53 protein-coding genes, 1 tRNA gene and 1 pseudogene (1 of these 55 running past the window's edge) are annotated in these 54,803 nt (G+C 33.0%); 36 read left to right on the plus strand and 19 right to left on the minus strand.

All coding sequences use genetic code 11. The annotated features are described in order from the left end of the window. From B3C18_RS11875 to B3C18_RS11950, 17 genes and pseudogenes are all read left to right on the plus strand, one after another. Positions 1-1,084, plus strand: partial view of a hypothetical protein gene (locus B3C18_RS11875; RefSeq protein ID WP_291146917.1) — the 3' portion only. 194 nt of this gene lie to the left of the window's left edge; only the last 1,084 of its 1,278 coding nucleotides appear in the window; its start codon lies beyond the left edge, outside the window; the stop codon is at positions 1,082-1,084. Between the two features lie 300 nt (positions 1,085-1,384). Beyond that, on the plus strand, positions 1,385-2,785 hold the full coding sequence (locus B3C18_RS11880; RefSeq protein WP_291146918.1) for an anthranilate synthase component I family protein: 1,401 nt from the start codon (positions 1,385-1,387) through the stop codon (positions 2,783-2,785). A 197-nt stretch (positions 2,786-2,982) separates the two neighbouring features. Beyond that, positions 2,983-3,426, plus strand: a complete 444-nt coding sequence (locus B3C18_RS11885) for a hypothetical protein (RefSeq protein WP_291146920.1) — start codon at positions 2,983-2,985, stop codon at positions 3,424-3,426. A 91-nt stretch (positions 3,427-3,517) separates the two neighbouring features. Then, positions 3,518-4,084: an anthranilate synthase component II gene (locus tag B3C18_RS11890; protein WP_180858025.1), complete on the plus strand. Its 567-nt coding sequence runs from the start codon at positions 3,518-3,520 to the stop codon at positions 4,082-4,084. Positions 4,085-4,191: 107 nt separating this feature from the next. Then, on the plus strand, positions 4,192-5,184 hold the full coding sequence (gene trpD, locus B3C18_RS11895) for an anthranilate phosphoribosyltransferase (RefSeq protein WP_291146923.1): 993 nt from the start codon (positions 4,192-4,194) through the stop codon (positions 5,182-5,184). Positions 5,185-5,257: 73 nt separating this feature from the next. Next, positions 5,258-6,043, plus strand: coding sequence for an indole-3-glycerol phosphate synthase TrpC (gene trpC / locus B3C18_RS11900; RefSeq protein ID WP_291146925.1), 786 nt, complete (start codon positions 5,258-5,260; stop codon positions 6,041-6,043). A 141-nt stretch (positions 6,044-6,184) separates the two neighbouring features. Beyond that, a complete protein-coding gene (locus tag B3C18_RS11905) occupies positions 6,185-6,817 on the plus strand; it encodes a phosphoribosylanthranilate isomerase (protein ID WP_291146927.1) in 633 nt (210 codons plus the stop codon). Between the two features lie 12 nt (positions 6,818-6,829). Beyond that, complete coding sequence (trpB, locus tag B3C18_RS11910; protein WP_132989783.1) at positions 6,830-8,011, plus strand: tryptophan synthase subunit beta; 1,182 nt, start codon at positions 6,830-6,832, stop codon at positions 8,009-8,011. A 126-nt stretch (positions 8,012-8,137) separates the two neighbouring features. Beyond that, complete coding sequence (locus tag B3C18_RS11915) at positions 8,138-8,455, plus strand: gamma-glutamylcyclotransferase family protein (RefSeq protein ID WP_053473894.1); 318 nt, start codon at positions 8,138-8,140, stop codon at positions 8,453-8,455. Positions 8,456-8,463: 8 nt separating this feature from the next. Continuing rightward, complete coding sequence (locus tag B3C18_RS11920) at positions 8,464-9,201, plus strand: carbon-nitrogen hydrolase family protein (RefSeq protein ID WP_291146932.1); 738 nt, start codon at positions 8,464-8,466, stop codon at positions 9,199-9,201. 109 nt (positions 9,202-9,310) lie between these two features. After that, complete coding sequence (trpA, locus tag B3C18_RS11925) at positions 9,311-10,072, plus strand: tryptophan synthase subunit alpha (protein WP_291146934.1); 762 nt, start codon at positions 9,311-9,313, stop codon at positions 10,070-10,072. Between the two features lie 45 nt (positions 10,073-10,117). Continuing rightward, a complete protein-coding gene (locus B3C18_RS11930) occupies positions 10,118-10,333 on the plus strand; it encodes a hypothetical protein (protein WP_291146936.1) in 216 nt (71 codons plus the stop codon). 44 nt (positions 10,334-10,377) lie between these two features. Next, positions 10,378-10,668, plus strand: a pseudogene (locus tag B3C18_RS26035) (type II toxin-antitoxin system RelE/ParE family toxin); the annotation flags it as partial. Between the two features lie 154 nt (positions 10,669-10,822). Further along, positions 10,823-11,452 carry a TetR/AcrR family transcriptional regulator gene (locus tag B3C18_RS11935; protein WP_056202022.1) on the plus strand — a complete coding sequence of 210 codons (630 nt, stop codon included), beginning with the start codon at positions 10,823-10,825 and terminating at the stop codon, positions 11,450-11,452. Continuing rightward, complete coding sequence (locus B3C18_RS11940) at positions 11,442-12,761, plus strand: TolC family protein (RefSeq protein WP_291146939.1); 1,320 nt, start codon at positions 11,442-11,444, stop codon at positions 12,759-12,761. Before B3C18_RS11935 ends, B3C18_RS11940 begins: the two co-directional genes overlap by 11 nt. 11 nt (positions 12,762-12,772) lie before the next feature. Next, complete coding sequence (locus B3C18_RS11945; protein ID WP_256635719.1) at positions 12,773-13,852, plus strand: HlyD family secretion protein; 1,080 nt, start codon at positions 12,773-12,775, stop codon at positions 13,850-13,852. A gap of 4 nt (positions 13,853-13,856) precedes the next feature. Then, positions 13,857-15,446, plus strand: coding sequence for an MDR family MFS transporter (locus tag B3C18_RS11950; RefSeq protein WP_053473886.1), 1,590 nt, complete (start codon positions 13,857-13,859; stop codon positions 15,444-15,446). 234 nt (positions 15,447-15,680) lie between these two features. On the opposite strand, the gene yaaA is transcribed toward B3C18_RS11950, so the two are convergent. Beyond that, positions 15,681-16,439, minus strand: coding sequence for a peroxide stress protein YaaA (yaaA, locus tag B3C18_RS11955; RefSeq protein ID WP_291146942.1), 759 nt, complete (start codon positions 16,437-16,439; stop codon positions 15,681-15,683). 409 nt (positions 16,440-16,848) lie between these two features. On the opposite strand from yaaA, the gene B3C18_RS11960 reads away from it, so the two are divergent. From B3C18_RS11960 to B3C18_RS11970, 3 genes are all read left to right on the plus strand, one after another. After that, positions 16,849-18,279: a CCA tRNA nucleotidyltransferase gene (locus tag B3C18_RS11960; protein ID WP_291146944.1), complete on the plus strand. Its 1,431-nt coding sequence runs from the start codon at positions 16,849-16,851 to the stop codon at positions 18,277-18,279. Between the two features lie 130 nt (positions 18,280-18,409). Beyond that, positions 18,410-18,649, plus strand: coding sequence for a hypothetical protein (locus tag B3C18_RS11965; protein ID WP_291146946.1), 240 nt, complete (start codon positions 18,410-18,412; stop codon positions 18,647-18,649). After that, positions 18,646-19,671, plus strand: a complete 1,026-nt coding sequence (locus tag B3C18_RS11970; protein ID WP_053473882.1) for a COX15/CtaA family protein — start codon at positions 18,646-18,648, stop codon at positions 19,669-19,671. The genes B3C18_RS11965 and B3C18_RS11970 overlap by 4 nt, the downstream gene beginning before the upstream one ends. Positions 19,672-19,846: 175 nt before the next feature. On the opposite strand, the gene B3C18_RS11975 is transcribed toward B3C18_RS11970, so the two are convergent. The 10 genes from B3C18_RS11975 to B3C18_RS12020 all read right to left on the minus strand — a co-directional run bounded on the left by B3C18_RS11975 (position 19,847) and on the right by B3C18_RS12020 (position 27,347). Continuing rightward, a complete protein-coding gene (locus tag B3C18_RS11975) occupies positions 19,847-20,614 on the minus strand; it encodes a LytR/AlgR family response regulator transcription factor (protein WP_291146949.1) in 768 nt (255 codons plus the stop codon). 40 nt (positions 20,615-20,654) lie between these two features. Continuing rightward, positions 20,655-21,026, minus strand: a complete 372-nt coding sequence (locus B3C18_RS11980) for a 2TM domain-containing protein (protein ID WP_291146951.1) — start codon at positions 21,024-21,026, stop codon at positions 20,655-20,657. Between the two features lie 15 nt (positions 21,027-21,041). After that, positions 21,042-21,347, minus strand: a complete 306-nt coding sequence (locus B3C18_RS11985; RefSeq protein ID WP_234984729.1) for a 2TM domain-containing protein — start codon at positions 21,345-21,347, stop codon at positions 21,042-21,044. 2 nt (positions 21,348-21,349) lie between these two features. Continuing rightward, positions 21,350-21,679 carry a 2TM domain-containing protein gene (locus B3C18_RS11990; RefSeq protein WP_291146954.1) on the minus strand — a complete coding sequence of 110 codons (330 nt, stop codon included), beginning with the start codon at positions 21,677-21,679 and terminating at the stop codon, positions 21,350-21,352. A gap of 2 nt (positions 21,680-21,681) precedes the next feature. Continuing rightward, on the minus strand, positions 21,682-22,011 hold the full coding sequence (locus tag B3C18_RS11995) for a 2TM domain-containing protein (protein WP_291146956.1): 330 nt from the start codon (positions 22,009-22,011) through the stop codon (positions 21,682-21,684). Positions 22,012-22,013: 2 nt separating this feature from the next. Next, the gene (locus B3C18_RS12000) at positions 22,014-22,316 is read right to left on the minus strand and encodes a 2TM domain-containing protein (RefSeq protein ID WP_291146958.1); all 303 of its coding nucleotides are present in this window, start codon (positions 22,314-22,316) and stop codon (positions 22,014-22,016) included. A 2-nt stretch (positions 22,317-22,318) separates the two neighbouring features. Next, positions 22,319-23,677, minus strand: coding sequence for a 2TM domain-containing protein (locus B3C18_RS12005; protein ID WP_291146960.1), 1,359 nt, complete (start codon positions 23,675-23,677; stop codon positions 22,319-22,321). Positions 23,678-23,702: 25 nt separating this feature from the next. Then, positions 23,703-24,326, minus strand: a complete 624-nt coding sequence (locus B3C18_RS12010; protein ID WP_291146962.1) for a hypothetical protein — start codon at positions 24,324-24,326, stop codon at positions 23,703-23,705. A 49-nt stretch (positions 24,327-24,375) separates the two neighbouring features. After that, positions 24,376-24,783, minus strand: a complete 408-nt coding sequence (locus tag B3C18_RS12015; protein WP_291146964.1) for a DUF2141 domain-containing protein — start codon at positions 24,781-24,783, stop codon at positions 24,376-24,378. A 404-nt stretch (positions 24,784-25,187) separates the two neighbouring features. Next, the gene (locus B3C18_RS12020; RefSeq protein WP_291146966.1) at positions 25,188-27,347 is read right to left on the minus strand and encodes a TonB-dependent receptor; all 2,160 of its coding nucleotides are present in this window, start codon (positions 27,345-27,347) and stop codon (positions 25,188-25,190) included. Positions 27,348-27,577: 230 nt separating this feature from the next. Between B3C18_RS12020 and B3C18_RS12025 the strand changes: the two genes are divergently transcribed. The 9 genes from B3C18_RS12025 (at position 27,578) to B3C18_RS12065 (ending at position 34,266) form a co-directional block, all read left to right on the plus strand. Beyond that, positions 27,578-28,036, plus strand: coding sequence for a DinB family protein (locus B3C18_RS12025; protein ID WP_057120995.1), 459 nt, complete (start codon positions 27,578-27,580; stop codon positions 28,034-28,036). 10 nt (positions 28,037-28,046) lie between these two features. Further along, positions 28,047-28,505 carry a YciI family protein gene (locus B3C18_RS12030; protein WP_291146971.1) on the plus strand — a complete coding sequence of 153 codons (459 nt, stop codon included), beginning with the start codon at positions 28,047-28,049 and terminating at the stop codon, positions 28,503-28,505. An 8-nt stretch (positions 28,506-28,513) separates the two neighbouring features. Then, complete coding sequence (locus B3C18_RS12035) at positions 28,514-29,089, plus strand: sugar O-acetyltransferase (protein ID WP_053473870.1); 576 nt, start codon at positions 28,514-28,516, stop codon at positions 29,087-29,089. Further along, entirely contained in the window at positions 29,089-29,478 is a 390-nt protein-coding gene (locus B3C18_RS12040) for a VOC family protein (RefSeq protein ID WP_256635732.1), read from the plus strand. Before B3C18_RS12035 ends, B3C18_RS12040 begins: the two co-directional genes overlap by 1 nt. 426 nt (positions 29,479-29,904) lie before the next feature. Further along, positions 29,905-31,182 carry a chloride channel protein gene (locus B3C18_RS12045; protein WP_291146975.1) on the plus strand — a complete coding sequence of 426 codons (1,278 nt, stop codon included), beginning with the start codon at positions 29,905-29,907 and terminating at the stop codon, positions 31,180-31,182. 89 nt (positions 31,183-31,271) lie between these two features. Next, a complete protein-coding gene (locus B3C18_RS12050; protein ID WP_291147012.1) occupies positions 31,272-31,871 on the plus strand; it encodes an HPP family protein in 600 nt (199 codons plus the stop codon). A gap of 288 nt (positions 31,872-32,159) precedes the next feature. Then, positions 32,160-32,702 carry an IS1096 element passenger TnpR family protein gene (locus tag B3C18_RS12055; protein WP_291146976.1) on the plus strand — a complete coding sequence of 181 codons (543 nt, stop codon included), beginning with the start codon at positions 32,160-32,162 and terminating at the stop codon, positions 32,700-32,702. A gap of 101 nt (positions 32,703-32,803) precedes the next feature. After that, positions 32,804-33,163, plus strand: coding sequence for a four helix bundle protein (locus B3C18_RS12060; protein WP_291146978.1), 360 nt, complete (start codon positions 32,804-32,806; stop codon positions 33,161-33,163). A 44-nt stretch (positions 33,164-33,207) separates the two neighbouring features. Next, a complete protein-coding gene (locus B3C18_RS12065) occupies positions 33,208-34,266 on the plus strand; it encodes a nucleoid-associated protein (protein WP_291146980.1) in 1,059 nt (352 codons plus the stop codon). Positions 34,267-34,355: 89 nt separating this feature from the next. Here B3C18_RS12065 and B3C18_RS12070 read toward each other — a convergent pair whose 3' ends face one another. Further along, on the minus strand, positions 34,356-34,937 hold the full coding sequence (locus B3C18_RS12070; protein ID WP_291146982.1) for a TetR/AcrR family transcriptional regulator: 582 nt from the start codon (positions 34,935-34,937) through the stop codon (positions 34,356-34,358). 72 nt (positions 34,938-35,009) lie between these two features. Continuing rightward, positions 35,010-35,762, minus strand: coding sequence for an SDR family oxidoreductase (locus B3C18_RS12075; RefSeq protein ID WP_291146984.1), 753 nt, complete (start codon positions 35,760-35,762; stop codon positions 35,010-35,012). 232 nt (positions 35,763-35,994) lie between these two features. Between B3C18_RS12075 and B3C18_RS12080 the strand changes: the two genes are divergently transcribed. After that, positions 35,995-38,364 carry a GAF domain-containing protein gene (locus B3C18_RS12080; RefSeq protein WP_291146986.1) on the plus strand — a complete coding sequence of 790 codons (2,370 nt, stop codon included), beginning with the start codon at positions 35,995-35,997 and terminating at the stop codon, positions 38,362-38,364. Between the two features lie 188 nt (positions 38,365-38,552). Here the strand turns inward: B3C18_RS12080 and B3C18_RS12085 are convergent, their stop codons facing one another. After that, a complete protein-coding gene (locus B3C18_RS12085) occupies positions 38,553-39,731 on the minus strand; it encodes a Pycsar system effector family protein (RefSeq protein ID WP_291146989.1) in 1,179 nt (392 codons plus the stop codon). A 27-nt stretch (positions 39,732-39,758) separates the two neighbouring features. Between B3C18_RS12085 and B3C18_RS12090 the strand changes: the two genes are divergently transcribed. Then, positions 39,759-43,487: a metallophosphoesterase gene (locus tag B3C18_RS12090; protein ID WP_291146991.1), complete on the plus strand. Its 3,729-nt coding sequence runs from the start codon at positions 39,759-39,761 to the stop codon at positions 43,485-43,487. Positions 43,488-43,603: 116 nt separating this feature from the next. Here the strand turns inward: B3C18_RS12090 and B3C18_RS12095 are convergent, their stop codons facing one another. After that, positions 43,604-44,464: a hypothetical protein gene (locus B3C18_RS12095; RefSeq protein ID WP_291146993.1), complete on the minus strand. Its 861-nt coding sequence runs from the start codon at positions 44,462-44,464 to the stop codon at positions 43,604-43,606. A 146-nt stretch (positions 44,465-44,610) separates the two neighbouring features. After that, positions 44,611-45,663 carry a hypothetical protein gene (locus B3C18_RS12100; protein WP_256635738.1) on the minus strand — a complete coding sequence of 351 codons (1,053 nt, stop codon included), beginning with the start codon at positions 45,661-45,663 and terminating at the stop codon, positions 44,611-44,613. A gap of 107 nt (positions 45,664-45,770) precedes the next feature. Here B3C18_RS12100 and B3C18_RS12105 point away from each other — a divergent pair, with 107 nt between their 5' ends. From B3C18_RS12105 to B3C18_RS12115, 3 genes are read left to right on the plus strand one after another with little or no spacing between them, the layout of a single operon-like run. Then, positions 45,771-46,679: an ABC transporter ATP-binding protein gene (locus B3C18_RS12105; RefSeq protein ID WP_053473857.1), complete on the plus strand. Its 909-nt coding sequence runs from the start codon at positions 45,771-45,773 to the stop codon at positions 46,677-46,679. A gap of 7 nt (positions 46,680-46,686) precedes the next feature. Continuing rightward, a complete protein-coding gene (locus B3C18_RS12110; protein ID WP_291146997.1) occupies positions 46,687-47,523 on the plus strand; it encodes an ABC transporter permease in 837 nt (278 codons plus the stop codon). A 15-nt stretch (positions 47,524-47,538) separates the two neighbouring features. Further along, positions 47,539-49,884 carry a T9SS type B sorting domain-containing protein gene (locus tag B3C18_RS12115; RefSeq protein WP_291146999.1) on the plus strand — a complete coding sequence of 782 codons (2,346 nt, stop codon included), beginning with the start codon at positions 47,539-47,541 and terminating at the stop codon, positions 49,882-49,884. 126 nt (positions 49,885-50,010) lie between these two features. Here the strand turns inward: B3C18_RS12115 and typA are convergent, their stop codons facing one another. Beyond that, positions 50,011-51,807 carry a translational GTPase TypA gene (gene typA, locus B3C18_RS12120; RefSeq protein ID WP_253788779.1) on the minus strand — a complete coding sequence of 599 codons (1,797 nt, stop codon included), beginning with the start codon at positions 51,805-51,807 and terminating at the stop codon, positions 50,011-50,013. A gap of 222 nt (positions 51,808-52,029) precedes the next feature. On the opposite strand from typA, the gene B3C18_RS12125 reads away from it, so the two are divergent. Both B3C18_RS12125 and B3C18_RS12130 read left to right on the plus strand, forming a co-directional pair. Continuing rightward, positions 52,030-53,685: a PAS domain-containing sensor histidine kinase gene (locus B3C18_RS12125; protein WP_291147002.1), complete on the plus strand. Its 1,656-nt coding sequence runs from the start codon at positions 52,030-52,032 to the stop codon at positions 53,683-53,685. Between the two features lie 6 nt (positions 53,686-53,691). After that, a complete protein-coding gene (locus B3C18_RS12130) occupies positions 53,692-54,102 on the plus strand; it encodes a response regulator (protein ID WP_291147004.1) in 411 nt (136 codons plus the stop codon). 156 nt (positions 54,103-54,258) lie between these two features. Here the strand turns inward: B3C18_RS12130 and rpsT are convergent, their stop codons facing one another. After that, entirely contained in the window at positions 54,259-54,510 is a 252-nt protein-coding gene (gene rpsT / locus B3C18_RS12135; RefSeq protein WP_053473851.1) for a 30S ribosomal protein S20, read from the minus strand. Positions 54,511-54,664: 154 nt separating this feature from the next. Continuing rightward, positions 54,665-54,736 (minus strand) — tRNA-Glu (locus tag B3C18_RS12140). Positions 54,737-54,803 lie beyond the last annotated feature (67 nt).

Consider the following 54,803-nt stretch of genomic DNA (forward strand, 5'->3'; position numbering starts at 1 on the left):
AAAACGAAATACATATCAATTAGTAGGTATTGTTTACGTGACAAACAATGCAACTTTAACTATCGAACCCGGGACTGTAATACGAGGCGATGATAAAACCTGCGGAACTCTTGTTATTTCAAATGGTGCAAAAATTGTAGCCGAAGGTTTAGAAACAGATCCAATCATTTTTACTTCAAACAAAGAAATTGCAGACAGACGTCCAGGTGATTGGGGCGGAATTATCATTTTAGGAAAAGCGCCAATTAATTTTCTTGGCGGACTTCACACACTTCCTTTTACTTTAGATCCAATAATAAATCATTATGGAGGTCAGGATGCCGAAGATAATTCAGGAATTTTAAAATATGTTCGAATAGAATTTGCCGGTAGAAAATTGAGCTCTGAAAAAGAACTTAACGGACTTTCATTGGCTGGAGTTGGAAGGAAAACAATATTAAGCAATATCCAGATCAGTTTTTCAAACGACGATTCTTTTGAATGTTATGGCGGAGATTTGAATATGAATAACCTAATTTCATACAGAACAACTGATGATGATTTCGATTTTACGCAAGGTGCGCAAATTAGCATCAGCAACAGTATTGCTATTCGTCATCCTTTTTCATCAGATATCTCTGGTTCAAGATGTTTTGAAGTCGATTCGTACGACAAGATTCAAAATACGGATATGAGTAAAAAAATGACAAAAATCACTGCAAGTAATATCACTTTAGTAAATCTTGAAGAAAATAACCAAGGTTTGGTTAGAGAATCTGTTCATATTAGAGAAAACACTTTTTTTAGTTTAACCAACAGTATTGTTTCTGGTTTTTCCCCTTTTGTTTTATTAGAAAGCAATATTGGAGATGGAAATGATAACTTATCAAAAATGAGTTTCAAAAACATAATTGTAAACAATTGCAATGGCGGAATTACAAGTGAATCATCTAGTTCTGATGTCACAATTCAAAATTATTACAACCCAAATTCTGGAATAGAATACTCAAAATACAAAAACAGTGAGTTGTTTACAATGCCAAATATTAAAGGAAATCCAGATTTTAGAGCAAATGTAAACAATACGATTGCGATTGGAAATTAAGGCCTTAAGCAGGTTTTAGAATTTAAAATTTAACAAATTTCGAAAATTAGAAAAGTTTTTTTTGAAATTTTATGTATTCTAATTCAAATTACATTTATATCTTTGTCACATCAAAATAAAGAAATGAAAACATTAATAAACAATACTTGGTGGTGGAACAATTTACGTCAAACGTCGTGAACTAAGCTTCCTATGGTATTTTCAAAACTATAAACAAAAAGGGCTTGTCATCACGACAAGCCTTTTTTTTTTGGTCGAAACTTTAGCAGAAAAATATTAAAAACTAAAAAACAACATACTTTGAAACCTTTTATACTCAACACACATTACAAACAAATCTTGGCAGACACCATTACGCCGGTTAGTATATATTTTAAAATAAGAGATAAATTTCCAAATAGTTTATTATTAGAAAGTAGTGATTATCACGGAAATGACAACAGTTTCTCTTACGTTTGCTGCAACCCGATTGCAACGATTAAGATTGAAAACGAAACGATTTCAAAAACTTTCCCTGACGGAACTTCGGAACAGACTAAAATTGATGCTTCAACAAATATTCCGGAAGTAATTCAGGAATTCTCAAGCCAATTTCAATCGGAGAAAAACGATTTTAAATTCATCAATAACGGATTATTCGGATACATTTCTTACGATGCAGTTCGTTATTTTGAAAAAGTTTCAATTGCTAAAAAAGACAATGCAACTTCAATTCCAGATGTTTTTTATGCCGTTTATCAAAACATCATCGCCATCAATCACTTTAAAAATGAAGCATACATTTTCTGCCACAGCGTTGATGGAACAAACAACATTGCTGAAATTGAACAATTACTTCAGTCTAGAAATATTGCTTCATACAAATTTTCAAAAGAAGGCGAAGGTTTCTCTAATTTAACCGACGAAGAATTCAAGCACAATGTAGCTTTAGCAAAAAAACACTGTTTCCGTGGAGACGTTTTTCAGTTAGTTTTATCTCGTCGTTTTACACAAGGTTTTAAAGGTGACGAATTTAATGTTTACAGAGCCTTAAGAAGCATCAATCCATCTCCTTACCTATTCTTTTTTGATTATGGAGATTTCAAAATATTTGGGTCTTCGCCCGAAGCACAAATTATCGTAAAAAACAGAAAAGCCGAAATTCACCCCATCGCAGGAACTTTCAAAAGAACTGGAAATGACGAACGTGATGCGCTTTTAGCCAAGGAACTTTCTGAAGATAAAAAAGAAAACAGTGAACATGTAATGCTTGTCGATTTGGCAAGAAACGATTTAAGCAGAAATGGTCACGATGTAAATGTGGAGAAATACAGAGAAGTTCAGTTTTTCTCGCACGTAATTCACTTGGTTTCTAAAGTAACAGGGCATTTACATGAAAAAGCTACCACTATGCAGGTTGTTGCCGATACTTTCCCAGCCGGAACTTTAAGCGGCGCACCAAAACACAGAGCCATGCAATTGATTGAAGATTACGAAAAAACAAATCGTAATTTCTACGGAGGCGCAATTGGTTTCATGGATTTTAACGGAAACTTTAACCATGCGATTATGATTCGAACTTTCCTTAGTAAAAACCATCAATTGCATTGTCAGGCCGGCGCCGGAATCGTAGCAAGTTCTGACGAAGAAAGCGAGATGCAGGAAGTGTATAATAAATTAAGAGCATTGAATACAGCGCTTGAAATGGCGGAGAAGATATAGATTTTCAGTCGCAGTTTTCAGTCACAATGACACAGAATGATCAGCGATGTCTCCCGAGGTTGAAACCTCGGGCAATGTTTGAAAAGCAAACTATAAAAGGAATACTATATAAACATAGCCAACGGTTTCAACCGTTGGAGACAAAGATTGGTAAAACCTAAAACAATTAACAAACAAAGAATAAAACCATAAAAACCATGAAAAAAGCATTATCAATTTTAGTTTTAATCATTACCATAATTTCATGTAATTCGGAAAAAAAAGAGAATCCAATTAAAGGAACCTGGCGTCTGATATCAGCAGAAACGACAGAAAAAGATTCAACGTTCTCGACTTTCAATCCAAAAACAAAAATGATTAAAATTATAAATGATACACATTTTGCTTTTTTCAATCATGATTTAAATAATGGCAAAGATTCAACAAATGCAGTATTCTTTGGCGGAGGCGGAAAATACACTTTAAAGGATAGTGTTTATACAGAGAATTTGGAGTATTTCAATAACCGTCAATGGGAAAATGGAAAATTTGAGTTTGTAGTAAAAATCAAAAACGACACTTTAACTCAAAAAGGAGTTGAAAAAGTAGAAAAATTAGGAATCGATAGAATTATTACTGAAAAGTACGTTCGAGAAAAATAAAAGAAAATTTAGTTTCAGGTTTTCTTTGTTTCAAGTTTCAAGTTGTTGAAACGTGAAAACTGAAACCTGAAACTTGAAACAAAAACACACAATGAAAAAAATATTAGTTATAGACAATTACGATAGTTTCACTTATAATTTAGTACACTATCTGGAAGATTTAAACTGCGAAGTAACGGTTTACAGAAATGACGAATTCGAAATAGACGAAATCGCTTCTTTCGATAAAATATTACTTTCTCCAGGCCCTGGAATTCCTGATGAAGCAGGTTTATTAAAAGCTGTTATCGAAAAATATGCACCAACAAAAAGCATTCTTGGCGTTTGTTTAGGACAGCAAGCAATTGGGGAAGTTTTTGGCGGAACACTTTCTAACCTTGATAAAGTTTATCACGGCGTTTCGACAAATGTAAAAACAGTCGTTTCAGACGAAACTTTATTTGAAGGTCTAGGAAACGAATTCGAAGTTGGAAGATATCATTCGTGGGTTGTAGACAGCAATTTACCTGAAGTTTTGGAAGCAACTTCAATTGACGAAAACGGACAGATTATGTCATTAAGACACAAAAAATTTGATGTAAGAGGCGTTCAGTTTCACCCTGAAAGTGTTTTAACTCCAAAAGGAAAAAGGATTTTAGAGAATTGGATTAAGAGTTGATTTTTGTTTCAAGTTTCACGTTTCAGGTTGTTGGAACGTGAAACTTGAAACCTGAAACAAAACCTTAGCATCTCAGAACCTTAGCAACTTAGAATCTTAAAAAAAAAATGAAAACTATATTAAACAAATTAATCAATCACGAAGTGCTTTCTAAAGAAGAAGCAAAAGACGTTTTGATTAATATATCAACAGGTCAATACAATCCGAGTCAGATTTCGGCATTTTTGACCGTATTTATGATGCGAAGCATTACGATCGATGAACTTTCGGGATTTCGTGAAGCTTTATTAGAATTATGTGTTCGCGTTGATTTATCAGCGTACAATACAATCGATTTATGCGGAACAGGCGGTGACGGAAAAGACACTTTCAATATCTCGACTTTAGCTTCTTTTATTTCAGCTGGAGCTGGAATTAAAGTTGCCAAACACGGAAATTACGGAGTTTCTTCTATTTCTGGATCGAGTAACGTAATGGAAAAAATGGGAATTAAATTCAGTAATGATCCTTCGTTTTTAGAAAAATGTATCGACAAAGCCGGAATTTGTGTTTTGCACGCTCCCCTATTTCACCCGGCTATGAAAAATGTTGGGCCAATCCGTAAAGAATTAGCGGTAAAAACCTTCTTTAATATGCTAGGTCCAATGGTAAATCCATCATTTCCACAAAATCAATTGGTTGGAGTTTTCAATCTTGAATTAGCCAGAATGTATGCTTATTTATATCAAAATACCGATATCAATTTCACCATTTTACATTCGCTTGACGGATATGACGAAATCTCTTTAACAGGTCCAACCAAAACGATAACATCACACATGGAAGGAATGTTGAAACCAGAAGATTTTGGTGTTAGACTTTTATCCCAAACCGAAATTGAAGGCGGAAAAACCATCGAAGAATCGGCAGAGATATTTACGAATATCATTTCTGGAAAAGGAAACGAAGCACAGAATAATGTCGTTTGTGCCAATGCTGCAATGGCAATTGCAACGGTTACAAAATGTTCTCCGCTTGAAGGATTTGAACTGGCAAAAGAAAGTTTATTGTCTGGAAAAGGATTAAAAGCATTGCAGACATTACAGGAATTAAGTAAATAAAAAACAAACACAAATTTCACGAATTAGCACTAATAAATTTGCGTCTTTGTGACTTTGTGGCAAAACAACAACAATGAACATTTTAGATAAAATAATATTTGATAAACAACGAGAAGTCGTTCTCAAGAAATCAATCATTCCGGTTTCTCAATTGGAAGCTTCTGTATTTTTTGGAAAAGAAACGATTTCATTAAGCCAGAAATTAAAAGCAAGTTCGACTGGAATTATTGCAGAACACAAACGTCGTTCTCCTTCAAAATCAGTTATTAATCACAATTTTACAGTTGAAGAAGTGGTAAAAGGTTATGAAAATGCCGGAGCTTGCGGAATCTCGGTTTTAACGGATGGAAAATATTTTGGAGGATCTTTAGACGATTTACTTTTAGCAAGAGCAAGCGTAAATATTCCGCTTTTGCGAAAAGAATTTATTGTCGATGAATACCAAATTTTAGAAGCAAAAGCACACGGAGCCGATTTGATTCTTTTAATCGCAGCAGTTTTAACTCGCGAAGAAATTAAATCTTTATCTGAATTTGCAAAGAATTTAGGTTTAGAAGTTCTTTTAGAAGTTCACAATCAAGAAGAACTGGAAAAATCGATTATGCCGACTTTAGACATGATTGGTGTAAACAACAGAAACCTAAAAACATTCGAAGTAAGTTTAGATTTCAGCAAACAATTAGCATCACAAATTCCAGATGATTTTGTAAAAGTTTCCGAAAGCGGAATTTCATCAATAGAAGCCATTCAGGAACTAAAACCTTACGGTTACAAAGGTTTCTTAATTGGAGAAAATTTCATGAAAACCGATAACGCCGGACAAGCCGCAACAGAGTTCATCAGCAAGCTTGGCCTGTAAAGGTTTGCCACAAAGTCACAAAGGCGCAAATTTAATTTGTGCTCGTTTATAAAAAAATAAACTTAGTGTCTTAGAGCCTTCGTGGCAAAAAAACAAAAAAACTTAGTGTCTTAACGCCTTCGTGGCAAAAATAAATATAAAATGAAACTCAAAATATGCGGCATGAAATATCCCGAAAACATTCTCGAAGTAGGCGCACTCCTACCCGATTATATGGGATTTATTTTCTGGGAAAAATCCGCGCGATATTTTAACGGAACCATTCCTGAACTTATAAAAACAATCAAAAAAGTGGGTGTTTTTGTAAATCAAACACAGGAAGAAATTCTGGAAAAAGTAACAAAATACAATTTGCAAGCCGTTCAGTTACACGGAAATGAAACAGTTGAATTTGTATCGGAACTAAAAAATAATTTGTCAAAAAAAATCGAAATCATTAAAGCATTTTCTGCCGATGAAAATTTCGATTTTGAAGTGATAAAACTTTTCGAGCCAGTCTGCGATTATTTCCTGTTTGATACAAAAGGAAAACTACCAGGCGGCAACGGAACAACATTTGACTGGACGATATTAAAAAAATACAATTCAGATAAACCCTTCTTTTTGAGCGGCGGAATCGGAATTAACGAATTAAAAGCCATTGAAGAAATTTCAAAAAGCAATTTACCCATATATGCTATCGATGTAAATAGTAAATTTGAAATCGAACCAGGGCTGAAAAACAGAAATTTATTTAGCAATTTCAAACGAAAATTTGATGTTGCCAACTTTTAAACTTTAAACAAAATGAGTTTTAACGTCAACGAAAAAGGATATTACGGAGAATTTGGAGGAGCTTACATTCCGGAAATGCTTTATCCAAATGTAGAAGAACTACGCCAAAAATACCTAAGCATAATGGATGAACCAGATTTTAAAGCTGAGTTCAACCAATTGCTAAAGGATTATGTAGGACGCCCAAGTCCGTTGTATTTTGCAAAGCGATTATCTGAAAAATACAACACCAAAGTCTATCTAAAAAGAGAAGATTTAAATCACACCGGAGCGCACAAAGTCAACAATACAATCGGGCAGATTCTATTAGCAAAACGTTTGGGTAAAAAAAGAATTATTGCCGAAACCGGAGCGGGTCAGCACGGCGTTGCAACGGCAACTGTCTGCGCTTTAATGGGAATTGAATGTATCGTTTATATGGGCGAAATTGACATTGCGCGTCAGGCTCCAAATGTGGCTCGTATGAAAATGTTAGGCGCAGAAGTTCGTCCGGCACTTTCGGGTTCAAGAACTTTAAAAGATGCTACAAACGAAGCCATTCGCGACTGGATTAATAATCCGGTTGATACACATTATATTATCGGATCGGCGATTGGACCTCATCCTTATCCAGATATGGTGACGCGTTTTCAGAGTATTATTTCAGAAGAAATAAAATGGCAGTTAAAAGAAAAAGAAGGACGTGAAAATCCTGATTATGTGGTTGCTTGTATTGGCGGCGGAAGTAACGCAGCAGGAACTTATTATCACTTTTTACACGAGCCAGAAGTTGGAATTATTGCTGTTGAAGCTGCCGGAAAAGGTGTCGACAGCGGTCACAGTGCTGCAACAAGTAAATTAGGAAAAGTTGGTGTTATTCACGGTTGTAAAACGCTTTTAATGCAAACGCCAGACGGACAAATTACGGAGCCGTATTCTATTTCTGCAGGATTAGATTATCCTGGAGTTGGGCCTTTGCATGCGCATTTAGCACAAACCGGACGCGGCGAATTTTTCTCTGTTACCGATGATGATGCAATGAATGCTGGTTTGCAATTGACAAAATTAGAAGGAATTATTCCGGCGATTGAAAGTGCACACGCATTTGCAGTTTTAGACCAAAAGAAATTTAAACCTACAGATGTTGTCGTTATTAGTCTTTCTGGCCGTGGCGATAAAGATTTAGATAATTATATTGACTATTTTAAATTGTAATAAAAATCGTAATTTGGGCGTTCCCTACGGTCGGGCTGTCCGCTATATCTTTTTATTTTTAAAGAAAAAATAAAAAGGATGCCGCTCCCATCCCTAACGCAAATAAATAACGAGAAAAAAGTAGATATGGAAAAGTTATTCTCTTACGGAACATTACGATCAAAACAAATTCAAATGCAGGTTTTCAATAAAGTATTAACGGGAACTGCAGACCAGCTTCTTGGATACAAACTAAAAAGCCTTCAAATAGAAGAAGAATTTGGAATGGCTGATTATGTAGTAGCGGTTCCAAGCGATGATCTTTCAGATATTATATATGGGGTTGTTTATACAATTTCAAATACAGATCTGGCTAAAGTAGATATATTTGAATCGAACTCATATAAAAGAGTTCAGGTAAGATTAAAGTCTGGAATACAGGCTTGGATTTATACAGAAAATTAATAATTGACATGATTCTAGCAGCCGCTCAAACAAAACCAACCCGAGGAGATATCGATGTCAATTTATCAGATCATTATCGTCTTATCGAATTGGCTGTAAAAAATAAAGCGCAATTAATTGCATTTCCCGAAATGTCTATTACAGGCTATGAAAGAGAACATGCACAAAAATTAGCTTTCCAGAAAAACGATTCGCGTTTGGATCATTTGAAAAAATTAGCTGTAGAAAATAATATTGTAATTATTGCCGGAGCACCTATTGAAATTGACTCCAATTTGTTTATTGGCGAATTTGTAATTTCTCCGGATAATTCGGTTTCCATTTATACGAAGCAGTTTTTACACGAAGGCGAAGATGACTATTTTCAATCTTCTTTTGATAATAATCCGATTATTTCAATTGAAAATCAAAAGATTTCATTTGCTATTTGTGCCGATATTGATAATCCGCTGCATCCGGAAAATGCCCGTGAAAGAGAAACTGACATTTATATTGCCAGTATTTTCTTTTCACCAAACGGAATTCCGAATGCTTATAGAGACTTGCAAAGTTATGCCGAGAAACATCAAATGAATGTTTTAATGTCAAATTTTAGCGGAGAATCCTGGGGCTCTCCTTCGGCAGGTCAAAGCGCATTTTGGAATAATAAAGGAGAATTAATTGGACAAATGAATGATTCAGATTCCGGATTATTATTGGTTGAAAATCAAAATGATAATTGGACAACTCAAATCATTATTGACTAGCAAAGACTCCTGCAAGGTTTTTAAAACCTTGTAGGTATAAATAAATTACTTAAAAATATAAACACCTACAAGGTTTTGAAAACCTTGCAGGAGAAAAAAGATATTAAAAATGAACAGAATAACTCAAAAATTACAAGAAGATAAAAAGATCCTTTCGATCTATTTTTCTGCGGGATATCCTAACTTAAATGATACCGTGCAGATTATTCAGGATTTAGAAAAAAACGGTGTTGATTTAATCGAAATTGGACTTCCATTTAGTGATCCTTTGGCAGACGGACCAACAATTCAGGCGAGTTCTACACAGGCGCTTCATAACGGAATGACAACTCAAATTCTTTTCGACCAGCTGAAAAACATCCGCGAAAGCGTAAAAATTCCATTGATTATTATGGGATATTTTAATCCGATGTTACAATACGGAGTTGAAGCTTTTTGTCAAAAATGTGCTGAAATTGGAATCGACGGATTAATTATTCCAGATCTTCCGGTTGATGTTTATGCGGAAGAATACAAAGCGATTTTCGAAAAATACGGATTAATTAATGTTTTCCTTATTACGCCTCAAACTTCAGACGAACGTATTCGTTTTATCGACAGCGTTTCCAATGGGTTTATTTATATGGTAAGTTCTGCAAGTGTTACAGGATCTCAATCTGGTTTCGGAAATGTTCAGGAAAGCTATTTCGAAAGAATATCAAATTTGAATTTAAAGAATCCACAAATTGTAGGTTTCGGAATTTCAAATAAAGAAACTTTTAATCAGGCCACTAAATATGCAAAAGGCGCTATTATTGGAAGTGCTTTTATCAAACATTTAAGTGAAAGCGGAAGTGGAAAAATTGAGAAATTTGTTGGAGAGATTCGATAGAATCTAGTCTGTATAATTATTTATCTTTGAATAAAATAAAACAAAATGGATTTAGAAGCTCGTAAAATATCATTTGTTCAGGAATTCCTGAGACTTGAAAATGAAGAGATTGTTACTGGATTAGAAAATTTACTTCATGAAAAAAAAGTAGAATTATTAGATTCTGAAATGAAACCAATGAATATTGATCAATTTAACAATGAAATTGATCAATCAATTAATGACGCTTTTCAAGGAAGAATTGTTTCTGCTAAGATCTAAAATCTAGAATTCAAAAATGGGATTAACGGTTTAGTTGGACTCAATTTGCAGAAAATAAACTTGAAGATATTTTTGAATACTACAAATTTAAAGCTGGTATTAGAATTGCTCAAGTACTTATAAATGGTATAATTGATTCTTCACTAACTTTAGAATTCAATGCATTTGGCGGGCAAAAAGAAGAATTTTTATCAGATAGAATTCAATACTTCAGGTATTTAATTTTTAAAAATTACAAAATAATATATTGGATTGATGAAACTCGAAACATCGTTTTCATCTCAAACATTTTCGACACAAGACAAAATCCTGATAAACTTAAATTAGGAAAATAATTTCATTTTCAAAAAGCTGAAATACTAAGTGTTTCAGCTTTTTTTTGCCCCAAATTATCGAAACCGTTTTATGTTAATATTGTGTTAAAATAAAATTAAACAAGTGTTTAAATTAAACAAGTGTTTAATTTTGTATCCGATTAGAAACAATACCATGTCACACATCGAACTAAACGATAAAAAAATTCAGATTCTTAATGTTGCTGAAAAGCTGTTTTCTGAGAAAGGATTTGAGGGGACTTCTATACGAGATATTTCGAAACATGCAAAAATTAATATTGCTATGGTTTCGTATTATTTCGGTTCAAAAGATAAATTACTGGAATCTTTAATCATTCATAAAACAGCCGATTTAAAACTGCAAATCGAAAGTTTACAACACGAAGATCTTCATCCTCTTGATAAAGTCAATAAATTAGTCGAAATTTATATCAATCGAATTAATTGTAACAGAGGGATTTTCAGAGTTTTACATTTCGAACTTAATTCTAAAAAAAGAGAAGAAAGTCTTGCGGCTTTTACAGAGCTGAAAAAGGGAAATCTAAAATCTCTAGAAACGATTATTAAAGAAGGACAGTCAAAAGGGATTTTTAGAAAAGATGTCATAATTCCGTTGATTACACCAACGATTATGGGAACTTTTTTTCATTTCCATATGAACAAATCATTTTTTGAAGAACTCTTAAATCTAAAAACAGAAACGTTATACAACGATTACATTAAAAACAGTCTTACAAAGCACATTCAACAAACTATAAAAGCGCTACTTGTTTATGAAAATTAGTCAATTAATGCTCTTTGGAGTTTTCTTTATAGGAATCTCTTCAATAGAAGCACAAGAAAAAACAAGTTTAACTTTAGATGAAGCCGTAAAAATGGCCTGGGAAAAGAGTAACGAAGTTACGCTTGCCAACACTAAGGTAAACACAAAGAAATATGAATTACAAACGGTTAAGAATAACCAATATCCAGATTTAAAAGTTTCAGGGCAATATCAGCGATTAACAAAAGCTTCGATCGATATGCCAAATCAAGGAGAAAGCGCTTCTTTAGCTTCTCCGGATCGTGCAATGCTTGGAATGGCAAATTTAAGCTTACCACTTTTTGCAGGATTTAAAATCCAAAATAGTATTGACGCTTATGAAAGCTTATACGAAGCTGAAAGCGTTACTGCAGCTAAAACAAAAGAAGATGTTGCCTTAAGAGTAATTACTTATTACACTGCATTATACAAAGCACAAAAAACTTTAGATGTTTTAACAGAAAATCAAAAAAGTGCTAAACAGCGTGTTACTGATTTTATTGAATTAGAGAAAAACGGAATCATTCCAAGAAATGATTTATTGAAAGCACAATTATTGGTTTCAAAAACGCAATTATCTATTGATGAAGCTAATAACAACATCAACAATATCAACTTTTATTTAACGACATTACTTAAATTAGAGCCATCTGTAAAGATTCAGGTTAATGAAGATGATTTCTTCAACTTAAAAACGACTGGTGCTCCTACATCTGATGTTTTGGCACTTGAAAGCAGAAAAGATTTAGAGGCTATTCGTTTGCAGCAAAAAGCTTCAGAAGCTAATGTTAAGATTGCAAAAGCTGCATATTACCCAACAATTTCATTACTTGGAGGTTATACTGCTTTAGATCTTAAAGACATTATTACTGTAAAATATGCTATGAATTTTGGTTTAGGTTTATCTTATGATTTATCTGGAATTCTGAAAAACAGTGCACACGTAAAAGAAGCAGAAAGCAAAGCTCTTGAAGTAAAAAATACGGAAGCTATTATGACGGACCGCATTAAAGTTGAAGTTCAAAAATCTATTGAAGATTATGACTTAGCTATCAATCAAAGTGTGGTTTATGAAGAAGCGTTTCAACAGGCTACAGAAAATTACAGACTTGTAAAAGATAAATTCGACAATGGTCTTGCTGATACCAATGATCTTGTTGAAGCTGATGTTGAGCAGTTAAGCGCAAAAATTAATACTGCTGTAGCAAAAGCAACCATCATCCAAAAATATTACGAATTACTTTCAGTATCAGGACAATTATCACAATCATTCAATCTTTCTAAAATATAATCGAAGCTCTCATGGAAAAGAAAAAGACAAATAAAAAATTCATCATCATACTAACCGTTTTGGTTTTAGTGGGAGGAACTTACGGAATATCAAAATACTTACACTCATTGGCTCACGAAGAAACGGATGATGCTCAAATTGAGAAAAAAATGAACCCAATTATTCCGAGAGTATCAGGATATATCAGCAAAGTGTATGTGAAAGATAATGACTATGTAAAAAAAGGAGATACTTTATTTACTATTGATAAAAGAGATTATCAGTTAAAAATTGATGAAGCAAACGCTGCATTATTAGGAGCTGAAGGTCAATACGAAGCTGCAAAAGCTGATATTGGTAGTGCTTATGCAAGCATTTCAGTTTCAGATGCTCAAATGAGATCTGCTGGTGGTTCTATCGAAAGTGCTAAAATTAGATTGAGACAGCTTACAAACGATTTTAACCGTTACAGCAATTTATATAAAACACATACGATTACAAAACAACAATTTGAACAAGCTCAAACTGCAAAAGATGAAGCTGAAAATCAAGTACGTGTTTTAGAACAACAACAAAGAGCGACTTCTTATCAAAAATCGGTTATTCAGTCAAAATCTAAAGTTTCTGATAAACAAACAGAAGTTGCTGCAGCAAACATCAAAAAAGCAAAAACAATGCTGGATGTTGCTCACTTAAACTTAAGTTATACTGTGGTTACAGCTGCTATTGATGGTCAGGTTTCTAAAGTTGATATTCAGCCGGGACAATTAGTTCAGCCGGGACAATCTTTATTCTACATCATCAACAATACTGAGGCTTGGGTTGTAGCAAACTTCAAAGAAACACAATTGAACAAAATGGTTGTTGGACAAAAAGTAAGTTTAAAAGTTGATGCTTATCCAAACTATGAGTTTAAAGGTACTGTAACTTCATTTTCTCCAGCAACAGGATCACGTTTTTCATTATTACCTCCTGATAATGCTACAGGAAACTTCGTAAAAACAATTCAGAGATTACCAGTAAAAATTAGTTTAGATCAAGCAAACGATCCTGAAAAAGTAAAACTTTTAAGACCGGGAATGAATGTTGACGTAGACGTACATTTAAAATAAATAAATGGCAGCAGCAGTACAAGCAGACGACGATTTAGTAGAATACGGTTACCGACGCGTTATTATTACCATTACGGCAGTACTTTGTGCATTGCTGGAAATTGTAGATACGACGATTGTAAACGTAGCTCTAACAGACATGCGCGGAAGTCTTGGTGCTACCTTGACCGATGTGGCGTGGGTTATTACAGCATACGCAATTGCGAATGTTATTGTAATACCAATGACGAGCTGGTTATCTCAGCAATTTGGAAGACGTAATTATTTTGTGGCTTCTATCATAATATTTACCGTCTGTTCCTTTTTGTGTGGAAATGCCAGTAATATTTGGGAACTTGTTGCCTTCCGATTCGTACAAGGTATGGGTGGTGGAGCTTTACTTGTAACAGCCCAAACGATTATTACAGAAAGTTATCCGGTTGCAAAACGTGGTATGGCGCAGGCAATTTACGGAATGGGTGTAATTGTAGGTCCAACTTTAGGTCCGCCTTTGGGAGGATATTTAGTAGATAATTATTCTTGGCCTTATATCTTTTACATCAATATTCCGCTTGGTATTATCGCTACTATTTTGGCTTTAACTTTCGTAAGAAGTCCGAAATATGGAGAGAAATTAAAAGCAAATCAGGTTGACTGGTGGGGAATTTTCTTGTTGAGCGCCTTTATTGGTTCTTTACAATTCGTTCTTGAACACGGACAGCAAGATGATTGGTTTAACGATTCTCTTATTGTAACTTTAAGTGTTGTGACTGTTTTAGGATTGGTTCTTTTTATTTGGAGAGAGCTGACTTACAAACATCCAATCGTAAACTTGAGTGTTTTAAAAGATGGGAATTTAAGAATTGGAACTGTAATGTGTTTCATTCTTGGTTTCGGTTTATATGGTTCAACGTTAATTATCCCTATTTACACGCAGTCGATTTTAGGATGGACAGCAACTGATGCGGGATTATTATTAATTCCGGGATCTATCACAACGGCGATTATGATGCCATTTGTTGGAAATATGATTCAAAAAGGTGTTCCGCAAGGTTATATGGTTGGAGTTGGATTCTTAGTATTCTTCTTTTTTACCTTTATGATGCAGACTCGTATGACGCCAGATACTGGTGTAGAACATATGTATTGGCCTTTGATTTTAAGAGGAATTGGTCTTGGATTACTTTTCGTTCCAATTACAACACTTTCGCTTTCAACTTTAAAAGGAAAACAAATTGGTGAAGGAGCTGCTTTTACCGGAATGATGCGTCAATTAGGAGGTTCATTTGGTATTGCAATTATTACCACTTTCATTACACGTTTTAGTCAGGAACACAGAGTTGATTTGATTAACAATTTAGATCCTGCAAGATATGATGTTCAACAGCGTATCGCAGGAATGCAAAGAGCGTTTATGTCTAAAGGATATAGCGCAGATGTTGCACTTAAAAAAGCTTATCAGGGAATAGAATATTCAGTATTAAAACAAAGTACTGTTTTGGCTTACATGGATATTTTTATGTACCTGGGAATTATGTTTTTATGCTGTATACCGATTATTCTCTTTATCAAAAAAGGGAAGAACAAGATTAGCGCAGCCGACGCAATGCACTAATAATAATAATTTTATAATACGCAGAAACGCCGAATTCAATTTAGAATTCGGCGTTTATTTTTTTAATTTAACCGCAAAGAGCGCAAAGAATTTATCTTTAAGATGTTTTTTAAAAACGCAAGGTTCGCAAAGCTTTGTGTAAAAACTTTGCGAACCTTGCGTAAATCTTTGCGCTCTTTGCGGTAAAAAACTTAGAATCTTAGTAACTCAGAACCTTAGCACCTTTAAAAAAATCTATCTCGTAAAAACCAAATGATTTCCTTTCGAAAGATTCGCATCAAAATGATATCCTTCGTAATTAAAACCTTTTAAGTCATCAATAGTTTCTGCATTTGTATCAATAATATAACGAACCATCATACCTCTCGCCTTTTTTGCAAAGAAGCTGATCATTTTTAATTTTCCGTCTTTGTAATCTTTGAAATCCGGAGTAATTACAGGAACTTTTAAGGCTTTTACATCAACTGCCGAAAAATATTCGTTACTGGCTAAATTCACGAACAACTCCCCTTTTGTCAATTCTTTATTTAAAGCTTTTGTAACAACGGGTTTCCAAAATTCATGCAGGTTTTTATAATCTCCAACAGGTAATTTTGTTCCCATTTCTAAACGGTACGCCTGCATTAAATCAAGCGGTTTTAAAACGCCGTAAAGTCCAGATAGAATTCTAAGTTTATTTTGAAGAACATCTAATTTTTCTAACGGAATTGAATAAGCATCTAAACCTGTATAAACATCTCCATCAAAAGTATAAACTGCGGGACGGGCATTTTCAACCGTAAATGGTGTTTTCCAGTCTTGGTTTCGTTTCCAGTTTAAATCAGCAAGTTTGTCTGAAATTGACATTAAATGGGATAATTCAGCAGGCTTTTTTCCTTTTAGTATTTTATGAACCTGACGCGCTTCTTTTAAAAATAAAGGTTCAGTATGTTGAGCAGTAGGTAATTCTTTTTCGAAATTCAGTGATTTCGCCGGCGATATAACAATTTTCATTTGTGCATTTTTATATGATTCAAAAATACAAATTGAATTTTTAAAAATATGTTATTGCAATTGATTTGTTTTATTGTTGTATAATTTTTTTTGCCACGAATTTCACGAATTTTCACGAATTATTCTTTCACATAGATTGCGAAGATTTTTGCCACAGATTAAAAAGATTTTCACAGATTTTTTTAATCCTTTTAATCCTTATAATCTGTGACAGAAAAAAAATAATTCGTGAAAATTCGTGTAATTCGTGGCAGCCCTTTCTCAATTCATAAAAATCAACCTGTCAAAATGTGAAATTGTTCAAAAAAGTGAGCGATAGATTATAATAGGGATTTTCTATGTTGTAAATTTGCATGCATTTCATTTCTTCGAAAATTGAAATCATCTTTATTCAAAAATTAGTGAATTCGTGGCTATACAAACAAATTATAAAACTGCTTTACAAAACAAAATCTTCGATATTATTTCGAAAGCTTCTCAGGAATTAAATGTAGACTCTTATGTGATAGGAGGTTTCGTTCGTGATTTGCTTTTAAACCGAGGTTCTAAAAAAGATATCGATGTTGTAGCAGTTGGAAGCGGCATCGAATTAGCGCTTAAAGTTTCTAGTTTATTACCAAACAAACCAAAAGTTCAGGTTTTTAAAACTTACGGAACTGCAATGCTTCGTTTTGAAGATACCGATATTGAATTTGTGGGTGCCCGAAAAGAATCTTATAATTTCGACAGCCGAAATCCGATTGTAGAAAACGGGACGCTTCAGGATGATCAAAATCGTCGTGATTTTACGATTAACGCTTTGGCTTTATCTCTAAATAAAAACAACTTCGGAGATCTTTTAGATCCGTTTAATGGATTGGCGCATTTAGAAAGTAAAACAATCAAAACACCTTTAGATCCGGATATTACCTATTCTGATGATCCGCTGCGAATGCTTCGAGCGATTCGTTTTGCCACGCAGTTGAATTTTGAAATTGAAGAAAATTCTTTGAATGCGATTACCAAAAATGCTGATCGTATCAAGATTATTTCAGGCGAAAGAATTGTAGACGAATTAAACAAAATTCTTTCTACACCAAAACCGTCAACCGGATTTTTACTTTTATACAAAACCGGACTTTTAGATTTAATCTTACCTGAATTAACTGCATTGAATCAGGTAGAAGAAATTGAAGGTCATACACATAAAAACAACTTTTACCATACACTTGAAGTAGTTGACAACATTTGCCCAAATACGGATGATGTTTGGTTACGTTGGTCAGCTTTATTGCATGATATTGGAAAAGCGCCCACAAAACGTTTCAACAAAAAACAAGGCTGGACTTTTCACGGACATGAATTTTTGGGTGGAAAAATGGCTAAAAAGATATTCGAACGTTTACATATGCCGTTGAATCACAAAATGAAATTTGTGCAAAAAATGGTTATCATGAGTTCACGTCCGATTGTTTTGGCACAGGATATTGTAACCGACAGCGCAGTTCGTCGTTTAGTTTTTGATGCTGGTGAAGATGTTGAGGATTTAATGACATTATGTGAAGCTGATATTACGACCAAAAACCCAGCGAAGTTTAAGAAATATCATAAAAACTTTGAAATTGTTCGCAAGAAAATTGTTGAAGTTGAAGAACGCGATCACGTTCGTAATTTTCAGCCGCCGATTTCCGGTGAAGAAATTATGGAAATGTTCGATTTGAAGCCTTCTCGTGAAATTGGAGTTTTAAAAGAAGCTGTAAAAGAAGCTATTTTAGAAGGTGATATTCCGAATGAATATCAGGCTGCGTATGATTTTGTGATTAAAAGAGCTGCGAAGTTAAACTTAACTCTTAAGAAATAGTATGGATCTTTTAGGTGGAATTTTTATATCTATATTATTGCTAATAATTATTTATTCAAATTTTATTTTTTTTAAGGGATTTAAGAAGACTGGAGAAAAACATATCAAACACAAATTATTTTACTTTTTAATGTCTGTTATTATTCCTTCTTCAGTAATTTTTCTTGTTGCTGCTCTTTTAACTAGTCCTGCTTTAATTGAAATGTCGAGTTTAAGAACTGATATGAATGATAAAATTTCCAGGATTATCTTCGGAAGCGTAATATTTGCTCCAAGTATTTTAATCAATATATATTTCTCGAAATTCTACTTAAAAAGAATTTCCAAAACAAAAAAGACAAACGAAATCGAATTAATCGGAAAAGAATGAAAAAAGAGAATAAATCAGTAATCATTTGGTTGCTATCAGGTTGTGTTTTATTATTTTTAATGGTTGTCGTGGGCGGAATCACACGTTTAACCAATTCAGGTTTATCAATGACGGACTGGCATTTGGTTACCGACACATTTCCGCCATTAACTGATGCAAAATGGCAGGCTGCTTTTGATGAGTATAAAAAATTTCCTGAGTACCAAAAAATCAATATTCACAACGATTTTCAATTAGCAGATTATAAATTCATTTATTTCTGGGAATGGTTTCACCGCTTCATCGGTCGTATAATTGGATTGGTTTTCTTTGTTCCGTTTGTTTACTTCTTAATCAGAAAGAAATTAGATACGCCAACAATTAAAAAATGTATCGTCCTTTTGGCAATGGGAGCGTTTCAGGGATTTTTAGGTTGGTTTATGGTTCGAAGCGGGTTAATCGATAATCCGGATGTAAGTCATTTTAGACTCTCATTACACTTAACTTTTGCCTTTATCACTTTCGCTTATACACTTTGGGTTGCGCTGGATTTGATTTATCCTGAAAGAAATATCAATAAAATATTACCGCTTCGCAAAATCGCCAGATATGCTTTAGTCGCTTTATTAATTCAAATTATTTATGGCGGATTTGTTGCCGGACTAAATGCCGGATTAATTCATAATCACTGGCCTTTAATGAGCGATGGAGAGTTTATTCACGAATCGGTTTTTATTGAGCAGTCTAGTTTGATTAAGAATTTAATTGAAGGGAAAAGTGGCGTTCAGTTTGTACACAGAACTTTTGCTTATTTTGTAGTTGGGATTATTCTTTTTCTTTTTTTCAAAAGCAAAAAATATACGCTTACCAATACGCAGGCAAACGGAATCAATACTTTAGTAGTTTTTGTTTTTATACAATTCCTTCTTGGTGTTTTTACTTTATTATACAGCGTGCCTTTGGCTTTAGGATTAATTCACCAAATTATGGCGTTTTTCCTTTTGAGTGCCATGACATATACATTGCACCGATTGAGCAAATAATGTTTTGAATTAAAATAAAATAAAAAAGAGCCGAAAAATTTCGGCTCTTTTTTATTTTATGTGTTTGGTTAATTGCGGCGAAATGATCATGTCATAAAAAGTTCCGAAGGAACGATCTATATTGTAGAGACGGATTTCAATCCGTCAGAGGTGAATTCATTTAAAAAAATCTATTTTACCCCAACCAGGTTTTAAAATCCTGCACTTTTTCACGGCTTACAATAACCTCATCTTCTTTGTAAGTTGGTAAAATTACTTTTAAACGAGAATTGGTATACACCTGAATTTCTTTAATTGCCTGAAGCGGAACAATAAATTTTCTGCTTACGCGGAAGAAATCTTTTTTGTCTAATTCCTGCTCCAGAATCTCTAAAGTCGAATCGATTAAATAATTTCGATTGTCGTATGTATGAATATATGTACCTTTGTTTTCGCTAAAAAAACATTCAATTTCTTCTGTAGTAATTACTTTTAAGTGCTGACCAATTTTAACTGTAAATCTCTTTTTATAAACTTTCTCAAAAGGATTTGACAACATTTGGCGGATCTGCTCAAAATCAAGCTGCAGATTTTGAGTTTCTGAACTTGGTTTTGGCAAGCGTGTTTTAAATTTAGTAACCGCCACTTCAAGATCGTCTTCGTCAATTGGTTTAAGAAGATAATCGATACTATTTAATTTGAATGCTTTTAAGGCATACTCATCATAAGCTGTTGTAAAAATAATGGCGCTTTTGATATCAATTTTTTCAAAAATTTCAAACGATAAACCATCTGACAATTGAATATCCAGAAAAATCAAATCCGGATGATCGTTATTGCTAAACCAATGAAGTGATTCTTCTACAGAATGTAACATTGTTTTTACAGCAATATCTAACTTTTCAAGCTTTCGCTGTAATAATCGCGCAGCTGGTTTTTCGTCTTCTATAATTAATGTGGTCATTGACTAATGTGCAAAATTTGAAAAAAAATATAATTTAAAATTACTCCCATTTATTCTTATTCTGAGCTTCTCTCTCCATATATTTTTTAATTTTTTTGTCCTCCCAATCTTTATTGAAAAAAAGATCAGGTCCAAAAACTGAAAATGCATGAATGGCTAAAGCAATACCCCAATAAAATGCTGTTGAATAGACTTCCCATTCTCTAAAGTTTCTAATTTCAAAATGATTCCCTATAAAGCCTCTGCTATTCAAACTAGAAATAATGATAATCGCATTTACGATAAGGTAAACCTTCAAATGCGAATAAAAGCCTTTTATTCTTTTTACTTTTCTGTATGCTATATTGTAACTTTCATCTGTACTAAATTCATGTGCATAATCTTCGTACATGCGTCTTCTAAATCGTCCCATTTTTATTGAATTAAATTATTGCCATTTATTTTTATTCTCTTTTTCTTTCTCCATCAATTCTTTGATTTTTCTTTCTTCCCAATCTTTACCTAAAACCGGAAATACTTCAAAAACCTTTAATCCGTGAAAAAGAACTCCAACTCCCCACCACAATAAGGGCCAGAAAAACCATAAATATTCTGGTGATGTCCATAAATTAATGACAATCAAAATAATATTAACACCAATATAAGAGGTAAGATTAGCATAAAAGCCTTTTATATTTTCTACTTTCTTTTTTGCAAGATAGTATCTGTCTTCTTCGTTATATTTTATTTCCATGATTACACCCATTTTTGTTTTTTTTGTCTTTTCTCTAAAATACTTTTCAGTTTACGTTCTTCCCATTCATTTCCCAGAATTTTAAAAGAAACAAATAAATCAATTGCAGAACATACAAATACCGAACTCCAAATTACCATTACAACATCGTTTAAAAAGTTTAGTGGAAAAAAGTTCAACGGAGCTCCATAATATTCCTTTAACACAAAAGCTGTTAATCCTGCTGCAAACATTAAAGCATGTATATAAAAGGATCTTAGTCTAACTACTTTTCTTCTAAAGATTTGCTCGAACTCCAATTTTTCTCTTTCATTGTTACAATTCGTTTCCATGATTACTCCCATTTTTGTACTTTATTTTTCTTTTCTAATAGGCTTCTCAACTTTCGTTCTTCCCATTCTCGACCAAGAAATTTATAAGAAACCACCATATCAATTACACAGCTGATGTAAACTGCCGTCCAAAGACTCATTACAACTCCGTTTATAAATTGAAAAGGGAAAGAATGCAAAGGCAATTCTGTAAATTCTTTCAAAAGATAAACAGCTAAAGCAATGATGTAAAAAAATGTGTATTTATAAAATGATTTCAGTTTAGCTACTTTTTTACTTGCTAATTGCTGTAATTCATTTTCTTCGATATTATTAGTAGAATTGTTTTCCATGATTACTCCCATTTTTGTTTTGGATTTTCTTTGTCTAAAATTGCCTGAATTTTTCGTTCTTCCCAGTCTTTATTAAAAATTGGAGAGAAATTAAAAGCTTTCATTCCGTGTAAAATTATCGGAACTGCCCATCCCAGTACAGAATATAAACACCATAAATAACCTGGCGAAGTCATAAGATTTACTACAATAACTATGGGATTGCAAAGAAGATAAACCGTTAAATGCTGATAAAACTTCTTAATTTCAACCACTTTTTTCTGAGCTTCATAATAACGTTCTCCTTTATTATAATTTGGTTCCATGATTATTTCCAGTTTTTCTGTTGGTTTTCTTTTTCTAAAATCTCCCTGATTTTTCGTTCTTCCCAATCAGAGCTGTATCCAAATACTTTAAAAGCATGCATCACAACTCCAAATCCCCAACCTAAAGCCGAAAACCAAAACCACTGAAATCCAGGAGAGTACGTTAAATTTACAAAAATTAAGCACGGAATCACACAACAATATGAAATTACGTTTGCATAAAATCCTTTTAATTCTTCTACTCTCTTTTTTGCTCTGAAATAAGCTTTAGTTTCGTCGCTATAATCTGCACTTGTTTCCATAACTGTAATTTGTTTGGTTAAAATTGGAATTTTAACCGTGAAATTTTTCTCGTTTTGTTCCACTATAACTTTCCTGTTCGTTACAATTTCGTAGCGGTTTACAATGTTCTGCAGCCCTACTCCTTGTCTATCTTGCAATACTTCTTTCTTTTGAAAATCATTTTGAATTGCCAAATAATCTCCATCAATAAAAATCCTGATGTGCAGCGGTTTTTGCTCGCTTACTACATTATGCTTTACTGTATTTTCAAGCAGAAGCTGTAACGATAACGGAACCACTTTTGCGTCTGGGTTAATATCTGTTGCAGGTAATTCATAAAACAAACTATTCTCAAAACGCATTTTCAGTAAATTCATGTACGTTTTTGCAAACGACAATTCATCTTCTACCGAAACCAATTCTTTGTCTTTTTGTTCTAAAACATATCGATAAATTTTAGATAATGAAGTCGTAAAACGCTGTGCATTATCCGGATTTTCTTCGATTAAAGAACTAAGAACGTTTAAACTATTAAAAAGAAAATGCGGGTCAATCTGATTTTTTAAACTCTCGAATTTAGCACTTGCCGTTCCCGCAATAATCTTTTGTTGTGTGATTTCAAATTTTGATGCTTGTTTCCATTTTACCATAAAACTTCGCGCCTGCATAAAAGTAGAAACCGCTAAAGCCAGCATGATATAAAACATATGCACCCAAACCATTCGCTCGCTGAAAAACTTTTCTAACGAAACATTTTGAAGAATAACATAGATGTAATAATTTATTCCTAAAACTACCGGAACCGTGTACAAAACTGTAACTAAAATTCCGTAATACACCCTTAGGTTTGTCTGCTCTAACCAATCCCATTTTTTGTCTAACAGCACATTAAGATAACCGTTGCCAAAACCTACCAGGAAAGAATAAAGACAGCTTATAAAAAAAGTAATAAGAACGTTTTGAACATTTAAGTCATCTCCTAAACAAGCTGAAAATATTACGGTAAAGATCATAGAAATCTTAAACGAAACTATGGTTCCGCTTTTTAAATCTGCATATACATTTCTATTGTCTTTCATTATAATAATCTAGCTTATATTAGTTTTATTTTTTACAGTTTTTTTGAGCTTCTAAAGCTCTGTCTAATCCCCATTTAGGAGAAAAAGGAGTTTCTGGTTTAAAAGTAGCAAAAAGTTCTACAGCTTTATCAACTTGAGCACAAAGTGGTTTTGTATCAACACCTGTCCATTTTGCACCGCCTATTTGGTAATCAGCTTCACCAAAAACAATTCTTGGGTTGTTTGGGTCGATCGCTTTTCCTTTTGCATAAGCTTCCATTACTTTAGCCGAATATTTCATTCCGTTTGTCATTGGGTCAGCCACAACATATCCTGTATAAATTAAAGCTTGCAAAGCATAAAGTTCTGCATTGTTTTGATCTTTTATAAATTCAATATCTAATGCGTCTTGCGCTTTTGTCAATAACAAATCAATTTTTGTTTTGTCTTTTTCAGTAAAAACCGCTGTTGCATTCATTAAAGCAATATAATAATTTGGCAGATAACTGGTTTTATCAGCAGAAGCAATTCTTTCAAATAATGCCGAAGCTTCTGTAGTTTTGCCTTCTTTCCAAAGTGCAAAGGCTTTAGTCATTCCTTGCTCAAATTGAGTTTGAGCTGAACTTATTACTACAACAAATAATGCGATTAACGTGATGATTTTTTTCATTTTATAAGTAATTTAAATAGTTATTTTGATTTGTTTGTTAGTTACTAATTTATAATACAATTTCAATTTTTGAATCTTTATTAAGAGCAAATTTAGCATCTTTATAGGCAGGCGGCCCCATAAATCCTTTTGCATTGTTTGAAGCTGCATAATCTTCAGAAGGAATTCCCATCACATTTTTGTCCAATTTCCCGTTATTGTTTTCATCGTGATATGTTGTAATTGCATATTCTCCAGCCGGAAGATTTTCAAATGTTACGGTAACTTCATTGTTTTTAATTTCTGAAGCTACGCTTTTATAAGTCGTGTTAAGAAATGTTGCATCTGAATTGTACAAGCCTACTTTTACAATTCCTGTATTGTTTTTTAAACCTGAAACAGCAACAGTTAATTTTACATTTTGAGCAGACATTAAGCTGCAGATAAATAACGTGATTAGTGTAATAATTTTGGTCATGGTTTCTTTTTTTTTAAGTTTCTAAGTTACTACGGTTCTGAGATTCTAAGTTTTTTGTTGATGATTAAAACTCTTTTTTTTTAAGGTTCTAAGGTTTTGAGTTGCTAAGGGACTAAGTTTTTTTCTTAATGTCTTAGAAGCTTAGCAACTTAAATACTTATTATTTTATACTTCAAAAGTATCTCGGATTTTATTGTTTTAAAATTAAATGATACTGAGTTGTTGATTTTTGCTACTGAATTGTTTCTTCTTAAGGTGCAAAGGTTCAAAGTGACAGAGAGACAAAGGTTTTCCTTTTAGGTTCAAAGAGGAAAAGGTTCAGAGATACTGAGGTTTTTATCCTAAAAACTTAAAAATTTACTATTTCAAAAAACCTCTGAACCTTTGTCACTTTGAAACTAAAATTAAAGATTCTTCAACTGATTCTCGCTCTTATTCTGGCTGATCGTCCAGAAGAAACCTACGAAGAAAAATCGGTCTGCGGTTGGTGTAATTGCTTGTCTGTTATACACTCCATTTGGATCTGGTAATTTTGCGTAATCGTATCCAAAAATATTCTGCGTTCCTAAAAGGTTTGAAACTGAGAAATAAAGGATTTTTTGTGTTGTTAATAAATACGCCCAGTTAAAACTCAAACTATTATATGATTTTGTTTTTCCGTTCATGAATTGCGTTTGGTTTGGATCATTGTACGGACGACCTGAACTGTAACTGTTTGTGAATCCAATTTGTGATTTCCAGTCGGTAATAAAATATTTGGTTACTACAGATAAGGTATGATTTGCAATAAAACTCGGCGTTGCCATTGTTGGAAAATTCTTGTATTGTCTTTCAGAATCGATATAAGAATAGGAAATCCAATATTCTAAGTTTTTATACAAATTACTGTCTCTCCAAAATAAATCCAATCCTTTTGCATACCCTTTTCCGTTATTATTGAAAATAGAATTGTACTGAATGTCTCTTGTATCGTATTGCACTAAATTGGTGTAATCTTTATAATAAGCCTCGGCTCTAAAAGTTTGTCCCGGCTGTGTAAATTGATAATTTAAAATATAATGCTGTGCTTTTTCACTTTCAAACTGATGGTATTTTGAATACTTAATATAATCTACAACAGGAGTTTGAGAAAAGTCTCCGTAAGCAAATGAAAACTGACTGCTTTTTGAAACTTTATAAGCCAATGAAGCTCTTGGTGCAATATTATTTTCGTTTAATAAACTGTTGTTCGAATATCTTAAACCAACTTTCATTGCCAGTTTTTTAGAGAATAAAATATCTGCTTCGGTATAAGCTGCAAAAATGTTAGAATCATATCCGTTTTTCACATCAATAGAAATATTGTCATCAAAATTTTCATTGAATTTGGTAATGAAATAGTCCGCTCCAAAAGACAATTTGAAATAGTTTGAAACTTTCTTTCCTAGTTTCAATTTCAACTGCGCTGCATTTTCATCTGTATTAATATCATTAATATCGTATTTTGTTTTGTTTTTACTGTAACCGTAACTAATTCCAGAAGTTAACTGCCATCCTGTTCCAAAAGTTCCTTTATAAGAAGAATTTAAGTAAAAGTTATTATTGTTTAAATCTGTTCTGATAGGATTTTCGAAATTGATGTTTTTCTGGTTCAAATCGAATTTTTCAGAATCAAAAGCAGCGTATAATTTGAAAATTCCGTTTGTGAAATTGTATCGGTAAACTGTTTCTCCGCCAAGAGATTGATATGGATTATTCCAGTCTACATTTTGTGGAATTACAGCTTGATAAGGCGCTAAATTAATATAAGCCATATTTACACTTAACGAGCTCTTTGTCCATTTTTGAGTATTTCCTAAACTCAAACCAACGGTCATTAAGCCAATATCTGTTTTATTATGATCCGGTTCATCCTGTGTATTCAAAAGTAGAACACTTGATAAAGCTTCACCATATTCTGCAGAGTAACCTCCTGTAGAAAAAGCAATTCCGCTGAATAAGAAAGGAGAAAAACGGCTTCTGGTTGGTAAATTATTGGTTGTTGCTCCGTACGGCTGTGCCACGCGAATTCCGTCTACAAAAGTCTGTGTTTCGCTGGCTTCACCTCCACGAACAAACAAACGTCCGTCCTCGCCCACACTTTGTGTTCCCGGCAAAGTCTGTAAAGCTGCAATAATATTTCCGGCAGAACCTGCTGTTGTTACAATATCTAAAGGTTTTAAAACCGAAACTCTTGCTTTATCTCCAGATTCTAAAGTTCCGGCTGTAATGACAACGGCATCAAGAGCATTTACATTTTCTCTTAGTTTTACAATTTGATCTTTGTAGTTGGCAACATCAATTTCTTTTTTGAAAGTTTCGAAAAGTAAAAAGCTTACTACTAAAAACTGATTTCCAGTTGAAGAAGTTTCAAAAGAGAAATCTCCAGTTTCAGAACTCGTTGCTCCATCGTAAGTTCCATCTATATAAACGTTGGCTCCGGCAACTGGTTTTCCTTTTTGATCCAAAACTTTTCCTGAGATAACATTTTGCGCAAAAGTAAAAGTGCTTAGTAATAATAAAATAAAAGTAATTCTGGTTTTCATACCTGTTGATTTTATTGGTTATTGGTCATGTATGTTATCGCCTTTTATTTAATGGTGTTTGCAAGCAAACTTTTTTTAGTGGCGATTTCATGATATTGGTTTTTGATGAGGCAAATATATTTTAACATTTCTTGTTAAAAAATATATAATAACCCAATTGTAGAATTTTAAGGATGAGTTGTAAAATACTAATTTGTATCTTAGCTAGAAATTGAAAAACATCGTTAATCATGTCAGAAAGTAAAAGAGTTTCGAATTTGTATCAATCCATTTATAATGGAAATCCGTGGCTTGAAGTTACCTTAGCAGATACTCTAAAAGATGTAACTGCAGCTCAGGCTTATAAAAAAATCAACCCTAATTTAAACACGATTTGGGAAATTGTCAATCACCTCATACAATGGAGAAGAAACATATTAAAACGTGTTCAGGGAGAAATAATCACAACTCCAGATCATAATTATTTTGTGCCCATTTTAGATTCATCTGAACCAGCCTGGGAACAATCACTGCAAAGTCTGGCAAAATCTCAGGAATTATGGAATGATTGTTTGAGTAATTTTAATGATGCTGATTTTGAGAAAATAGATCAAAATAATAATCATAATTTTTATGAAGATATTCACGGAATTATTCAGCATGACGTTTATCATTTAGGCCAGATTGTTATTTTGAAAAAACTTCTTTAAAATATTAATTATGAAAAAACCCTTCTTATTACTCGTTTTATTACTGATGAATGCAATTGGTTTTTCTCAGGAAACCGAAGTTAAATTCGATGAAAATCTGGCAAAATCTCTGAATGCCGATGAATACGGAATGAAGAAATATGTCTTCTGCCTTTTAAAATCGGGAACTAATACAACGGCTTCAAAAGAAGAAACCAAAAAGTTGTTTGAAGGACATATGGCAAACATCGGCAAACTGGTAAAAGAAGGAAAACTCGCTGTTGCCGGACCTTTTATGAAAAATGATAGAAATTATCGAGGAATCTATATTTTTAATGTAGAAACTGTCGACGAAGCAAAAGCACTCGTAGCAACAGATCCGGCGATAAAAGCCAATTTACTCGAAGCCGAATTAACGCCTTGGTATTGCACCGCAGCTTTGCAGGAAACTGTAAAAATTCATGAGAAAATTGCTAAGACGAAAATGTAATACATTATATGAAAACTGAAAAAGAAAAAATGATTTCGGGTGAATATTATAACGCTTTTGACCCGGAATTAGTAAAAGGCCGCCGAACTGCAAAAAATCTTTTACACAGTTTGAATGTAAAAGAATATAGAGTTACCAAAAAAGCAAAAGAAATTTTAAAAGAGCTGATTCCGAATACGGGAGCTGGTTTTTACATCGAACCGCCTTTTCATTGTGATTACGGCTATAATATTTTTTGTGGAGAAAACGTTTATTTTAATGTGAACTGCGTTGTTCTGGATTGTGCGCCTGTAAATATTGGTTCAAATGTTTTTATTGCACCAAATGTTCAAATATATACAGCTTCGCATCCACTTGACGCTGAATTGAGAAAATCACTGGAAAATGCCTATCCCGTTACAATTGGAGACGATTGCTGGATTGGCGGAAATTCTGTTATTTGTCCGGGCGTGACAATTGGAAAAGGCTGTGTTATCGGCGCCGGATCTGTTGTTACAAAAGATATTCCAGACAATTCATTAGCTGTTGGAAATCCGGCAAAAGTAATCCGAAAATTAAATCAAGAACCTGAATCCAAATCATAATGCTTACCCTAAATAAAGTTCATCATATTGCCATTTTATGCTCTGATTATCAAAAATCAAAAACTTTTTATACCGAAATTTTAGGTTTAACAGTTATCAGAGAAATTTACAGAGAAGAACGTCAGTCGTACAAATTAGATTTGGCTTTAAATGGAATTTATGTAATTGAATTATTTTCATTCCCAGATCCGCCAAAAAGACCTTCAAGACCAGAAGCCGTTGGATTGCGTCATTTGGCATTCGAAGTAATTAATCTAAATGAAACTGTTGCTTTTTTGACTTCAAAAAACATAGAATCTGAGCCAATACGAATTGATGAAACGACAGAAAAACGTTTTACTTTTATCGCAGATCCTGATTTACTGCCGATAGAGTTTTATGAGAGATAAGCTTTTTTGCCACTAAGGCACTAAGGCACAAAGTTTTCTTTTAAAAATAAGTATAAATGCTGTTTTTACCTTCGTGTATAAAGGAATATTTCAATTTCGTCCAGCTTTAGCTGGATGATTAAAAAACCAAGCTTGAGAGGCTTTAGCCAAACATACATTTTCGGCTAAAGCCTTTTTCTATTCCAATTTTATTCCCCCAGCTAAAGCTGGAGGCAATTTATTTTCTTTAATAATTTTTAAAAAAACTTCGCGCCTTAGTGCCTTCGTGGCATCCATTATACCGCCATATCCTCAAAAACACACTGCAAGAATTTTCCTGTTTTTATCAGTTTTAACACATTAAAATGAATATTTACTATAAAAAACCGAATTTGATTCTTAATTTTGTAATCCGCATAAAAAAAGTGCGAATCAAATTTACTTCTGATGAATAAAACGGCGCAAATCAAAAAAAATCATCAATTTATTAAATTCCGAAAATTAGTTATTGTTTCTATTTTAATTGGCTTTCTTTCTGCCTTTCTCGGAATTTCACTTAAAAAAATAACCGAATATTACGAAGAAATCTTCTTTCATCAAGTTTCGGTAAACCCATTATTTTATATCATTTTTCCAGTTTTCGGATTATCTGTAATTTATTTTTTGAGACAATATCTTTTCAAGAAAAAAGAAAATAAAGGAATCAAAGAAGTTTTTGAAAGCACACAAACCACAAAAAATCTTCCCTCTTATAAAATTCCATCACACTTTATTAACGGATTACTTACTGTAGTTTTTGGAGGTTCAACCGGAATCGAAGTTTCTACCGTAGTTGCAACAGCTACAATTGGTTCAGTTGCTCACGAAAAAGAAAATGTTTTCCGTCAGTACAAAACAGAATTAATCTGCGCCGGAGTTGCAGCCGGAGTAACCGCACTTTTCAGCAGTCCAATTGCGGGAATTTTATTTGCTCTTGAAGTTATTTCCAGAAAAGTTACTCGAGCATTTATCATTTCAAATGTAATTGCGGTTTCAGTTGCCTTTGGTTTGCTTTCTATTTTAAAAGAAGAACCTTTGTTTGCAGTTTCTATTGAAACCTGGCATTTAAAAGCGATTCCGTATTTTATTCTTTTAGGAATTTTAGCCGGAATGAACTCGGTTTATTTAACCAAATGTGTATTGTTTTTTAAATCTCAATTTGGAAAAATCGGAACTCATTATTATAAAATCATTATCGGTTCTGCGGTTTTAAGTGTTTCCTTATTTATTTTTCCTCAATTATATGGCGAAGGTTATCATGCTATAAAAAGTATTTTTGGGAATACTGCACAAATTCCATTAACGATAACTTTAGCTTTAACATTCATCGGAATTTTAATTCTAAAACCAATCGTAACTTCTATAACATTAGCTTCTGGCGGCGACGGCGGCGTTTTTGCTCCGAGTCTGTTTATTGGGGCCTTCTTAGGATTATTATTGGCTTCAGTTTTAAACAGTTTTTTCCATGTAAATGTAATTCCGGTTAACTTTATGATTATCGGAATGGCGGCTGTTTTGAGCGCCAGTATTCATGCTCCTTTTACAGCCATCTTTTTAGTATGCGGATTAACAAACGATTATACTTTGTTTTTACCAATTCTTGTTGTTTGTTTGATTTCAAAATACACAGCAAAAACGCTTTATCCTTATACTGTATATAGTTATGCCCCAAGCTTAACGAAATAAATATTTTTTTTAGGCCACAGATTTCACAGATTGATAATCCTTTTTAATCTGTGAAATCTGTGGCAAAAAATACCACAAATTATATTATTATGCCCACTCCTAAAATTAAAAGAAGCTATCGCAAAACACGTTACATTCTTTACAAAGAAACTTTAATTGATTACAAGGAACATTTTTGGTCGTTTTTAGGATCATTTGTTGGAATTGGAATTCTGGCTTACGTACAATCAATCCACTTTTCGGGAAGCGATGCTGTTTATTTAATTGGTTCTTTTGGAGCTTCGAGCGTTTTGGTTTACGGAATTATTCAAAGTCCGTTTTCTCAGCCTCGAAATTTGGTTGGCGGACATGTAATCTCTGCTCTAGTTGGCGTAACCGTTCACAAACTGGTTCCGGATATTATGTATATCGCTGCTCCATTGGCAGTTTCAATTGCGATAATTTTAATGCAGATTACTAAAACACTTCATCCGCCGGGAGGCGCAACGGCTTTAATTGCTGTTATTGGAACAGAAAAAGTAAAAGCTTTGGGATATATGTATGTGCTTTCTCCTGTTTTAAGCGGCGTACTTATTTTACTTTTAACGGCTTTGATTTTTAATAATATGACTTCAAGCAGAAGTTATCCTAGCCATAGTACTTACCACAAACATTATCATAAAATTAGAAAGAGATTGACCGGGAGATAAGATTTTTTCTAAGTCTCGTTTGTCATTTCGAGGAACGAGAAATCGCACTAGAAATTCCGCAAAGAAATGTCGTCAAACTTTATCGATTAACTTGTGCGATTTCTCGTTCCTCGAAATGACAAACTGCTGAATGTTTGCTAACAAAAATCGGGCTTCGACTTCGCTCAGCCTGACAATCGATTTTCGCTTCCTCTTTACAAGAGAAAAATCTTTTCAACAAATCGTAATTCACAATTCGTATTTCATTTTTTATATTTTACCTTTGACCTCTCAATAAAAACAAAGATTATGGTTTATAAATTTAGAGTAATTCTAGACGCCGAAGAAGATATTTTTAGAGACATTGCTATTCTTGAAGAGGATACACTTGAGGATTTACACAATGCAATCTTCAACGCTTTTGGTTTTGACGGATCAGAAGTTGCTTCATTTTATACTTGTGATGAGACTTGGAATCAGGAAGATGAAATTCCTCTTTTTGATACTGGCGATGTTCCGGGTGAACAAAGAACCATGAGCGATTATCCGTTATCTAGTATTTTAGATCAACAAAATACTAAGATTATCTACGTTTATGATTTCATCAGCATGTGGACTTTCTTAGTTGAATTGGCCGCTATCGAAGATGAAGCTGTTGGCGCAATTTATCCTGAAACTTTATTCTCTCACGGTGAAATGCCAGACGAAGCGCTTGAAAAAAACTTCGAAGCAGATGATATGCACAACGACATCTACGGAGAATTTGAAGATGATTTAGACGAAGATGATCTTGATATGTTCGAAGGCGACGACAGCTTTGAAGATTATGGATTTGAGGAAAATTGGAATTGATTTTTTTGAGGTTCTAAGGGTCTGAGATGCTAAGGTTCTAAGTTTTTTATTTTGAAAGTTTTTTTCTTATTTTTTAATTCTTCGAATTAAAAATATTAAACATGAGTAATTTTAGAAGCTTGCTTATCTGGCAGAAATCGATGGCTTTGACAACCAAAATTTATTTTTCAACAAACAATTTTCCAAAAGAAGAAATCTTTGGATTAACTTCACAAATTAGACGTAGTTCTGTTTCTATCCCTAGTAATATTGCAGAAGGATTTGGAAGAGAAAGCGATAAAGATCTTTTACGTTTTTTAAATATTTCAGTTGGGTCTTTATTCGAAATGCAGACTCAATTAGAAATCGCAAAAAATATATCGTACTTAAAAGAAGACGATTTTAATAACCTATACGAGGACAGCCGCGAAGTAGAAAGAATGTTAGTTTCATTCATTAAAAAAATAAAGAACAGAAACTAAACCTTAGTATCTTAGCATCTTAGAACCTCAGCACCTAAAAAAATATGATCAATTTATTCAACACCCACATCGAGACGCTTGCGATACACCGCGTAGGGAACAAAAGCCGTAACGAAGCTATTTTTTTATCAGAGCAGCCATTTAATCTAAATGATGAAATTGTGCCTTTGATAAAAGAGTACTTCTTTAAACCTTTTAGAGAGAAAGAAGAAAACTATTATCAGTTTGCGCACGAAGTGGACTTGGATTACAACGACATGTTTAAATATGCAACGGAGATTTTTACTAATCCTTCTAATTTACAGGAGATTTCTAAAAAAATCACGACGCATTTATTTGAGCAGTCCAATCATCCGCATATTAAAAACGGAGAGGTTTATGTAACGTACTTAACAAACTTAAGTATTGATAATAATGTAGTTGACGCAATCGGAATTTTTAAAAGTGAGCTTCAAGCCGACTTTTTACAATTTGAAGAAAAAAACAGCAATCTTGAAATGATTTTGCAACAGGGAATCAACCTGAGCAAATTAGACAAAGGATGTTTGATTTTTAACTATAAAAAAGAAGAAGGATACAAAATTCTAACTGTAGACAGCAACCGTTACGACGCGCGTTATTGGTTAGAGCACTTTTTATCTGTAGATGCTTTTGAAGATGAAAACTTCATCACTAAGAAATATCTAAAATTCTGCCAGAACTTCGCAAAAGATGTAGTTTTACCAGCAGAAGACAAGAAAGAAGAAGTAATGTTTATGAACCGATCTGTGAATTATTTCGCTAAAAATGATCAGTTTGAAGAGCAAAATTTCCTAAATGAAGTATTAGACAATCCAGACTTAATTCCTGAATTCAAAAACTATAAAGTTGATAAAGGAGAAAAATACAGCATCGAAGATGTAACCTCATTCCCAATTGCTAACGCAGCAGTTTCTGACGCCAGAAAATCGATTAAAAACGTAATTAACCTGGATACTCATATTCAGATTAAAATGGATTTTATCAACCCTGAAAGTGCAGAAAAATTTGTTGAAAAAGGCTGGGATGAAGAAAAACAAATGTATTACTACTTAGTTTATTTCAACAAAGAAGAAAAAAGCTAAGAAGTTTTCATTTTCTATTACTTACTTAAAACAAAAAATGGCAGTTACAAAATGTAATTGCCATTTTTTTATTGTCCTTATTTTCGATATTATAAAATAGAAAAAACTGCTTTTACAATATCATCGTAAACTTGTTTATCTCTTTCTCCGGCACGGGCCAAAACCCGAATTCCGGAATAATTATTAAAGATGAATCGGGCTAAAATTTTCGCATCTAATTGTTTGGAAATATGTCCTGACTCCTGCCCTTTTCTTACGGCATTTGTAAAAACTTCTTCCATTGTCTGGCTGTTGTTTTTTACAATCTTAGCAATCTCTTCATCGTGCATTGCCAATTCTACAGAAGAATTTACCATAAAACAGCCTTTTGTAATTCTATCTTCGAGACTTTCTATAACCGCTTGTTTAAAAATAGCATGCAGAGTTTCTTTGACATTTTCAGATTTATCCAAAAGCTCTTTTACAGCATCTTGATTCTGTTGTTGATAGCGTTGCAATGACTTTGAAAACAATTTTTGTTTGTCGCCAAAAGTATCATACAAACTAGAGCGACTTAAACCTAAATGTGTTACCAAATCCTGGGCAGATGTTCCGTTGTAACCTTTGTGCCAAAAAATTTCAATTGCTTTATCTAAAGCCTGATCTTCATTAAATTCCTTCGTTCTAGCCATGACATCAAAATTAAATTTCTTTACAAATATAAGAATTAAACGGAACAATCGTTCCTGAATAAGTCAAAAAAATTATAATACTGTGTTTACAGTAAGTCCGCCATCAACCACAATTTCAGTTCCTGTAATGAATGAAGAATCATCAGAAGCAAGGAAACTAATTGTTTTTGCAACCTCAGAAGCTTGTCCAAAACGTTTCAATAAAATTTTGTTTCCTAAAGCAGCTCCTAAACCTTCAACTTCTTCTTTTTCTAAACCAACTTTACCATACAAAGGTGTTTCTATTGGACCAGGAGAAACTGCATTTACTCTGATTTTTCTTGGCGCTAATTCTGCAGCAAATATTCTGTTTAATGATAAAACCGCTGCTTTACTTGCTCCATATACGCTTGAACCCGGCATTCCTAATTGAGCATTTACTGAAGTATTAAAAATAATAGATCCGCCATCGTTTAAAATTGGCAATACTTTTTGAACTGTAAAATAAACCCCTTTTACATTCACATTCATAATACTGTCATAATGATCTTCTGAAGCTGAATCTACTGGAGCAAAAGCTGCGATTCCTGCATTTAAGAATAGAATATCTACTTTTCCAAATTGTGCTTTTACTTGTTCTACTAAACTATCAATAGATTTTAAATCAGATTGATCTGCAACGATTCCGGTAACGTTCAATTCTGTTTCGGCTTTTGCCAAAGCTTCTTTGTTTCTTCCTGTTACAATTACTTTTGCACCTTTTGATACTAAATCAGCTGCTGCTGCGTATCCAATTCCACTATTTCCACCTGTTACAATAGCTACTTTGTTTTCTAAATTTTTCATTTTATTTGTTATTTAAGTTATTGATTATTCAATTATTATGGTACAAAGATATAATAACGGAACGATCGTTCCGTTATTTATAACGTTAATTTTTTGTTAAAATAATTATTCACTTCAAGAAGTGCCATTTTATAAGGGTTTATATCTATGTAACTATAAACGAAACAAATCGTAAAATGTCGCCAATTCTTAATTTATGCTTAATTTTGTATTTCTAAAAACAAAAAAACAGATGGATCGTCTTTTACCAACCGAAAGTCCTTTCGAAACGATAATCTCATTTCATAAACTAATTGAATCTTTTGAGCAGATTGCTTTATCTAATGTCGATTACCGATCTAACTACGCCAAAGCGATTTTAAAAGAAATTGAAGCGTATCCGGAATTCAGAACAGGAATTCGCGATTACAGTACTATTAAGGATAATGAAGCTTTAATTAAAAACATTGCTGCTGACTTATTCCCTACGGCTTTAACAAACAATGAAATAAAAGCCATAACAATACCTTTTCAAAATATATCATTTAATTATACAGAGCGTTTCAAGAAAATTTTACGTAATGCCGGTGATGAATTTTACATGGAAATTCGTGATTTTGATGATCACCAATTCTATATCAATAACTGTTGTTTGATTTTAAGCGCTTATTATCATCAAAATATTGATTTTAATAAACCTTTTTTCTACGATATTCCGGATGAAGAAGGTGTAGAAAAACATTATCGTATTCTGTACAATGCCGATTTCATGGAAATCACTCCTACAGAAAATGCACCGCAGCTTACACAGGACGATATTGATATTTTGATTGATAATTATAATGATATTGATTTATGGAAATCTAAATTTCCTCCAAGAAGCTGGATTTTAAAAGGTTTCGGAATTGTTTCTTTATTTGATGCGACTACAGAAAGTGCAATCTCCAATTTAAAAAGTAATCTTTTAAAACCAGAAACCTCAAGAGTTGCTTCTACAGATATTATAGAAAACATCTTTAGATCTATTTTTAAAATTCCGAGTTTAAAAGTTGGTTTTATTATCTATAATCCTGAAGAAGAAAAATTTATAAGACCTATAAAGTTTGACAACCAAATGCAGAGTTTTTTACTTTCATCTGCTCAGGAAGTAGATTGTAAAAATGCTTTTTTTGGGTGTTCGTTTGAAAATCTTTTAGATAAAAAGGAACCGTTTGTGATTTCAAATGTTCAAAAATTTATCGAAGAATCTTCAAACCCAAAACTTGGTGAGCATTTATTAAGTCAGGGAATTCAAAGCTGTGTTTTTGCGCCAGTTATAAAAGATGACCATTTATTGGGCGTTGTCGAACTAGTTTCTGAAAATATTCGCGAATTAAACAGCGTAAATGCAACAAAACTAGAATTGGTTTTACCGTATTTAACAGATACAATTGATCGTTACAATACGGATATGCAGCATCAGGTTGAAGCTATTATTCAGCGTGAGTATACAACGATTCACCCGAGCGTTTATTGGAAATTCAGAAAAGAATCTCAAAATTATTTTCAAAATATAAATCATACGAAAGATTATATTTTTAAGGAAATTGTATTTAAAAATGTATTTCCGTTATACGGACAAATTGATATTAAAGGTTCCTCTGAACACCGAAATGAAACGGTTAAAATCGACTTGAAAAATCAGCTTACGGCTCTTTTGGAAATTTTCGATAATCAGAAACCGAATTCAAATCTGGTGCTTTTAGAGCAAAGAAAATTCGAATTGGAATCACTTCGAACTGAATTGGATTTTCCGCTAAAAGCAGATATGGAACAGCATATTCAGCGTTATATTGAAGAAGAAATTCATCCGATACTGAAAAATACCAAAGACAATGCTAAAAACAAACAGTTAGAAGAATTGTACTTTGAAAGTCTGGACGAAAAAACCGGAATGTTTTATCAGGAAAGAAAAAAGTTTGACAATGCGATGTCAATTATCAACAAAAGACTGGCTTCTGTATTAGACAAAAAACAGGTTGAAGCACAGCAAATTTATCCGCATTATTACGAACGTTTTAAAACGGATGGTGTTGAGCATAACTTATATATTGGAGCGTCGATTTCGCCAACAAAACCGTTTGACATTATGTATCTGCACAATTTACGTTTGTGGCAGTTACAGACTTTATGCGAAATGGAATTAGAGCATCATCAGCTTAAGGAATCGCTTCCGTATGAATTAGATGTTACTTCGCTAATTTTGGTTTTCAGTTCTCCGCTTTCTATTCGTTTTAGAATGGATGAAAAACGTTTTGACGTTGACGGAACTTATAATGCAAGATATGAGGTCGTTAAAAAACGTATCGACAAATCGAACATTAAAGGAACAAACGAAAGAATTACTGAAAAAGAGAAAATTACAATTGTATATTCTCAAAACAGTGAAGAAGCTGAATATTTAAAATACATTAAATATTTGCAGCACAAGAAAGTTTTAGAACCGTCAATAGAACAATTTGAAGTTGAAGATCTTCAGGGAGTTTCTGGTTTAAAAGCGATTCGTGTAAAAGTGATTAATAACGTAAATAATTCAAAAATAAAGAAAATTACTTATCAAGATTTATTAGATGAGCTCAACTAACAGTTGAGCTTTTTTTTGTCAAATTTTATAGAAATAGAACGCGGATGATACGGATTCGCTTCGCGAAGACGCAGATTACACGGATAAATATTTAACGCGGATAAATACAGAAAAAATCTGTTTTTATCCGCGTTTTCGCGAAGCGAATCCGTTTCATCCGCGTCTAATTTTTTTATGCATTTTAAAATTTAAATCGATTTAAAAGCAATTACAAACGCAATTACAGTAACAATAATTCCAAACATAAATAGATTGTACGCAATACGAAGTAAATTATACTTTCTCTGCAAAACCAATCCCAGATAATATAAATCTTTGATCATGTTCGAATAAAGATAATCTCGGTCTTTCATCATTTCGTTCATTGCCCAGTCGTATTCTTCTAAAGGCATTTTGTAGAAATTTCCAAAAAACAATAAATTAATCTTTTTATTCTCGATATCTTCTCTTGTAAAAACACCCGAAGTTACTTTTGGTCGTGTAGAAAGAATCGCAAAAATAATAGTGATTACGCTCGACATCAGCATAATAAATGTCGGAATAACTAAATGCGCATTTTTGGGACTGTCTAATTTTGGAATAATAGATGAAAGTGCAATCGAAATAATAATCGCATTTACAGATAATAAAATATTCGCTTTACTATCGGCAATTCCACTTAAACGCGTGTGATTTCCAAGCGTAACGCGAAATAAGGTATCAACGCCGCGATCTGGTTTTTCGACTTTTTCGCTTTTTTTATTTTCTTTTTCAAGCTCTTCTGCGGCTTTTAATTCCTGTTTATTTATTTTCTTTTGAATTAAAATCAGGTTTTTTTCCTTTAAAGGCTGCCATTTTTTTAAGGCATAATCGGTATAGAACCTATGTTTATTCAGTAAAAAGTCAAGGTTTTCTTTTGTCCATTCGGCGTTTGAAAAACTTACAATTCCTGTATTTTTTAACTCTAAACGCAATAACTCGATAGTTGTAACATATTCAGTTCCCATTAAATGGGCATAATCAGCATCTTTAATTATTTTTTCTAAATGTGTTTTTGGATGATAGTCTTTGGCTGTAGCCAAAATCAAACTAGAAACCAATTCGATAAACTTGTCTGATTTTTCTTTTTCTTTTAAAAAATCAACTGCAATCTTTACGCTCTTCGCTTCATGATCTTCGTAACCTTGAATATATCCTGTATCATGAAACCAGGCTGCAACTAAAAGTGCCTCTTTGTCATCACTTTCTACATCTTCCTTTTTGCAAAGCTCTTTTACCGCTGTAACTACTGTGAAAGTATGGTTAAAATTATGGTAAGAATATAAATTAGAAAGTTTATCTTTGAGTAAATTACCGACGAAATCCTCGGATTGTTCTATTAGATTCATAAAAGAATATTTTTATACCACTAAATTATGAAATTGTTTTTGGATATTCATTTTATTGCTAAGGTTAAAAAATTTTCATTAGCAATTATAACTTTAACATTTATTTATTCTTGTGCCACACATAAGGCGCAATACGGAAAAAATGTTAGCGCTAACGAAACAGAAAACGCAACAGATACAATAAAAATTGCCCACACCTTTTATCTTGTTGGAGATGCCGGAAATGCTGATCAAGAGCAGGCACAGCAAACACTTGAACTTTTACATCAAAAGCTTAAAAAAGCGAGTAAAAAATCGACTTTACTTTTTTTAGGAGACAACATTTATCCTAAAGGTTTTCCTACTGACAATGGTGATGATAAAGCTTTGGCAGAAACGAAACTAACAAACCAGTTAAAATTAGCGAAAGGCTTTAAAGGAAAAACAATTTTTATTCCCGGAAACCACGATTGGTACAGCGGTATAAAGGGTTTAGAATTACAGGCAGATTTTGTAACAAAAAGTTTAAACGATAAAAAAGCTTTTCTCCCAAGAAAATCGTGCCCAATTGAAGATGTAAAAATTGATAGCATTACAACGTTAGTAACTATTGACAGCGAATGGTTTCTGGAAGATTGGGACAATCACCCTACCATAAATGATAATTGCGACATAAAAACGAGAGAAGATTTTTTTAAAGAACTGGAAAGCATCTTAAACAAAAATCAGGAAAAAACAGTTGTTTTAGCGATTCATCATCCTTTATTAACTAATGGAAGTCACGGCGGTCAATATTCATGGGAAAAACAATTATTTCCATTAGAGAAAAAAATCCCGCTTCCGGTAATTGGATCTTTCATTAATTTATTGAGAAAAACATCTGGAGTAAGTCCGCAGGATCTTCAAAATAAACAATATACCATTTATGCAAAACGAATAAAGACGCTTTTGCAAAAGCAGCGAAATGTAATTGTAGTTTCCGGACACGATCATAACTTACAGTATATCAGCAAAGAAAATATTCAGCAGATTATCAGCGGCGCCGGATCAAAATCGGAAGCCGCAAGAGCTATAAATCCATTTGATTTTTCGTATGGCGGAAACGGTTATGCAGCTTTAACTTTATACAAAAGCGGCGACGCAAAAGTTTCTTTTTACGGAAATGAAAACAATAAAGAAAAACTGCTTTTTGAACGTGAAATTATAAAAGCAAAAGAAATCAACTGGGCATCGGATATTTCGAATAATTTCCCTTCAAGAATTACAACTTCTATCTATTCAACAAAAATGACAGATAAAAGTATGTTTCACAGATTTCTTTTCGGACAGCATTACAGAAAGTATTACAGCATGCCTATAGATGTTCCAGTCGCAACTTTAGATACTTTAAAAGGCGGTTTAAAACCTATTCGTGAAGGCGGCGGGCATCAATCTGTTTCATTAAGAATGTCAGATCCAAAAGAACGTGAATACGTAATGCGCGGCATGAAAAAAAGTGCTTCGGTATTTTTACAATCTGTGGCTTTTAAAGATCAATATGTGGTAAATGATTTTGAAGATACGTATACAGAAAGTTTTTTATTTGATTTTTATACGACTTCGCATCCATATGCTCCATTTGTAACGGGCAGTATGTCAGACAAAATTGGTCTTTTACATACCAATCCTGTTTTATATTATATTCCAAAACAAAAAGGTTTAGGCGAATTTAATGCGGGTTATGGAGATCAATTGTATATGATTGAAGAAAGACCCGCTGATAATCATTTAGACGCTAAAAACTTTGGAAATCCGAGTAATATTATCAGTACAGATGATATGATGATGAATCTTCATAAGGACGAAAAATATTCTGTTGACGAAAAAGAATATATAAAAGCGCGTTTATTTGATATGTTGATTGGAGACTGGGACCGTCACGCTGATCAATGGCGCTGGGCTGAGTTTAAAAAAGACGGTAAAGTTATTTACAAACCAATTCCTAGAGACAGAGATCAGGCGTTTGCAAAATATGATGGTGCGCTGCTTTCAATTTTAATGAACATTCCGGCATTGCGTCACATGCGCACTTTTAAAGATAAAATTGGCAATGTAAAATGGCTGAGCAGGGAACCTTATCCTATGGATTTGGCTTTTCTAAAAACGGCTGAAGAAAAAGACTGGATTGAACAAGCAAAGTTTATTCAGGATAATTTATCTGACAGCGATATTGAAAATGCTTTTAAAGCGATGCCAAAAGAAGTTCAGGACGGAACGGTTGACGATATTATTCGAAAATTGAAAATTCGAAAAAGAGACCTTCAAAAATATGCCGAAAAATATTCTGATGTTTTGAGTAAAACGGTTATGATTGCCGGAACAGATAAAAAAGACCGATTTGTTTTAAATCACAACAAGAAAAAAAGTATTGAAATTCAAGTTTTCAGGGTGAAGAAAGAAGGCGATGAATTGGTTTATACCAAAACGGTAAACGATGCTAAAACCAAAAATTTATGGATTTATGGTTTAGATGATAATGATGTTTTTGAAGTAAAAGGCGATCAAAAATCGAGAATTAAAGTTCGTTTAATTGGTGGTCAAAACAATGATACGTACAATATTGAAAACGGAAGAAAGGTTATTGTTTACGATTTTAAATCAAAAGAGAATACGTATAACTTAGATTCTAAAACTCAAACACAGTTAACTGACGATTACGATGTTAACCAATATAATTTTCAAAAACCAAAATACAATGTTGTTTCTGGTTTGCCAAATATTGGTTTTAATCCGGATGATGGTGTGAAATTGGGCGTAAATGTAAATTATACGGTAAATAATTTTAAGCAGAATCCGTACACGCAAAGACATGTTTTAAATGCTTTTTACTATTTCGCTACCGGAGGTTTAGAATTTAATTATGTCGCGCATTTCCCTGGGTTATTAGGAAAATGGGTTATTGATGTTGAATCACTTTATACCACACCAAATTTTGCGATGAATTATTTTGGTTACGGAAATGAATCTCAATATAATGATGATTTAGGAATGGATTATAACCGTGTCCGAATCAGAAAATTTAATGCTTCGACTGCCATTCGCCACGTTGGACGATATGGAAGTGAGTTTAGTGTTCAGCCAATTTTCCAAAGAATGACGGTTGAAGAAACCGAAGATAGATTTATCAACATTCCGAATATTGTAAATCCTGATATATTTAACAGTCAGAATTACGGAAGTTTAAAAGTAAAATATCTTTTCAAAAATTCTGATTTTGCTGCAAAACCAACTTTAGGAATGTATTTTATGATTGCGGGAACCTGGACAACGAACTTAGATGATACTAAGAAAAATTTTCCAACGCTTGAAAGTGTTTTAGGTTTTACACATAAATTGGATCATAACGGAAAACTGGTTCTAGCAACTTATGTAAAAGGGAAAGCTATTTTAAATAATAATTACGAATTTTATCAAGGTGCGACTTTAGGCGGTGATACGGATTTGCGCGGTTTTAGAAATGAACGCTTTTTAGGAAGTTCTTATTTCTCTCAAAGCTCTGATTTGCGTTTGAGTCTGGGTAAAATCCGTAAAACGATTGCTCCTTTTACCTACGGAATTTTAGGTGGTTTTGATTACGGAAGGGTTTGGCTTGATGGTGAAGATTCTAAAAAATGGCATCAGGATTACGGTGGTGGACTTTGGCTAAATGCAATTAATGTTTTAACGGCCAGAATCTCTTATTTCAAATCTCCTGATGAAGTTGGGAGAGTTATTTTTGGAGCAGCTTACAGTTTCTAGGTTCAGAGGGACAAAGGTTCAAAGGTTCAAAGGTTTTTGCCACGAATTACACCAATTTTCACTAATTTCTATTTAAATATAATTCGTGGAAATTAGTGTAATTCGTGGCAAACTTTTTATTTCAACTTAAATTCGTATACATTCCCTCCTATTTTGTTTGTTTTTTCGTCGGCTACGAGTAAGGTGTTGTTGTCTTTAAAAACTATGGCTTCTTTTTGAGAAAAGTGATTTAGGCTTATTTCGGTTTGGGTTCCTTTGTGGAATAAATCTCCTTTGAAACCTTTAAATAAAACTATTTTATCGTGACTTAATAAAACTACTTTTTTTCCATCAGGACTTATCGTTGCGCTTGTTAAAACGCAGTGATTGTAATTACTGCAGGTTTTAAACTCTCCTATTTTAAGGGCTTTTTGAGTTCCTTTTGCATTTTTGATTTTGTAGATAAAAGCAGTTCCGTCAAAACCTTTACTTCGGTTTTTGGTAAAAAGATAAAAATAACCGTTGAGTTCAAAGAAACCTTCAACATCGTAGAATAATTCTTTTTTCTTCGGAGGAAATTCGGTTTGTTCCGGATACGAGAATGAGATTTTATATTCGGCGGAAGCCACATCTTTATTCAGTTGATTTTTAGCCACTTTATAAATACACAAATCTCTGCGTTCGTTATCGTTATTTCCGAAATCACCAATGTAAATATTTCCGGTTTTATCTTTGGTAATATCTTCCCAGTCCACATTTGTGGCATTTGAGATTGTAATTGTCTTTTCTAATTTTCCTTTAGAATTGATCGCATAAATTGCATTTTTATTTCCGCTGTCTTCCAAAGTGTAAATCAAATTTGTTTCTGGGAAATAAGCAATTCCCGAAACTTCTTTTAATTTCTTCGGAAGCGAATAAAGCGTTTTCAAATCATCACCAGATTGTTGCTGACAAGCTAATAAAACAATAGAAACAGCTACTAAAAAAGACTTTTTCATAAGATTGATTTTTTTTAAAACCATATAAGTTATATAAGAAAATTTAAGTTTTGCTTTGTGGATATAACTTGTATTGATTTTTTAAATCATATAAGGAATTCACGTTTTGCTTTAATGAACTTATATAACTTATATGGTTTAACCTTTTAAACTAAGTTTGTGTTTTTAAAATTACGGATAATGAATTCAAAAGCGGCCTGCATGATGTGTCCCATTGATCTTGCGTTTTTAAACTTCATATCGTTTGTGTATCGGTACAATTCCATTTTTAATTGGTTTAAATGTTCCTCTGTCGAAATGGTATCGTGACACATTATATTCAATAATTTCTTAATTCTGTTTTCGGCAGAATGGATTCGTTTTGCGAGAATTGCTCTTTCTTCATCTTTATATTGAATGATCGAACGTTCTTCCAGTTTCTCTTTAATCAGCTGAATCATCGGAGAGTTTTCTTTAAAAAACTGCGGACGATATACTTTGAAATTTCCTTCGTAACATTGCTGATCGAAATCGATTGGACGAATTTTATAAACTACCTGATCAAAATCATGAATTGGTACAATTACATAATTATATGCTCTCATATCGCCCAAAAGCCTGATCATACAGCGTTCGTTAAATTTAACGAATTCTTTGGCGATTTGCGCTTTCTCCATTTCGGTACATTTATCGAGCAGCGTATCCATAAAAACATCGCCGGGAATCCCAATAATATGTTCTTCGATTAAAGTGTCATTATAAACTAAAAAGTTGATTTTATCCGGCGATAGAATATCTTCTAATTCTAATCCGTAAATCCTTGAAGCATCGGCTTTTTTAATATAAAAGTGAACGTAATTATCGTTGAGAATATTACGGACTTTAATTCTAAAGGGTTTTGAATTTCCAAAAGTACAATAGTCGATGGCATCAATATTTAGAAACTGAATAATCTCGCTATTTCCATCAGAATGCAAAAGCGAATAGATTTTCTTTAAATTGAGGTCAATTTCATTTCTTTCAAATTCATTGTAATAAACCCGAATCCACAGTGTATCGGTTTCGTTTTTATCATAAACATTAACCGAACCTGAAAATCGCAATAAGTCATCATAAAACACAGATACTTTCGATATACGCTCGTATCTGTCTAAATAACTTAAAAGTGGCTGTGTTAAAGGAAAAGAAGGTTTCTTTAACACCATCAACGGTTCGCTCATTTTGAATATCTTTATTACAAATTTACATCAATAAGATGATAAAAATAAATTTGACGTAACAATATAGAATTTGAATCGTCATACTAAAAACTAAAACCGAAATAAATTTGGAAACCATCCTTACCATTCAGAATCTCAGTAAAAGATACGGGCGCATTCAGGCGCTTAAAAATGTATCTTTTAGCATACAAAAAGGCCACGTATACGGAATACTGGGCCCTAACGGAAGTGGAAAATCGACCACTTTAGGAATTGTTTTAAATGTTGTAAACAAAACATCAGGCGATTATAAATGGTTTGACGGAAATGTACAAACACATGAAGCTTTGAAAAAAGTTGGTGCTATAATCGAGCGTCCGAACTTTTATCCGTACATGACTGCCGAAGAAAACCTAAAATTGGTTTGTAAAATTAAAAGCATCAATTATTCTAAAATTGGAGAAAAGCTTGATCTTGTTGGTTTATCTGAAAGAAAAAACAGCAAATTCAGTACTTTTTCTTTAGGAATGAAACAGCGTTTAGCAATTGCATCGGCACTTTTAAACGATCCTGAAATTTTAATTCTTGATGAACCTACAAATGGTTTAGATCCGCAGGGAATTCACCAAATTCGAGATATTATTAAAGAAATTGCCTCACAGGGAACTACAATTTTACTGGCTTCGCATTTATTAGACGAAGTCGAAAAAGTTTGTTCTCACGTTGTTGTTTTGCGAAAAGGCGAAGTTTTATATTCTGGTTCTGTGGATGGAATGTCTGCAAATGAAGGTTTCTTTGAAATTTCTTCAGATGATAATCTGGCGCTGAAATCTGCTTTACACAGCCATCAGGCCGTTGCAGAAGTTAAGGACGAAGATGGAAAAGTTTTGGTTTACTTAAAAGCCGATTTATCTGCTCAGGAATTGAATCAGTTTTTATTTTCAAAAAATATTATTTTAAGTCATTTGGTCAAACGTAAAAATAGTTTGGAAGCCCAATTTTTAGAATTAACAAAAAATACAAATCCAAAAATCTAACTAAGCCATGAAAAGACTTATCTCTATAGAATTGCAAAAAATCTGGTTGAATAAAGCCAGTCGTATTTTAACTTTAACCTATTTCATTTTACTTTCATTTATAGCTTTAATCGCTTCTATCAAGTTTGATATAGGGCCATTTAAATTTCACTTAGCCGAAATGGGAATTTTTAATTTTCCTTTCATTTGGCATTTTAATACTTTCGTTGCCGCTTTTCTTAAATTTTTCCTAGCAATTGTAATTGTTTCCATGATGGCAAACGAATACAGTTATGGAACATTAAAACAAAACTTAATTGACGGTTTAAGTAAAAAAGAATTCATTTTATCTAAATTTTTAACGGTAGTTGTTTTTGCATTATGCTCTACAATTTTCGTTTTTGTAATGAGCTTACTTCTTGGTTTAAGCTTTTCTTCTTACAATGAATTTGATGTCATTTTCATGGATTTAGACTATTTGTTAGCCTTTTTTATAAAACTGTGCGGGTTCTTTTCTTTCTGTTTATTCCTTGGAATTTTGGTAAAACGTTCTGCTTTTGCTTTAGGTTTTTTATTAGTCTGGAGCATTCTTGAAGGCATAATAAAAGGGATTCTTGTTTTTAGAATTTTCCCAAACAGTAATACCGGTGATTACATTATGCAGTTTTTTCCATTAGAAGCAATGTCGAATCTAATCATCGAACCTTTTTCGAGATTATCAGTAATAAAAAGTATAGGAACTCAAATTGGTGTAGAAAATACCAAAGATTATAGTGTACACTACCTTGCAATTCTGATTGTTGCAATCTGGGTATTTTTATTTGTATATTTTTCTTACAAATTATTAAAAAATCGGGATTTATAGTATATTTGTTATACTATGAATCAGGCAAAAAGTTTTTTAATTATTTTATTTTTATGCTGCTTATCTACAAAGGTAAATGCGCAGTTTATCACTATTGATGATCAAAAAACACCGCAGCAGCTTATTGAAGATATTCTGGTGAATAATTCATGTGCTGCTGCTACAAATTCAACAGGTAACGGAGATAATTTCAGGCCTGGAAAACAGAGTTTTGGTTATTTTAATAGTAACGGAAGTAATTTTCCTTTTGCCGAAGGAATAGTATTGGCAACATCAACTGCTGAAAGTGCCGTTGGGCCTTTTGTTAGTGACTTAACAAGCAGCGACAGTCCTAACTGGCTTGGTGACAGCGATCTTGATCAAATATTAGGCATTCATTCTATAAATTCAACAGTATTAGAATTTGATTTTATTGCTTATACAAGTGCATTGAGCTTTAATTATATTTTTGCTTCCAATGAATATCAGTACGATTATCCTTGTGAGTTTTCAGATGGGTTTGCTTTTTTAATCAAAGAAGTTGGAACCTCAGATCCTTATAAAAATTTAGCTGTATTGCCTAATACAACTACACCTGTTTCGTCTATAAATATCCGCCCGAAAATTGAACCCGGAACAAGACCCGGCGGAATTAATTATCAAGGCTGTGCGGCTGCAAATGAAAATTATTTTCATGGTTTAAATAACAATACCAGTCCTGTAAATTATGCCGGACAAACGACTGTTATGACGGCGCAGACTACTGTAACAACAGGAAAAACATATCATGTAAAATTGGTAGTGGCCGATGATACGTATCGCTATCTGGAATCTGCCATTTTTCTTGAGGCTGGAAGTTTTGCCTCAAAAATTTTACTTGGACAAGATCGTACAACTGCCACAAATAATCCTGCTTGTTTTGGAGAAGAAATCGACCTGAACAGCAATCTTGATCCTGCCACTTATACTTTTAGATGGTTTAGAAAAACTGACCCTACTAATATTCTTAGCACAAACTCAACTTATAAGGTTACAAGTGCTGGAAATTATAGAGTTGAAGCTACTGTAATTGGTACAACTTGTATATTATCTGGAGAAATAAAAATTGATTACGCTCCAGAAATTCTTTCCTCAAATACTTCTTTATTTCAATGTGATGATAATACAGATGGAATTTCAATTTTCAATTTAGATAAAGCCAACAACATTGTTAAAAATAATGCTGTTTATATTATTAACGAAGGGTATTATGAAACATTAGCACAGGCACAAGCTAAAAACAATAAAATTGTAAAGCCTGAAATGTATATCAATAAATATGCAGATCAAATTGTGTATGCCAGATTAGAAAATGAATTTGGTTGTTTTAAAATTGCCGAAGTAACCTTAAAAATTGCACCAACATCAATCCCTGATCCGGGTCCGATAAGTACTTGTGACCGAGACGAAATTCAGGACGGGCTTTATCAATTTGATTTGAATACAGAAGTTACGCCAGTAATAACTGCCGGACTTCCAAGCGGATTAATTGCTACTTATTATTTAAATGCAAATGATGCTTTGGTCGAAATAAATCCTTTGCCAAATATCTTTAAAAATACAACGGCTTTTAATCAACGAATATATGCAAGAGTTGTAAATGGACCAGATTGTTATGATGTTGTACCAGTCAATCTTGTCGTTAATACTTTTGATCCGCCAAATTTTCAGGATGAATCGAAGTTTTTATGTCAAAATGGAGATACAACTTTGTCTGTAGCAGCTGCTTTTAGCAGTTATTCATGGAATACTGCACCAACAAATAATACTAACACCTTGCTAGTTAATAGTCCTGGCGATTACTCCGTAACCGTAACAGATGCAAATGGCTGCGAAAAAACGAAAAATTTCAAGGTTATTTTATCTGAACCTGCTATTATAACCAATGCGGTTGTAAAAGATTTTTCAGGAAATGAAAACTCTGTTTCTATCGAATATACCGGAGTTGGGAATTATGAATTCTCATTAGACGGAACTACTTTTCAAAATGAACCGCTATTTACAAGTGTACCTGCAGGAACTTACACGGCAGTAGCAAGAGATAAAAATGGCTGCGGATTGTCTAATGCTTTTGTGGTTTATGTTTTAGATTATCCTAGATTTTTTACGCCAAACGGTGATACTTTCAATGACTTATGGCTTATTGGCGACTCCAATTTGTTACCAAATTACACTTTAAATATTTTTGACCGCTACGGAAAACTCTTGAAACAAATGAACCAAAACAGTCCGGGATGGAATGGTATTTTTAACGGACAACTGCTCCCTTCTGATGATTATTGGTTTACTTTAATTTTTGTAGACGGCAAAAATGTGAAAGGACATTTTAGTTTGAAAAGATAATTTTTTTCAAATTCCAAATTAGAAAAATCCAAATTCCAATTGCTTAAAAAATTCGAATTTAAAGCATAAAAAAAATCCCAAACTCCTAATGGAATTTGGGATTTTTATATTGAAATTTAAATCTAATTAGATTTTAAATCTTTTTCTATCAGTTTCTGTCAAATAGATTTTTCTCAAACGAATAGATTTTGGAGTTACCTCTACATATTCATCTTTTTGAATATACTCTAATGCTTCCTCAAGAGAGAAAATAATTGGTGGAATAATTCTCGCTTTTTCGTCATTTCCAGAAGAACGAACGTTAGATTGTTTTTTCTCTTTCGTTACGTTTACACACATATCATCACCACGAGAGTTTTCACCAATTACCTGACCTTCGTAAATTTCAGCATTTGGTTCAACAAAAAACTTACCACGATCTTGTAATTTATCGATAGAATAAGGAATAGCTTTTCCTTTTTCCATAGAAATCAATGAACCTTTGTTACGTCCGGCAATTTCTCCTTTGTAAGGCTCATATCCAATAAAACGATGTGCCATAATAGCCTCACCAGCTGTTGCAGTAAGTAATTGGTTACGTAATCCAATAATTCCACGAGATGGAATATTAAATTTCACAATCATACGCTCCCCTTTAGTTTCCATACTTAGCATTTCACCTTTACGCATAGTAACGAACTCAACTGCTCTACCTGAAAGATTTTCTGGTAAATCGATTGTCAATTCCTCAATTGGCTCACATTTTTTACCATCAATTTCTTTGATGATAACTTGTGGCTGACCAATTTGTAACTCATACCCTTCTCTTCTCATTGTTTCAATAAGAACAGATAAGTGAAGTACTCCACGGCCAAAAACCATGAATTTATCTGCAGAATCAGTTTCACCTAACTTCATAGCTAAGTTTTTCTCTAATTCTTTTGTCAATCTTTCTCTAATATGACGAGAAGTTACAAATTTACCCTCTTTACCAAAGAAAGGAGAGTCATTAATTGTAAACAACATACTCATAGTAGGCTCGTCGATATCAATTGTTTTTAGACCTTCCGGATTTTCAAAATCAGCAATAGTATCACCAATTTCAAAACCTTCAACTCCAATGATTGCACAAATATCTCCAGCAATAACTTCTTGTACTTTTTTACGACCAAGTCCTTCAAAAGTATGAAGTTCTTTGATACGAGATTTAGATACAGTACCATCTCTTTTTACTAATGAGATTGGCATACCTTCTTTAAGAACTCCTCTTTCAAGACGACCAATAGCGATACGACCTGTAAATGCTGAGAAATCTAAAGAAGTAATTAACATTTGTGGTGTTCCTTCAGAAACTTTAGGAGCAGGTACATTTTGAACAACCATGTCTAATAACGGCTCAATGTTTTCTGTTTGGTTTTTCCAATCATCAGACATCCAGTTGTTTTTAGCAGATCCATAAACAGTTGGGAAATCCAATTGCCATTCTTCAGCACCTAATTCAAACATTAAGTCAAAAACTTTTTCATGAACTTCTTCAGGAGTACAGTTTTCTTTATCTACTTTATTAATAACTACACAAGGTTTCAAACCTAAGTCAATAGCTTTTTGTAATACAAAACGCGTTTGCGGCATCGGACCTTCAAAGGCATCCACTAGCAAACATACACCATCGGCCATGTTCAATACACGTTCTACTTCACCTCCAAAATCCGCGTGGCCAGGAGTGTCGATAATGTTGATTTTTGTTCCTTTGTACTGAACAGAAACGTTCTTAGAAGTAATAGTAATACCTCTCTCACGCTCTAAATCGTTATTATCAAGAATTAAATCACCTGTATTTTCGTTGTCACGAAATAATTGACAGTGATACATAATTTTATCAACCAAAGTGGTTTTACCGTGATCGACGTGGGCAATAATTGCAATATTTCTAATAGATTCCATTTGTGATTTTTAATGGGTGCAAAAGTACACTTTATTTTGATAAAAAAAACGTTTCTGCGATAGTTTGCGTATATACAAGTAATTAGTTCATTAATCTAGTGTTAATTTGCACCCTAAAATGAACTTTACTTATTGTTTAGTTATAGTTAATTTAACTATATTTGAGTAATGAAAAGTAAAACTCTCCAAATTACTCTCGTTTACGTTATCATATCGCTAATTATGGCAATAGTCTGTCATAATTTACTCATAGACTACTTTTTTGAAGCAAAATACTCTTATTTCTTTTTTGCAAAAGATGTCTTTTTTATAATCTCTACCGCTTTCATTTTCAAATATATACTCTCAATAAATGAGACTAAAAATATTTCTGTTTTTCAGAAATTAAAAAGCACAAACGAGGAAATTAAGGAGTCAAATGAAAAATATGACATTGTTGCAAAGGCGACAAGTGACACTATTTGGGACTGGAAAATTCAGGAAGATACCATAAATTGGAACAAAGGAATTGAGAGCGTTTTTGGCTATAATCCGGAAGAAGTTGGAAAGACTTCAAAGTGGTGGTTTGACAAAATTCATCCCGAAGACAGCATTCGAATGTCGATCAAATTATACTCTTTTATCGAACAAAAAACAGAAAAATGGCAGGATCAATACCGATTTAGATGCGCCGATGGAACGTATAAATATGTTTTAGACCGAGGTTTTTTACTAAAAGATGAAAACGGAAGAGCTATTAGAATGATTGGAGCAATCCAGGATATTACCAAACAGAAAGAAGAAGAACAGCGATTAAAACTTTTAGAAACTGTAATTACACAATCTAAAGATTCAATTTTAATTACCGAAGCCAACTCACAAGACCGCAAAATACCAAAAATTGTTTATGTGAATCCGGCATTTTCGCAAATGTCCGGTTATGAATCAAATGAAATTATCGGAAAATCAACCAATATCTTTAAAGGTCCAAAATCTGATTCAGAAGAATTAAAAAAACTTTTGCTGGCTATAAAAAATGAAGAAGAATGCGTAATTGAAACCATAACGTATACTAAAACTCAAGAAGAATATTGGGTACGTTTTGCAATGATCCCTATTTTTAATAATGAAGGAGCAATCACACACTGGATTTCTATTCAAAGAGATATTACAGACGAAAAGAAACTGGAAACAGAAAAAGAACATCTTATTAGAGAACTTACACAAAACAATAAAGATTTAAAACAGTTCTCCTATATAACATCGCACAACCTTCGTGCACCATTATCTAATTTAATCGGACTTTTAAATCTGATTGAAGATATTCCTATTGAAAATGAAGAACTAGAAGAAATTCTGGCCGGTTTTACAAAATCAACTCATTTATTAAATGAAACTATAAATGATTTAGTAAAAGTAATTATCATAAAAGATAACCCTTCCATGCAAAAAGAAGAGGTTTCCTTAAAAGAAGTTTTTGAAAATGTTTTTAGCCAGCTGTCTTTTCAAATTGAATTACATAAACCTATCATCAAATTAAAATTTGACAGAGTTCCGCTTTTAATTACCAATAAAGCTTACATTGAGAGCATTTTATTGAATCTGCTTACTAATTCTATAAAATACAAATCGGAAAACAGAAAATTAAAAATATCAATTACAGCAGATCAAATAGATCATCACGCCATTTTAACCTTTAAGGATAACGGAATTGGAATTGATCTGGAAAGAAATCGTGACAAAGTTTTTGGACTTTATCAAAGATTTCATAATTATCCTGACAGTAAAGGATTAGGTTTGTATCTTGTAAAATCTCAGGTAGAAACTATGGGAGGAACAATTAGTATTGATAGTGAAGTCAATAAAGGCACCACATTTACTATAACATTTAAAAATTAATACATTATGCTTGAGCAAATTTTATGCATTGACGACGATCCAATTACGTTGATGTTATGCAAAAAAGTAATTTCAAAATCTTCATTTTCGCATGAAATTATTACTGCTCAAAATGGCGAAGAAGCATTACACCATTTTAATACTTTAAAATACACCAACAATAAAAACAAAGTAAACAAAAAACCGGAATTAATTTTTTTGGATTTAAATATGCCTGTAATGGGAGGCTGGGAGTTTTTAGACCATTTCACTTCTGCTGATTATGCCGAATTCAACACCGCAAAAGTCATTGTATTATCTTCTACAATTGATCCCGATGATTTAGCGAAAGCAAAAAAATATCCCATTATAATAGATTTTCTTTCAAAACCTATCACTCAGGCTATGCTTGAATATCTTAAAAAGAAAATAAGCTAAAACGAAATAAAATTTAAAATACAAAAATTCCAAATTCCAATACACATAAGTATAATTGGAATTTGGAATTTTTTTAATTGGAATTTTTCAATATGGTATAAACAAAAAAAGTCCTCTAAAAGAGGACTTTTTGTATATTTAGGAAATTGTAATTAATTACAATTTAGCAACATGCTTAGTCAATTTAGACTTCAAGTTAGAAGCTTTATTATCATGAATGATGTTCTTTTTAGCTAATTTATCAATCATAGAGATTACAGTTGATAATTTTGCAGCTGCATCAGCTTTATCAGTAGCTATTCTTAATGCTTTAATAGCATTACGAGTAGTTTTGTGTTGATATCTGTTAAGAACTCTTCTTTTTTCGTTACTTCTGATTCTTTTTAATGCTGACTTATGATTTGCCATTTTCTTTTAATTTTAGATGTAATAATAATTATAAATACTAGTTAAAAAAGAAAAACCTCCCACAATTGTAAAACAATCACTTTGGTTTTAACTAATAAAACAAAAACCGAGACACCAATTTTTATTTTACAAAACTTATTTACAACTAATTTTGTAGTCTGTAAGGGAATCGAACCCCTGTTACCAGGACGAAAGCCTGGAGTCCTAACCCCTAGACGAACAGACCAGTTTCATTCTAAGTTTTCTTCAATTTAAATAAAATTGAAATTGTAGTCCGTGGGGGAATCGAACCC

The sequence above is a fragment of the Flavobacterium sp. UBA7680 genome (assembly GCF_002482975.1).
Lineage (GTDB): Bacteria > Bacteroidota > Bacteroidia > Flavobacteriales > Flavobacteriaceae > Flavobacterium.

Coding starts and splice junctions, on each gene's coding strand:
- B3C18_RS11980 (WP_291146951.1), bottom strand. CDS start 21,026: ATGGGACGATTTAGAAGACGCATGTACGAAGATTATGCACATGAATTT.
- B3C18_RS12010 (WP_291146962.1), bottom strand. CDS start 24,326: ATGAAAAAAATCATCACGTTAATCGCATTATTTGTTGTAGTAATAAGT.
- B3C18_RS12020 (WP_291146966.1), bottom strand. CDS start 27,347: ATGAAAACCAGAATTACTTTTATTTTATTATTACTAAGCACTTTTACT.
- B3C18_RS12065 (WP_291146980.1), top strand. CDS start 33,208: ATGATCAATTTATTCAACACCCACATCGAGACGCTTGCGATACACCGC.
- B3C18_RS12080 (WP_291146986.1), top strand. CDS start 35,995: ATGGATCGTCTTTTACCAACCGAAAGTCCTTTCGAAACGATAATCTCA.
- B3C18_RS11935 (WP_056202022.1), top strand. CDS start 10,823: ATGTCACACATCGAACTAAACGATAAAAAAATTCAGATTCTTAATGTT.
- trpD (WP_291146923.1), top strand. CDS start 4,192: ATGAAAACTATATTAAACAAATTAATCAATCACGAAGTGCTTTCTAAA.
- B3C18_RS12115 (WP_291146999.1), top strand. CDS start 47,539: ATGAATCAGGCAAAAAGTTTTTTAATTATTTTATTTTTATGCTGCTTA.
- B3C18_RS11945 (WP_256635719.1), top strand. CDS start 12,773: ATGGAAAAGAAAAAGACAAATAAAAAATTCATCATCATACTAACCGTT.
- B3C18_RS12005 (WP_291146960.1), bottom strand. CDS start 23,677: ATGAAAGACAATAGAAATGTATATGCAGATTTAAAAAGCGGAACCATA.
- B3C18_RS12025 (WP_057120995.1), top strand. CDS start 27,578: ATGTCAGAAAGTAAAAGAGTTTCGAATTTGTATCAATCCATTTATAAT.
- B3C18_RS12015 (WP_291146964.1), bottom strand. CDS start 24,783: ATGACCAAAATTATTACACTAATCACGTTATTTATCTGCAGCTTAATG.
- B3C18_RS12090 (WP_291146991.1), top strand. CDS start 39,759: ATGAAATTGTTTTTGGATATTCATTTTATTGCTAAGGTTAAAAAATTT.
- B3C18_RS11885 (WP_291146920.1), top strand. CDS start 2,983: ATGAAAAAAGCATTATCAATTTTAGTTTTAATCATTACCATAATTTCA.
- B3C18_RS12050 (WP_291147012.1), top strand. CDS start 31,272: ATGCCCACTCCTAAAATTAAAAGAAGCTATCGCAAAACACGTTACATT.
- B3C18_RS12100 (WP_256635738.1), bottom strand. CDS start 45,663: ATGAGCGAACCGTTGATGGTGTTAAAGAAACCTTCTTTTCCTTTAACA.
- B3C18_RS12035 (WP_053473870.1), top strand. CDS start 28,514: ATGAAAACTGAAAAAGAAAAAATGATTTCGGGTGAATATTATAACGCT.
- yaaA (WP_291146942.1), bottom strand. CDS start 16,439: ATGAAAATTGTTATATCGCCGGCGAAATCACTGAATTTCGAAAAAGAA.
- B3C18_RS11970 (WP_053473882.1), top strand. CDS start 18,646: ATGAAAAAAGAGAATAAATCAGTAATCATTTGGTTGCTATCAGGTTGT.
- B3C18_RS12075 (WP_291146984.1), bottom strand. CDS start 35,762: ATGAAAAATTTAGAAAACAAAGTAGCTATTGTAACAGGTGGAAATAGT.
- B3C18_RS12040 (WP_256635732.1), top strand. CDS start 29,089: ATGCTTACCCTAAATAAAGTTCATCATATTGCCATTTTATGCTCTGAT.
- B3C18_RS12055 (WP_291146976.1), top strand. CDS start 32,160: ATGGTTTATAAATTTAGAGTAATTCTAGACGCCGAAGAAGATATTTTT.
- B3C18_RS12060 (WP_291146978.1), top strand. CDS start 32,804: ATGAGTAATTTTAGAAGCTTGCTTATCTGGCAGAAATCGATGGCTTTG.
- B3C18_RS11985 (WP_234984729.1), bottom strand. CDS start 21,347: ATGGAAATAAAATATAACGAAGAAGACAGATACTATCTTGCAAAAAAG.
- B3C18_RS11915 (WP_053473894.1), top strand. CDS start 8,138: ATGGAAAAGTTATTCTCTTACGGAACATTACGATCAAAACAAATTCAA.
- B3C18_RS12130 (WP_291147004.1), top strand. CDS start 53,692: ATGCTTGAGCAAATTTTATGCATTGACGACGATCCAATTACGTTGATG.
- trpA (WP_291146934.1), top strand. CDS start 9,311: ATGAACAGAATAACTCAAAAATTACAAGAAGATAAAAAGATCCTTTCG.
- B3C18_RS12045 (WP_291146975.1), top strand. CDS start 29,905: ATGAATAAAACGGCGCAAATCAAAAAAAATCATCAATTTATTAAATTC.
- B3C18_RS11990 (WP_291146954.1), bottom strand. CDS start 21,679: ATGGAAACGAATTGTAACAATGAAAGAGAAAAATTGGAGTTCGAGCAA.
- B3C18_RS11975 (WP_291146949.1), bottom strand. CDS start 20,614: ATGACCACATTAATTATAGAAGACGAAAAACCAGCTGCGCGATTATTA.
- B3C18_RS12085 (WP_291146989.1), bottom strand. CDS start 39,731: ATGAATCTAATAGAACAATCCGAGGATTTCGTCGGTAATTTACTCAAA.
- B3C18_RS11930 (WP_291146936.1), top strand. CDS start 10,118: ATGGATTTAGAAGCTCGTAAAATATCATTTGTTCAGGAATTCCTGAGA.
- B3C18_RS12125 (WP_291147002.1), top strand. CDS start 52,030: ATGGCAATAGTCTGTCATAATTTACTCATAGACTACTTTTTTGAAGCA.
- B3C18_RS11890 (WP_180858025.1), top strand. CDS start 3,518: ATGAAAAAAATATTAGTTATAGACAATTACGATAGTTTCACTTATAAT.
- B3C18_RS11940 (WP_291146939.1), top strand. CDS start 11,442: ATGAAAATTAGTCAATTAATGCTCTTTGGAGTTTTCTTTATAGGAATC.
- B3C18_RS12070 (WP_291146982.1), bottom strand. CDS start 34,937: ATGGCTAGAACGAAGGAATTTAATGAAGATCAGGCTTTAGATAAAGCA.
- B3C18_RS11950 (WP_053473886.1), top strand. CDS start 13,857: ATGGCAGCAGCAGTACAAGCAGACGACGATTTAGTAGAATACGGTTAC.
- B3C18_RS11905 (WP_291146927.1), top strand. CDS start 6,185: ATGAAACTCAAAATATGCGGCATGAAATATCCCGAAAACATTCTCGAA.
- B3C18_RS11995 (WP_291146956.1), bottom strand. CDS start 22,011: ATGGAAAACAATTCTACTAATAATATCGAAGAAAATGAATTACAGCAA.
- rpsT (WP_053473851.1), bottom strand. CDS start 54,510: ATGGCAAATCATAAGTCAGCATTAAAAAGAATCAGAAGTAACGAAAAA.
- B3C18_RS12095 (WP_291146993.1), bottom strand. CDS start 44,464: ATGAAAAAGTCTTTTTTAGTAGCTGTTTCTATTGTTTTATTAGCTTGT.
- B3C18_RS11965 (WP_291146946.1), top strand. CDS start 18,410: ATGTCTGTTATTATTCCTTCTTCAGTAATTTTTCTTGTTGCTGCTCTT.
- typA (WP_253788779.1), bottom strand. CDS start 51,807: ATGGAATCTATTAGAAATATTGCAATTATTGCCCACGTCGATCACGGT.
- B3C18_RS12030 (WP_291146971.1), top strand. CDS start 28,047: ATGAAAAAACCCTTCTTATTACTCGTTTTATTACTGATGAATGCAATT.
- trpC (WP_291146925.1), top strand. CDS start 5,258: ATGAACATTTTAGATAAAATAATATTTGATAAACAACGAGAAGTCGTT.
- trpB (WP_132989783.1), top strand. CDS start 6,830: ATGAGTTTTAACGTCAACGAAAAAGGATATTACGGAGAATTTGGAGGA.
- B3C18_RS12000 (WP_291146958.1), bottom strand. CDS start 22,316: ATGGAACCAAATTATAATAAAGGAGAACGTTATTATGAAGCTCAGAAA.
- B3C18_RS11920 (WP_291146932.1), top strand. CDS start 8,464: ATGATTCTAGCAGCCGCTCAAACAAAACCAACCCGAGGAGATATCGAT.
- B3C18_RS12110 (WP_291146997.1), top strand. CDS start 46,687: ATGAAAAGACTTATCTCTATAGAATTGCAAAAAATCTGGTTGAATAAA.